This is a genomic window from Veillonella parvula (assembly GCF_945949885.1).
Lineage (GTDB): Bacteria > Bacillota > Negativicutes > Veillonellales > Veillonellaceae > Veillonella > Veillonella parvula_B.
The window spans coordinates 1-57,671 of record NZ_CAMFFZ010000001.1 but is presented as its reverse complement, the minus strand read 5'-3'; the positions used below and the strand labels follow the sequence as shown (position 1 = coordinate 57,671).

The window sequence follows — 57,671 nt, the reverse complement described above, 5'->3', positions numbered from 1 at the left end:
TTACCTTGAGGTCGTACAAGGCTTTAACAAATGTATTTAGTTGGGAAGTATCTAAATCAGTTATAATTTCTTCACCACTTAGATTGGAAATATATAAAACTTCATCCAATAAAGACTTACCAAAGCCGTTAAAGATAGAGCGAATAGATTGTTGCACGGAGCCATTACCAAAAGAGGTGAGTAGATTTTTGATTTCATTACAATCAAAGTCCATCAAGCTTACACGATTAGCATTTGGTGGTAAATTATACTGTAGCTTTGGACTAATAGATCGTTCACGGTTCATGAGTGGAGATACGTGAATTAAAGATTCTAAAATAATACCGTTTTGTACAAAAATACAGTTGGAATATTTGCCCATTAATTCAACATATATATATGTACTAGTAATGGAACCGTCCATTTCAAGTTTATCCGTTTGGATGCACATGATTCGGTCGCCATTGATTTGTTCCACCTTTACAATGCGGCTACCTTCAATATGCTTTCGTAAGAACATACAAAGTGAGCTTGGTTCTTTTGGTAAATCTTGCAGTGGTTGACTAAGATATATTGCTGGTGTAGCACCTACGGTAATGATCAAGTTTTGGTCTTCGTTGAGTGCTCGAATTTTAAATAATAATGTAGTTTTATCTATTTGATATAGTTTTTGTATTTGACCTGTTTGTAATCGCTCGTTTATTTCTTTAGCGAGTACAGACATGGTAAGTCCGTCTAAATTCATAGTACTCCTTTCAAATATATTTAGAAGTATAGTTTAGTATACCATAGTGTACATATAATTCTTAGTATTTAAACACGGATTATGTAATTCGTGGTACAATAATAAAAACTACTAAGGAGGATGACTTATGAAAAGCATGACCGGTTTTGGTTCGGGCACAGCAACCAAAGATGGTATTACCTGTACTGTAGAAATTAAGTCCGTAAATGCACGCTTCTTGGATCTATTTATTCGTAGTCCAAAACAAATGAATCCTTTTGAAAGTATTATTCGTGGAATGATACAAGATCGCATTACTCGTGGTAAGGTTGAGGTATCAGTTTCTATTCTAGATGCAGGAGAGCGACCTAAAACTTTTACCATTAATAGTGTATTGAGAAAGCAAATACAACAGTTATTGGTACAAGAGGAGTTCTATGATACCCCCAAAAAGGTACCTTTACAAGCTGTAAATTCGATTTCTAACGAATGGATTCAACAATAAGATACACCAATTGCTGAAGAGGTACTTTCAGATATTGTAAAAGAAGCAACTACTCAAGCATTAGATGCTTTAATAGCAATGCGAACTGCGGAAGGTCAACATATCAATCAGGATCTATTAGAACGTATCGGTACACTTGAAAAAATCATTACTAAAATTGACACTAATAAATCTGGTGCTGTAGAAGCATATCGGGAGCATATAAGAACTAAGATTCAGGAATATTTAATTTCTTTAGAAGCGAGTATTAGTGAAGATCGTTTTATACAAGAAATTGCTCTATTAGCTGATAAGACGGATATTACGGAAGAGATTGTCCGATTTACCTCTCATGTGGTACAATTAAAAAATACACTTGCAGATACAAATTCAATCGGTCGTAAGGTTGATTTTATTTTGCAAGAAATGAATCGTGAGGTAAATACAATCGGCTCTAAAGCAATGGATTCGATTATTACTGAGTTTGTGGTTCAACTTAAATGTGAGTTAGAGAAAATTAGGGAACAAGTACAGAATGTAGAGTAATAGGAGGTCTATGAATGAGTATTCAATTACTGAATATAGGCTTTGGTAATATGATATCTGCTAACCGTGTTATGGCTATTATTAGTCCTGAATCCGCCCCTATAAAGCGGATGGTTCAAGATGCTAGAGACAAGGGATTGCTCATTGATGCCACATATGGTCGTAAGACTCGTGCTGTATTAGTTATGGATAGTGGTCAAATTGTATTATCTGCAATTCAACCTGAAACCGTAGCACATCGACTTGTGCAACATGATGTGGATGTAGATACAGTGGAATCATAGGAGTGCATATGTCAGACAGAGGATTATTAATCGTTATATCCGGGCCATCTGGCGCAGGTAAAGGTACGATTTGTGCGAATATTCGTAAAGAAATGCCTAATTTAGTTTATTCTGTTTCTATGACAACCCGTGCTCCACGTGTGGGTGAAAAGGAAGGAATTAACTATTTCTTCCGCTCTAAAGAGGAATTTGAGTTTTTACTTAGTGAAGACGCATTCTTAGAGTATGCTAAGGTATATGATAATTACTATGGTACTCCAAAACAACATGTAATGGATTTATTAGATGATGGAAAAAGTGTACTATTAGAAATTGATATTCAAGGCGCTATGCAGGTTAAGGAACGTTTTAGTGATGCCGTATTTATTTACATTGTACCGCCGTCATTATCTGAGTTATCTGAGCGTTTACATAACCGTGGCACAGATGCTAAAGAAGTCATTGATAAACGATTGTCATTGGCTTGTTCAGAATTGGCCTTAGCTCATCGCTATGACTATATCGTCGTAAATGATGATTTAGCAGAGGCTTCTGAAAAGGTTGCTTCTATCTTGCGAGCTGAATCTTGTAAGATTAGTCGTAATAAAGAGCAAATTCAATATATTTATAAACAATATCAAGAGTCTAAGGAGAAGTGATAGTATGATGGTAAAACCTCCATTGAAAAAATTGGAAAGTCAAGTAGATAGCAAATATACATTGGTGTCTTTAGCGGCTAAACGCGCTCGCGAATTAACAGATGGAGAACCTTGCTTAGCAGAATCTACACATGCGACTGACAAGCCTGTATCTTTGGCATTTTATGAAATTGCTGAAGGTGAAGTGACATATAAACGCACTAAAGAAGGCATTAAATAAAAATCAATTCCTTGTATCATTGATACAAGGAATTTTTAAAAGGAGAAGAACATGCGCGGAAAACATATCATTGTCGCAGTATCTGCAGGTATTGCAGCGTATAAGGCAATTGAAGTGGTAAGCAGACTTCGTAAAAAAGGGGCTGAAGTAAAGGTTGTAATGACACAAAATGCAACGCATATTGCGTCACCTTTAACGTTTGGCGAAATCAGTGGACATCCTGTAGCTCTAGACATGTTTGAACAAGTCCATCAGTGGGATGTAGAACATATTGCACTGGCCACCTGGGCAGATGCATATGTAGTTGTGCCTGCAACAGCAAATGTGATCGGAAAAATTTATGCAGGCATTGCTGATGATATGTTAACTACAACTATTATGGCCACTACAGCACCTAAGTATCTTTGTCCTGCTATGAATACAGAAATGTATAATAATCCTATTACACAACGCAATTTAGAAGGATTACGTTCTTTGGGCTACCATATTATGGACCCTGCAGAAGGTTGGTTAGCCTGTGGCATTATAGGTGTAGGGCGTTTACCGGAACCAGAAGCAATTGTGGAGTGGCTAGAATCTAAAATGTTCAGTACCAATGAGCTTGAAGGTACTACTATACTCGTTACAGCTGGTGGAACACAGGAGAATATCGATCCTGTTCGATATATCGGAAATCGCTCTAGTGGTAAGATGGGATATGCTATTGCAGATCAAGCTGCACGCATGGGGGCTCAGGTGATTTTAGTAAGCGCTCCCACATCTTTACCTGTACCAAGTGGCGTAGACTTTGTTTCTGTAGATTCTGCAATATCCATGCAGGAGGCTGTTGAAGCTCGTTACAATGATGTCAATGTAGTTATTATGGCCGCCGCTGTTTCTGACTTTAGAGCCCTTCATAAAGCAGAGCAAAAAATAAAAAAAATGGAGTCTATGACCATAGAACTTGTAAAAAATCCAGATATTCTACAAGGGTTGGGCTCTAAAAAAAGTCATCAAGTTCTTGTTGGTTTTGCGGCAGAAACAGAACATGTAATCAAGTATGGTCAAGATAAAGTGGCTAGAAAAAATTTAGATATGCTTGTGGCCAATGATGTAAGCAAATCTAATGCAGGTTTTAATGTAGATACAAATGAAGGCTATTTCTTATATCCTGATAAAGAGCCTAAAAAAATGCCTAATATGAAAAAATCCGACCTTGCTCGACATATTCTTAAAGAGGTTATTGAATTAGTAGCAAACAAATAAAGCTAACATAAATTAATTTTGGTGTGTGTTGTTTTAAGAAGGGTGTGTTTTTGTTATATGTTTGCTATACAAAAAGCGTATTTAGCGGGCTCCTTAGGGAAAGGACAATGGAGTAATAATATTATTGCTGGATTAGTCGTAGGGGTTGTGGCACTGCCTTTAGCGATGGCCTTTGCTATAGCTAGTGGAGTTACACCTCAGGCAGGTATATATACGGCAATCATTGCAGGGATTTTTGTGTCCTTATTTGGTGGATCTCCCGTTCAGATTGCGGGACCTACAGGGGCATTTATCGTTTTATTAAGTAGTATTGTTGTCAATTATGGCTTTGAAGGTTTACAAATTGCGACAATGATGGCAGGGATTATTCTCGTTTTAATGAGCGTTGCAAAGTTAGGAACGGTGATTCGGTTTATACCAACACCTGTTATCATGGGCTTTACTGCAGGTATTGGTGTTACGATTTGGGTGGGGCAATGGCCATATTTCTTTGGCTTTCCGCAGTTGCCGTATATGGCTCATTTCCATGAAAAATTATGGGCTATGATTCAGTCCTTACCATACTCTGACTTACCTACATTGGGTATTGCGCTCTTAAGCTTAAGTCTATTGTTAGTTTTACCTAAAATCCCATATATCAATAAAGTTCCAGCTCCTATTGTAGCTATGGTTGTTGCTACGGTTATTCAAGCCATCTACCAATTTCCTACGGTTTTAACCATTGGCAGTGCTTTTGGTGGTATACCTCAAGGTTTGCCAGAATTTTCTGTACCCAAATTGAGCTTTGATAAAATCTTATCCTTAATTGGTCCAGCTTTTACAATTGCTATGCTAGGCGCTATTGAATCCTTATTGTCTGCAGTTGTTGCTGATGGTATGAGTGGTACCAAACATGAATCTAATACTGAACTGTTTGGACAAGGATTAGCTAATATATTTGCGCCATTGTTTGGTGGAATTGCATCAACCGGTGCTATTGCGCGAACTGCTACAAATATTCGACAAGGTGGTAATTCTCCAGTGGCAGGTATTGTTCACGCCATTACATTAGGTGCCATTCTTTTATTTTTAGCTCCATATGCAGTGTATATTCCGTTGGCATCTATGGCAGCCATATTATTTGTGGTAGCCTACAATATGAGTGATGTACCACGTTTTATACGAATGCTTATCCTTGCACCTCGCCCAGATCAAATAATATTATTGCTTACTTTTTTCCTGACTATTTTTACGGATTTAGTAGTAGCGGTAAATGTAGGTGTAGTACTTGCAGTGTTACAGTTTATGCGCAAAATGGTTAATACAATTGATGTGCATAAAGCAAGTAGTGCCGAATTATCAGCACAGATTAGGCATGAAATTACAATCCATCCAGAAATAATGGTATACACCGTAGAGGGACCATTATTCTTTGGTGCAATAAGTGCATTTGATAGAGCGTTAAACTCTATACATAAAGATCCTAAATATTTAATCATTCGCTTTGTAAAAGTGCCATTTGTAGATTTGACGGGTCTACGTATTCTACGTGGTATTATTGAAGAACTTCAAAAAAGAGGCATAGAAGTTTTGCTGAGTGATGTGAGTTACGATATACGTAGAGCGATGTATAAATCTGATTTCTTGGATATTCTGGGCCGTCATCATATGTATCGTCAGTTTGAAAGTGCCCTTCATAAGGCTGAACATGATTTAGCTTTAAAAGAGGCAAGAGAAGTATAATAATGACTTGCTTTCTCCCTGTAAATACACTATAATATTTCTGTAACTCATCAAGAGTAGTGGAGGGATAGGCCCTGTGAAGCTACAGCAACCATTCCAAGCGGAAAAGGTGCTAATTCCTATGACAAATGTCGTTAGATGGGAGGGTCTCTCATGAGTGCATGAGAGACTTTTTTCGTATTAGGAGGATAAAATGGCTGAAAAACATATGTTTTTTACTTCTGAATCTGTTACTGAAGGCCATCCAGATAAAATAGCTGACCAAATTTCTGATGCTGTTTTGGATGCGATTATTGAAAAGGATCCAACTGCTCGTGTGGCTTGTGAAACTTTAGTTACTACTGGTTTAGTTCATGTAGTAGGTGAAATATCTACTCACACATATGTAGATATTCCTCGCATCGTACGTGATACAATTCGTGAAATTGGTTATACTCGTGCAAAATTTGGTTTTGATTGTGATACTTGTGGTGTACTTGTATCTATCGATGAACAATCTGCGGATATCGCCATGGGCGTTGATGAAGCACTTGAATCAAAAGATGGCAATGGTGAAGTACTTGATAAGATCGGTGCTGGTGACCAAGGTATGATGTTTGGCTATGCATCTAATGAAACACCTGAACTCATGCCGTTACCAATTTCTTTGGCGCATCGTTTATCCCGTCGTCTTACAGAAGTTCGTAAGGATGGGACCTTAACTTACTTACGTCCAGACGGTAAAACTCAAGTTACTGTAGAATATGTTGATGGTAAACCTAAACGCATTGATACAATTGTTATTTCTACACAACATAGCCCTGAAGTGACCCAAGAACAAATTAAAGCTGATTTGAAGCGTTATGTAATTGACGCAGCGTTGCCTGCTGAATTTGTTGATAAAAATACAAAATACTTCATCAATCCAACTGGTCGTTTCGTAATCGGAGGACCTCATGGTGATGCTGGTTTAACTGGTCGCAAAATTATTGTGGATACTTATGGTGGTATGGCTCGTCATGGTGGTGGTGCATTCTCCGGTAAGGATCCATCTAAAGTAGACCGTTCCGCAGCATACGCAGCGCGTTATGTAGCTAAAAATGTTGTAGCAGCAGGTCTTGCTGATAAATGTGAAGTGCAAGTTGCTTATGCAATTGGCGTTGCTCATCCTGTATCTATTTTAGTTGATACTTTTGGTACAGGTCGCATAGAGGAAACAAAAATTCAAGAGCTTGTTAAGAAACATTTCGACCTTCGTCCAGCAGGAATCATTGAAATGCTTGATTTATTAAAGCCTCATTACCGCAAAACTGCAGCGTATGGACACTTTGGTAGAACTGATGTGGATTTACCTTGGGAACGTACAGATAAAGCACAAATTCTAAAAGAAGAAACTGGCTTATAATACAAAAGGTCTTGGTAGAATTTCTACTGAGACCTTTTATAATAAACGAAAGGAAATAATGTATGCGCGTAGCACAAGTTATAATTAACAGACCGGCCAAACAACTTCATAAACCTTTGAGCTATTTAATGCCTGAAAAGTTTGGTAATGTTTTACCTGGTACGCGCGTACTCATTCCTTTAGGACATAGTCGTGAAGAAGGTATTCTCATTGGTTATGACGAGTTAGTTGAGCCACCAGAGTTCACTTTACGAAATATCGTACAAGTATTAGATAGTGAACCTTGGTTTACACCAGAAATGATGGATACGGCCCGTCGTCTAAATGAGTATTATTTATTCTCCTATGGTGATGCGTTGCGATTGTTTACGGTGAATAAGACATTAAAATCCTATGAGGCACCAAAGGAAGAATGGCTTGTAGTCATGCCAGAGTTTTCGGTGGCACAATTTAGTGAACGAAAAAAGAAGCAGCGCGAATTAGCAAAATACTTACTTGAAGTGGGTGGAGCATCTAAGGCATTACTATTGGCAAAGGGCTTTTCTCGCATGGTCATAAAGCAAGTAAGTGAAGCCAAGGGAATCACTGTTGAATCACGCTTCAAAGCTACAAAAACAACATTTGATGAGCTTTTAACAGAAGAGGTTAATATTCCTCTTACAGAAGCTCAACAAGCTGTATATGAACCAATACAAGAAGCAATGAATAGCCATGTTCATAAAACCTATTTACTTCATGGTGTAACTGGTAGTGGCAAGACTCAATTATATTTACGTGCTACAGCTAAATGCATTAGTCAGGATAAGACGGCTATTATCTTGGTGCCTGAAATTATATTGACAGATCAAATCGTGCGACGATTTGTAGAAACCTTTGGTGATGAAGTTGTAGTATTTCATAGTAAATTGACGGTACAACAACGGAACAATAATTGGGAGCGCTTGCGACGTAAGGATAGTCACATTATTATTGGCGCACGTTCAGCCGTATTTGCGCCAGCTGAGGATATCGGTCTTATTGTGGTCGATGAAGAACATGATACGTCTTACAAGCAAGAGGATATGGTCCGCTATCATGCACGTAATGTGGCGTTGTGGCGTGCAGAGGTCCATAGTTGTCCCGTTATTTTAGGTTCCGCTACACCATCTGTTACTTCCTACTATAAAGCTAAGCAAGGGGAATATCATTTACTAGAGCTGCCACATCGTATTTTTGACCAACCTATGCCTAAGGTTAGCATAGTAGATATGAAAGAAGAAATTCTGCATGGTAACTACTCTGTTTTTTCTGATGCAATGCGTAGTTTGATTCAAAAAACATTAGATGAACATAACCAAATAATTATCCTACTAAATAGACGTGGTTATAGTACCTTTGTTATGTGCCGAGACTGTGGGGAAACCATTATGTGCCCTCATTGTGATGTAGCCATGGTATATCACCAAGCTGGTGAAGAATTGCGTTGCCACTACTGTGAACATCATGAACTAATTCCAACTGTTTGTCCTAAATGTAATAGCAAGCGCATAAAGTTCTTTGGCTCAGGCACACAAAAGGTAGAGGAAGAATTACGTCGTCATTTTAATTCGGCTCGCATTGCTCGCTTAGATCAAGATGTGACAAAAAATAAGCAATTAGCAGAAGATATTCTACATGATTTTGGAGCTCATAAATATGATATTTTGTTAGGAACACAAATGGTATCTAAAGGTCATGACTTTAAAGATGTAACAGCTGTTGGTATTTTAACGGCCGATTCAATATTAAATATTCCTGTTTATACTGCTGCTGAACGAACCTTTGATTTACTTACTCAAACCTCTGGACGCGCTGGTCGTGGCGATAAAACGGGAAGCGTTGTAATACAAACATACAATCCGTTAAATTATGCTATAATAAAGAGTAAGGCTCATGATTATGTAGGCTTTTACAATGAAGAAATTCAAAATCGTAAAGCCTTAGGATATCCTCCATTTCGAGAGATGATTCACATGCTAGTACGTCATCAAGATATGGAGACATTAGAGTCTATTGCAAATCATATTGTAAATGATTTGGAGGCTCATAAGGGGAATCAAGATATTTTGATTAATGGTCCTTACGAAGCACCTATAAAAAAGGTACGTGATATGTATCGTCTAGCTATTATGATTCGCGGTACTGATTTAACGAATTTGAAAGAATATATATATAACTCATGGATTTTCACGCAAGAAGGATTGCTGATTGACGTGGACCCCGTGTAGTATAGGAGTGTCAATGGCTGTATTAGATGTTGTAAAAGCAGGTCATCCCGTTTTGAAACAAGTAGCGGAACCTGTAGAACATGTTAATAAAAAACTTAGAGCCCTTATCGATGATATGGCTGAAACGATGTATAAAACTGAAGGTGTTGGTCTTGCTGCACCTCAAGTAGCTGTTTCTAAACGAATTATCGTAGTAGATGATCAAGTTGGTAGTGGACTCATTGCATTAATCAATCCTGAAATCACACATGCTGAAGGCTCTCAAGTAGGACCAGAAGGTTGTTTAAGTGTGCCAGGCTATTTTGGGGATGTAGAACGCTTTAATAAAATCACCGTCAAAGGTATTGATCCACATAACAAAAAGGTCACTATTAAAGCAGAAGGCTTTTTAGCTCGTATTTTCCAGCATGAAATTGATCATTTAGAGGGTCATTTGTTTATAGAAAAAGCGACAAACTTACGATTGATTGCAGATCATTCAGAGGAGAAAGAAATTGTCTAATAATAAACAATTGCGTATCGTTTTTATGGGGACGCCGGATTTTTCTGTACCAACCTTAGAGGCTTTGATTCAAGCTGGTCATTTTATTGTTGGCGTGTATTGTCAGCCTGATAAACAAAAAGGGCGTGGTAAACAAGTTCAAATGCCTCCTGTGAAAGTTGCTGCTCTTGAACATAATTTACAAGTGTTTCAACCTGTTACATTACGGGATGAGCAAGTTCGAGCTGAATTAGAAGCATTGAAACCAGATGTAGTGGTGGTTATTGCATATGGAAAGATTTTACCACCGTGGTTAATCAGGCTGCCACAATACGGTTGTATTAATGTTCATGCTTCGATTTTGCCTAGCTATAGAGGGGCTGCACCGATTCACTATGCAATTATTAATGGGGACTCTAAAACGGGTGTTACCATAATGCATATGGATGATGGTCTTGATACAGGTGACATCATCGCCATTGTGGAAACCGATATTTTACCCAGTGAAACGACAGGGCAGTTATTTGAACGAATAGCTGTACTAGGGGGTGAAACTATAGTACCTGTATTAACTCGTTGGGTTAATGGAGAAATTGTGGCTACTCCACAAGATGATACAATGGCTACACATACTGCTAAGATTACAAAGGAAATGGGGCAGATTGACTGGTCTAAGCCTGCTAATGAAATTGTAAATCTCATTAGAGGTCTTAATCCAGCTCCTGGATGTTATACGTATCTCGATGGAAAACGTTTAAAAGTATGGTCTGGAGAAGTGGTTCCAAGTGATATGACTCACTGTTTGATAGATATCCATGGTAAACATGTATCAATTGCTATATCAGCCACAACTATGCCTGGTACAATCGTATCTAAAATAGCTGGTTTAGGTGTATTTTGTGGTGATGGAAATATAATTCTATTAACAGAAGTCCAACCAGAAAATAAAAAACGCATTTCTGCAATTGATTTTATAAATGGTCATCAAATAAAGGAAGGTATCGTTTTTGGGGACTCAATATAAGCAGTACGAAACGTATCCGTTATACTTGATTTTATCAACTATTACATGTGCTTTACTCACAGCTGTGCTAGTTTTTCTAATGTATGTATTAGAACCAGGACTTTTACAACTGCATTTATTTGCATCAATTATAAGTAGCGTAGTTATCTCAATACTTATTGCTATCATATGGATTTTGTGCTTATCTTTAATTGTTGCTAGCACAGGTATTATACGGTTACATCCTATTGTTTTAAGATTAGCCAATCAGTTTATTTATGGATTATTTCCATTAACGTTGACGATTGGTAAGATGAAAGGGATTACTAAGGATCAACTTCGCCAGTCAATGATTGATTTAATCAATCATCTAGTAATGCTAGATATGTATACGGTAGATCCAGAACGTATATTATTATTAACTCCTCACTGTTTACAAGAAAGTTCGTGTGTTCATAAGGTTACACATGATGTATATAATTGTAAGCAGTGTGGGCGATGCCAGGTTGGTAATTTATTGCAAGTGGCTAAGGACTATGGTTGTCAATTTATAGTTGTCACCGGAGGCACCTTAGCGCGGATGAAGGTAAAGGAAGCACGCCCAAAAGCCATTGTAGCAATAGCTTGCGAACGAGATTTAGCAAGTGGAATGGCTGATGTATTTCCCATCCCTGTTATTGGGGTATTAAATGAACGTCCTAATGGGCCATGTTGTAATACAACAGTCGATTCCGAACGTGTTCGAGCAGTAGTAGAACAATTGATTGGTAGGAATAGTAATGATAGAAGTAAAGGCTAATCAACAACAAAATATTCGATTGCTCGCTGTAAAAGCATTGAGTGAAATTAATCGCAATGGTGCCTATGCAAATATAAAGTTACAAGAGTATTTGCAAAAATACCATCTAACCGATTTAGATCGAAGATTCTTTACTGAACTTGTGTATGGAGTCATTCGTAGAAAAAATTACTTGGATGCTATTATTGTTCACTTTGCAAAGCGCCCCTTAAAGAAATTATCTTCTATGGTTGTGGAAATTCTTAGACTTGGTATTTATCAAATTATCTATATGGATAAGGTTCCTGAAAGTGCGGCTGTTAACGAATCTGTTAAACTCGCCAAAAAGCTAACTAGAGGTTTATCTGGTTTTGTAAATGCTGTTTTACGTTCGGTTTTACGTGAAAGTGATAGCATTTCTATCGGTGAACTAGCTAAGTCCGAAGCTGAAGAAATTTCCTTTATCTACAATCAACCATTATGGCTTGTCAACTTTTGGATAAAAGAAATGGGAAAAGATAAGACAGTAGATCTTTGTTCTTGGTTTAATGAACAACCTCGTTTGACGGCTCGCATAAATACAGTGAAAGTATCTATTGAGGATTGTTTAAAAGAATTAGAAGATTTAGATTGGATTGTAGAACAGGATACATATATTCCTGAAGTAGTTTATATTGATGGACATCAAGGTCATTTAGAAAAAGCCAAACCTGTTTTAGATGGTCATATTACTTTTATGGATAAAGCATCTATGTTAGTAGCCCATGTGGTGGATCCTCAACCAGGAGAGCGTATCTTAGACTGTTGTGCTGCACCAGGTGGCAAGTCTATGCATATGGCAAGTCTTATGAACAATACAGGAGCTATTATGAGTTGTGATATTTACGACCATAAATTAGAACTGATTAATCAAAATGCTGAGCGATTAGGTGTATCTATTATTTCTACTAAGCTTCAAGATGGTCGTTATCTACCTGATAATTGGAAAGAACAATTTGATCGCGTCTTAGTTGATGCTCCTTGTTCTGGTCTAGGTATATTACAAAAGAAATTAGATATGCGTTGGCGTAAAACAGAGTCTTTACTTATTGAGTTGCCGCCGTTACAGCTTGAAATATTAGAAAAAGCTTCTGAAATGGTTAAGGTTAATGGATATTTAGTATATTCCACATGTACTATGAATAGTGGTGAAAATGAAGCTGTTCTAAATAAATTCTTGTCAATTCATAAGAACTTTATCATCGATCCTGTATCATATAAAGGGGCACCACAAGCTATAGATGGTATGATTACAACCTATCCACCGCGAGATCATATGGATGGTTTCTTTATGGCTCGCATGAAACGCTTATCATAATATAAGAAATGGAGTACCATGATAGAATTATTGGGTAAGTCTTTAGAAGAATTACAATCTATCTTTAAGACCCATAATATACAAAAGTTTCGAGCGAAACAGTTAATTGACTATATCTATCATAGATATATTTTTGATTTTGAAGACATGACACAATTTCCGAAAGACTTGCGTCAATGGCTAAATGATAATTGTGTTATTTCTTTACCTACATTAATTACAGAGTCTATTGCCCCTGATGGAAAGACTCGCAAAATTCTTGTAGAGATGACAGATCAAAGTTGTGTGGAAGCCGTTTTGATGGAGCAACACTATGGGTATTCTGTATGTGTTTCCTCTCAAGTGGGGTGTGCTATGGGATGTGTATTCTGTGCTTCTACACAAGGTGGCTTATACCGAGATTTAACAGTCGCTGAGATTATTGGACAAGTTGTCATATTTGGGGCTCTTACTAAAGAGGAAATACATTCTGTTGTCGTTATGGGCGCAGGGGAGCCGTTACAAAATTATGATAATGTATTACAAGCATTACAACTACTACATGATCCTATGATTTGTAATATTAGTTATCGTAAGATGACGATTTCCACTTGTGGTTGGGTTCCTAATATTTATAAATTAGCTGATGAAGGTTTTCCAATAACTTTAGCACTTTCATTACATGCTACAAATAATGAAGTTCGTCGTAGCATTATGCCCGTTGGGGCACGTTATGAATTGACGGAAGTCTTAGATGCGGTAAAATACTATTATAATACGACACAGCGTCGTGTTACCTTTGAGTATATTCTTATAGATTCTGTAAATACATCTATGGATGAAGCTCATGCTTTGGGGCGAATCTGTAAAGATTTCCCAAATTGTCATGTTAACTTGATCCCAGTTAATGGCAATGAACATATTGAATTATATAAACCATCTATTACGAATATGAATACATTTAAAGACATCGTTAGTTCCTATGGTGTATCAGTAACGGTACGAAAGGAAATGGGCGATGCAATCCAAGCCGCATGTGGGCAGTTAAAGGCTGCTCATGGTCGGAAAAAGGAGAATCATGAATAATTTTGTTGGTTTAAGTAAAATTGGGCTTGTGCGCCAGCGTAACGAGGACCGTTTCTTCATTGATGGCCATATTTGTGCTGTTACTGATGGCATGGGTGGTTATAGCGGTGGTGAAATTGCAAGTACCTATGCTGTAGATGAAATAAAAGAATATTTGTCCTCCCTTGAAACGATAGGTCAACAAGACTTATGTGATGCTATTATTCACGCTAATCAACGTATTGTAAATCGCGTTGCTTGTGAAGAACGTCTTGCTGGTATGGGTACTACCGCTGTAGTTACAGCTATAAATGGTAATCAACTTTACTGGGCAAGTGTTGGTGATAGTCGTTTGTATGTATATAGAGATGGTCATTTACGACAAATTACTACGGATCATTCTATGGTACAAGAATTATTAACAGCTGGAGAGATTACAAAGGATGAAATGCTAAATCACCCTCAACGTAATTTATTAACCCGCGCAGTTGGTGTTGATGAAATCTTAGAGGTTGATAGTGGTGTAGAATCTATTCTTCCCGGTGATCGTATTTTACTTTGCACTGATGGATTAAGTGGCTATGTATCCGATGATGTAATTGCCTCTGTATTACAATCAACGGATGATGATATGTTGGTTATTGAATCATTGATGGAAGCTGTATATGAAGTCGGAGCAGGAGATAATGTGACCATTGTGGTGGGAACAATCTAATCTAGAAATGGAGAAATAATGAGTACTATGAATATAAAAGGTATACTTCTAGATAACCGCTACCGAATTGTTGATAAAATTGGCGTTGGTGGAATGGCTGATGTATACCTTGGAGAAGATACCTTACTAGGTAGACAAGTAGCAATAAAAGTATTGCATGCTAATTTTGCAAATGATGATGAATTTGTGATTCGATTTAAACGAGAAGCACAAGCGGCAGGTAAATTAAATCATCCAAATATTGTTAATATGTATGATGTAGGTTTTGACCAAAATCTACATTACATTGTCATGGAATATGTAGATGGTGAAACCTTAAAAAAATATATAACTCGTCATGGAAGACTGTCTATAGATGAGGCTGTTAAATTTACTATCGCCATAGCTGAAGGTTTAGAACACGCTCATACAATGGGCATTGTTCATTGTGATATAAAACCACATAATGTTATTATTACCAATACAGGTCGCGTTAAAGTAACTGACTTTGGTATTGCTCGTGCAATAAATGCAACTAACACAGTTATGTATACGAATTCGATTTTGGGCTCTGCACACTATTTATCACCAGAGCAAGCTAGTGGTAAACCGGTAGATGGAAATACAGATATTTATTCACTGGGTGTCGTATTGTATGAAATGCTTACAGGTCGTGTACCATTTGAAGGGGAAACGCCAATTGCAGTAGCATTAAAACACGTTCGTGAGAAGGTAGAACCTCCAACTCGATATAATCCATCAATTCCTCCGCTTTTAGAAGCTGTTGTTATGAAAGCATTATCTAAAAATCCTGCAGATCGATTTGATTCTATCTCTGATATGATCAGTGATTTGCGGTTATCTCAAGGTTTTACGATGGGGAAAACACAACGTCATGAACCATATGATTTTGCTACACAAATGATTCCTGCGGTTGATCCTGAAGCACTTGAAGATCTTAGTACGATTCAAGAAGAACGTAAAGACGAGGGTAAAAAGAAGAGTATGTTAAGTAAAATTGCATCAATTCCACAAAAATACATCGTTCTAGGTGCTGCTGTCATTTTCTTAGTAGCATTTTTAGGTGCTTTCTTAAGCTACGGTAATTTCTGGAGTAATACAACAGTAGATGTACCTAATGTGGTAGGCAAACAAGTTTCTGTAGCAAAAAATATCTTAGAAGATAAACATTTGCGTGTGTCTACAAGTGAAGTCACAAATCCAGATGTGCCAGCTGGTCAAGTTATTTCTCAAACTCCTGGGGCTGGAGAGAAGGTTAAAGAGCAACGAACAATCCATCTTGTGGTTTCTAAAGGTGTAGGCGATATTACGGTGCCAGATTTAACTGATTTAACTGTGGATCAAGCCCGTCAACGACTTAAAGATTTAGGTTTAGTTGTGGGGAAAATAACACAGCAATCTGTAGATGGTAAAAAAGATGGTGTAATCATTGCTCAGAGTCCTTCCGGAGATTCTAAAGTGTCTAAAGGGACAACAATTGATCTCGTTGTAAATAAAGCGAAGGCTAAGAAAGTCAAAGTACCTAATCTTGTTGGTATGACATTAAAAGATGCTCGTGATACATTGAGTAATATTCAACTAGGTGTAAACCAAGTATCTGGATCTGTGGAAGAAAAATCTGTGGTTATAGAGCAAAGTATTAAAGCTGGCGATGAAATTGACGAAGGCTCCACATTAAATCTTACGACTGAGTTCAAAGATGATAAAAAGAAATCTGAAAAGAAAGATGGAAACAGTGGTAATAAAACAACTGGTACTATAGACGTTACTGTACCAGCTGGTTCTAAAAATCAAGAACTTAAAATTGTTGTAAAGGACGATGAAGGTTCTGCCGTAATCTATGATGATACGAATAAACCTGGAGATCGTGTTGTTAGAAAAGTCTCTGGTGTAGGTAATGTACGTATTGAGGTGTACCTCAATGGTGCATTAGTGCAAGAAACTGCATTATAAGAGGTACTATGATTACAGGCATTGTTGTCAAAAATATGAATGGGTACTTTTATGTACAAGATGATATGGGTACCATTCATGAATGTAAGGTTCGTGGCAGACTTAAGCAGGGTCGCTATAGTTTACTTGTGGGGGATCGCGTTACGATTTCAGAGGATGGATTCGTTGAATCCATCCACGAACGTCATAATTCAATGGTTCGTCCAGCAGTAGCTAATATTGACCAAGTTGTATTAGTTGTGGCTGCCCATGAACCAGATATTAATGAGCTATTACTTAATAAAATGCTTGTTATGATTGAACATGCGGATATACCTATCGTGCTATGTATCAATAAATGTGACCTGATGGATTCAGAGACGGAAACTATGGTTGATCTTTATAAATCAATTGGTTATAAGGTTTTGATGACATCCACATATAATATGACAGGCATCGATGATTTACGTCATGTGCTTCAACATAAGGTAACGGCTTTTGCAGGTCCATCTGGTGTTGGTAAGAGTAGTCTTTTAAACGCAGTAGACTCAAAATTTGCCTTCCAGACTGGGGAGGTAAGTGATAAGATTAAACGTGGTAAACACACCACTCGTCACGCTTCCTTATATTGTTTAGATGCAGATTCTTTCATCATGGATACACCTGGCTTTAGCGCTATTGAATTTAATGATGTTTCCCTTGAAAGATTGCCTACATTATTCCCAGAATTTGGTGAATATGTTGATACTTGTAAATTTAATCCTTGCTATCATGAGCATGAACCAATTTGTGGAATTAAAGCTGCTTTAGAAGCTGGTCATATTCATCAAGGACGATATGATGCTTATATGTCTATACGTGATGATATAGAAAGTCAACGAAAGAGGTTTTAATATGATAAAAATTGCACCATCTATGCTTTCCGCAAATTTTGCGATATTAAGCGAAGAATTAAAATCTATTGAAGCAGCGGGGGCTGACTTACTACATATCGACATCATGGATGGACACTTTGTTCCTAATCTAACCTTTGGTGCTCCCATTGTGAAAGCCATTCGTCCATATACAAAATTACCATTTGATGTGCATTTAATGGTTACTAATCCTGGTGATTATGTAGAAGAATTTGCAAAAATTGGTGTAGAATATTTTACTTTTCATCAAGAAACTGTACCTCATATGCATCGTTTGATTCAACATATCAAGCAATGTGGGATGAAGGCTGGTGTAGCATTGAATCCTAGTACACCTGTATCTTTACTAGAAGATGTAGCTGCAGATTTAGATATGATTTTAATTATGTCTGTGAATCCAGGATTTGGAGGGCAATCTTTTATTAAGAATGCCATAAAAAAAGTTAAACAAGCTAAGATATTGTTAGAAGAAGTGGATAATTCAACGGCAGTTATTGAGGTAGACGGTGGTATTAACGATATTACTTGTGTATCAATTAAAAGAGCGGGTGCTACAGTTTTGGTTGCTGGTTCTGCAGTGTTTGGAGCAGAAAATCGTGCAAGTATGATTGAATCCATTCGCAATAATTAAATAATTTAGTTTTAGGTATACTGATTTATGAAAAAATTTAAAGATAGATTTATTATATCGATGATAGAAATACTGAAGTAAATTTAATTAAAATAAGGAGTGAGGCATTCTTTAAGAAATCCTCACTCCCTGCTTGCTTTTACCTTATTTTTTTGTTAAAATTACTGGGTATGAAAAATATGCACGTCAGTGGACTTCGGTACTGTGCCTAATTTTGGGTGACCCGAAGGATGAAGCGGCGGAGGTTAATTAACAGGAGGTGCCACAATGGCAGTAGTATCAATGAAACAATTATTAGAGGCTGGTGTACACTTTGGTCATCAGACTAGAAGATGGAACCCTAAAATGGCGAAATTCATCTTCACTGAACGCAATGGTATTTATATCATTGATTTGTCTAAAACAGTTAAAAAAGTAGAAGAAGCTTACAATTTCTTGCGTGAAGTTGCTTCCCAAGGCGAAGTAATCTTGTTCGTAGGTACTAAAAAACAAGCTCAAGAAGCTATTAAAGAAGAAGCTATCCGTGCTAACATGTTCTTCGTTAACGAACGTTGGTTGGGCGGTATGTTGACTAACTTCAAAACAATTGAAACTCGTATTAAACGTTTAAAACAATTGGAAGCTATGGCAGAAGACGGTACTTTTGAAGTATTGCCTAAAAAAGAAGTTATCGGTCTTCGTCATGAAATGGATAAATTGGAAAAATACCTTGGTGGTATCAAAGATATGCCTAAAATGCCAGGTGCTCTTTTCGTAGTAGATCCTAAAAAAGAAAAAATTGCTATTGCGGAAGCTAAAAAATTGGGCATTCCAGTAGTTGCAACAGTTGACACTAACTGTGACCCAGATGAAGTTGATTTCCCAATTCCAGCAAATGACGACGCTATCCGTGCTGTTAAATTGTTGGCTGGTAAAATGGCTGACGCTGTTCTTGAAGGTCGTCAAGGCGAATCCTTCGAAGAAGCATTAGATAACATGGTAGCTGACTCTGCTGAAATGGTTAGAGACGGTAAAGCTTAATCGTTGTCGTATTAGCATTTGAAAGATAAATCTATAACATATATAATTGGGGTAAGGACTATATCCTTACCTTAATTAATACTAGGAGGAACAAAATAATGGCAATTACTGCTGCTTTGGTAAAAGAATTGCGCGATATGACTGGCGCAGGTATGATGGACGCTAAAAAAGCATTGGTTGAAACTGACGGTAATATCGATAAAGCGGTGGACCTTCTTCGTGAAAAAGGTTTGGCTGCGGCAGCTAAAAAAGCTGGTCGTATTGCAGCTGAAGGTGTAGTACAATCTTACATTCATGCTGGTGGTCGTATCGGTGTTTTAGTGGAAGTTAACTGTGAAACTGACTTCGTTGCAAAAACTGATGATTTCCAAAATTTAGCACGCGATATCGCAATGCAAATTGCGGCTGTAAATCCTACATACTTGAACCGTGAAGAAGTTCCTACTGAAGTCATTGAACACGAAAAACAAGTATTATTGGAACAAGCTAAAGTAGAAGCTGAAGAAGACGTTAAAGCTGGTCGTAAACCAAAACCTGAAGCTGTTTTAGAAAAAATGGTTGCTGGCCGTATCGAAAAATTCTATAAAGAAAATTGCCTATTAGAACAAGTATTCATTAAAGATGGTGATAAAACTGTTACAGACATCATTAATGAAAGTATTGCAAAAATCGGTGAAAACATCAACGTACGTCGTTTTGTTCGCTATGGTTTAGGTGAAGGCATTGAAAAACGCCAAGATGACTTCGTAGCAGAAGTAATGGCATCTGTTGGTAAATAATTAATAAACAATAAGAGAACACCGTACAGTGTTCTCTTATTTTGCAATAGAGGAGTAAAAATATGGCAAAAAGAAACTTTCGACGTATTGTTTTAAAGTTGAGTGGTGAAGCATTAGCAGGTGAACAAGGTTTTGGTATTAATCCTGATGTTGTCGAAGAATTTGCAAAAGAAATTGCTGCTTTAGCAAAATCCACTGATTTAGAAATCGCAATTGTTGTTGGTGGCGGTAACCTATGGAGAGGTTTAGCTGGTAGCAATCAAGGTATGGATCGTGCTACTGCTGACTATATGGGGATGCTTGCAACAGTGATGAACTCCTTAGCATTGCAAGATGCATTAGAACAAGCTGGTGTAGATACACGTGTACAAACGGCTATCGAAATGCAAGAAATTGCAGAACCTTATATTCGTCGTCGCGCTATTCGTCATTTAGAAAAAAAACGTATCGTTATCTTTGGTGCTGGCCTTGGTAAACCTTACTTCTCTACAGATACAACAGCTGCATTACGGGCCGCTGAAATTGAAGCCGATGCTATTTTAATGGCAAAGAAATTTGCTGATGGCGTATATGATTCTGACCCTAAGACAAATCCTAATGCCGTTAAATTTGATGAATTGACATATAACGAGATTATCACAAAAGAATTAAAAGTAATGGATGCTACATCTACAACTTTATGTAAAGATAACAATATTCCTATTATTGTATTTAGCATGGATATTCCTGGTAATATTACAAAAGCTGCTAAAGGTGAAGAAATAGGGACCATTGTTCGAGGAGAATAATTCATATGGAAATTAAAGAATTGTTACAACAAGCAGAAGACCGCATGAATAAGTCTATTGAGGCTTTAAAACATGAATTCGCATCTATTCGTACAGGCCGTGCTAGTGTAGCACTACTTGATAAAGTAATGGTTGATTATTATGGAAGTCCATCACCCATTAATCAAGTTGCGAATATCTCCGTGCCTGAACCTCGCATGATTGTGATTGCACCTTGGGATAAAACAATGATTGGTGCTATTGAAAAAGCAATTTTACAATCTGATTTAGGTTTGAACCCTGGTAATGATGGTGCACAAATTCGTTTAAGTATTCCTCAATTAACTGAGGAACGTCGTAAAGAAATCGTTAAAGTAGTTCATAAAAAGGCTGAAGATGCAAAAGTTGCAGTGCGCAACATTCGTCGCGATGTAAATGAAGCATTAAAAAAAGAAGAGAAAGCTAAAACGATTACTGAAGATGATGCTAAAGACGGTTTAGATCAAATCCAAAAGCTTACCGATGCTAAAGTTAAGCAAATCGATGAGTTAAAAGCAGTAAAAGAAAAGGACGTATTAGAAGTATAATGTTTGATTCTAATAGCCTTATTGGAATACCATGGCAGCTTGCAAAGTCTCGTTTGCAGGCTGCCCATATTCCTTTTAAGGTAATGATTGGTGGATCCTTTAATCGCTTCTTTGAAATTTCAGATAAAGGATTTTATGTGGCACGTATTACAAAGGTTGATGAGTGCTTACATATACTACTATATAGACCAATGATTGCCAGCGACTTCGGAAATTCTATCGAGGTAGACTATGCTAAAGAAATTATTTAACCGTAAACGTTCTGATACGCCTGTCATTGATCGTAATATAATTCCACAACATGTTGCTATTATTATGGATGGTAATGGACGATGGGCTAAACGCAGAGGAATGCCGCGCTCCATGGGGCATCGTGCTGGTGCAGATGTATTAAAAGAAATTGTTATGGCCGCAGATGAGATCGGAATTAGAGCTCTTACGGTATATGGTTTCTCCACGGAGAACTGGAAACGTCCTGAACAGGAGGTTTCTTTACTTATGGCTCTCATAAAAGAATACTTAAACAATAATGTTAAGTATATGCATGAACATAATGTACGCATTCGATTTATTGGTTTTATTGGAGGGCTTTCAGAAGACCTACAAAAAATCATTCAAGATGCAGAATTATTAACTCAAAATAATACAGGCCTTACATTACAGTTAGCGATTAACTATGGTGGGCGTGATGAAATAGTTAGAACTATCCGCGACATTGCAAAATCCGTTACGGATGGCGTTATTACAATGGACAATATTACTGAAGAATATGTAGGTTCTCAATTATTCACTAAAGAGTTTAGTGATGTAGATTTATTAATTCGTCCTAGTAGTGATTTTAGAATTAGTAATTTTTTGTTATGGCAACTAGCCTATGCTGAATTTTGGTTTACCGATTTACATTGGCCAGATTTTACTAAGGAAACTTTACTTGAAGCTGTGGCGGCCTATCAGAAAAGAGAACGCCGATTTGGTGGCTTATGTGATGAGGAATAAAAAATGTTAAAAACACGTGTTATTACCGCTGTTATTGGTTTTATTATTGCCTTAGGGGCCATTACATTAGGTGGATTAGTGTATGATGTGCTAATTACACTTTTAGCTTTATTTGGATGGCGTGAGTTTGTATTACTTAGTAAAGCTAAACGTGTTCGGATATCCATTATATGGGGCTATATTAGCATTTTATTGCTAATGATTGTTCTTGCATGTCATCAATATATTATAGCTATAGCTATTTTAGTATTAAGTTTATTTGCCAATTATATGTTGTGTACATTTGGTGAAACTAAGTACTCGATGTCTAGTGTATCCTTTAGTGTATTTGGTTTATTGTATATTGCTATGGGTATGACTTCATTGCTCTTGATTCGTCATGACTCAATTTACATGAATTTATCAATGCCTTTTGAACTATATAACTGGGGCACTATTACACTTTGGTTATTATTGTTTACTACTTGGGCTAGTGATACCTTTGCATACTTTTCAGGTCGAGCTTTTGGTAAACGTAAAATAGTACCATCCATTAGTCCTAATAAAACACTAGAAGGTTTTATTGGTGGCTTTATCGGCTGTATCCTTACAGGTGCAGTATTTTCGTATATCGTTGGCATTCCTTGGTGGATGGGAATCCATGTAGGTATGATTAGCGGTATATTAGCACCATTAGGTGATTTGTTTGAATCAAAGATTAAACGACTATGTAATGTAAAAGATTCTGGTACATTATTACCAGGTCATGGCGGTGTATTGGATCGCTTTGATAGTTTATTATTTGCGGCTCCTATTACATTAGTATATATATTGCTATTTTCGTACTAATTTCATAGAGGTACACTTATGAAATACCTAAGTATTATCGGCAGTACTGGCTCAATCGGTACACAGACGCTTGATGTGGTGTCTCAACATCCAGATCAATTCAAGGTGGTTGCCTTAGTGGCACATCATAATATTGACCTCTTAGAACATCAGATTAAAGAATATAAACCTTTGGTGGCGGGTCTTGTAGATGAGGGTGCTTTTAAAGAATTACAAGTACGCTATACAGGTCCTACAAAATTGATAGGTGGTAAGGAAGCCCTCATTGCAGCAGCTACAATTCAAGAAGCAACAATGATTGTTACTGCTATTGTAGGTGCTGCGGGAATTGAGCCTACAGTGGAAGCTATAAAACAAGGGAAGACTATAGGTCTTGCTAATAAAGAAACTCTTGTTGCTGGAGGTCCATTAATTACGGCTTTAGCTAAAGAACATGGCGTGCAAATCCTACCTATCGATAGTGAACATAGTGCTATATTTCAGTGCTTAGAAGGACAGAAACGTGACAATGTTGACTCTTTAATCGTCACTGCTTCTGGTGGTCCTTTACGCACATGGGATTCTAGTAAAATTCAAACTGCAACTGCTGCAGATTGTTTGCGACATCCTACCTGGAATATGGGCAATAAAATAACTATAGACTCTGCCTCTTTATTCAATAAAGGCTTAGAGGTAATAGAAGCTCATTGGTTATTTGGTTTTGATTTTGATCATGTTGATGTAGTAGTACATCCTCAAAGTATTGTTCATTCTATGATACGTATGAAGGATGGTGCGATATTAGCGCAAATGGGTAATCCAGATATGCGCGAGCCCATTCAATATGCTTTGACATATCCCAAACGTGAAGTTTTAAGTATGAATCATCTTGATTTTAGTCAAGCTCTACAATTGGAGTTTTTACCTCCACGGTATGACGATTTTCCTGCACTTCGCCTTGCGTATGAGGTGGGACGTGCTAGTGGATTTAAACCTGCTGTATTTAATGCAGCTAATGAAACGGCAGTATATGCCTTTTTAGAAGATAAAATCGCCTTTGGTGATATTTATAAAGTCGTTACTTCTGTTCTTGAATCTATGGAAACAGAAGATGATTTCACATTAGATAATTTATTATCCATCGATAGATGGGCCCGTGAAAAGGCAACATCGTTGATGTTATAGGAGAATATATGATTACGGCATTAGCCACAATATTTGTATTTGGTTTAATCGTGTTTATTCATGAATTAGGCCATTTTATTACAGCTAAGATGTCAGGTATGCAAGTTGATGAATTTGCTATAGGTTTTGGTTCAGCCATATTTAAAGTACAAAAAGGGGAAACTTTATATTCTATTCGTATAATTCCTCTTGGAGGATTTAATCGTATTGCTGGTATGACACCTGACGAGCCTCTTAATGAGAGCTCCTTTTATAATAAACCTGCGTGGAAAAAATTTATTGTTATTTCTGCAGGGGCTGTATTTAACTTTATATTAGCCATTGTACTTTTCTTTGGCCTAAATGTGACTGTAGGAAATCTTACATATACAAATGAACCTGTAATTGGTAACATTATTGCGGGTAGTTCTGCAGAACAGGCTCATTTAGAAGCTAACGATAGAATTATTACGATTGATGGTAAAAAAATTAGTACTTGGGATGATATTCGTCCTAGCTTACAAGGCACAGCAAACCATGGTGTAACTGTTGTTGTAGAGCGTGAAGGACAAACTATAGAGACTACGGTAATACCTAAAATGGAACAAGATAGTCCTAAGATTGGCATCTACCCTAGCTTTACTCGTGAAACTTATAGTATTGGTGAATCTTTGAGCCTTGCTGTTAGTCGGACGGGGCAAACTATTGTTGCTATGGTCAGTGGGATTTACGATATGATTCGTGGCACACAAGCAGCCGAATTATCTGGTCCAGTAGGAATTTCCCAAATGGCAGGTACTATTGCACAATCAGGATTTGCACCACTATTAAGTTTTGCTGCATTCCTTAGTATTAATTTAGGGGTTATTAATCTTTTACCATTACCTGTTTTAGATGGTGGTCACTTGATTATTATCTTGGCGGAAGCTATAACAGGCCGTAGATTACCTGCTAAAGCTCTTATGTATATACAAATGGTTGGGGTTGCCTTAATGGTAGCATTATTCTTATATGTAACAATGCAGGATATTTTCCGTTTACTATAAGACAGATGGGAGATTACAATGATTGTACGTAAACCAACAAATGGTATCTATGTAGGTACAGTTAAAATCGGCGATTATGCACCGGTAAGTATTCAATCTATGATTACTACGGATCCAGTACATACAGAGAAGGCAATTGCAGAAATTAATCATTTAGCAGAGGCTGGTTGTGAACTGGTTCGTGTCGCCGTTCCTACAATGGCATCTGCAAAGGCTTTAAAGGCTGTTAGAGCGGGCATTTCAATCCCTTTGATCGCCGATATTCACTTTGATTATAGATTAGCTTTAGAAGCTATTGAAAATAATGTTGATGGATTGCGCATTAATCCAGGAAATATTGGTGGTGAAGATAAGGTTTTAGCCGTTATTGAAAAGGCAAAACCTAAACAAATCCCAATTCGCATTGGTGTTAATGCAGGCTCTTTACCAAAGCATATTCTCGATGCTCATGGAGGACATCCTACCGCGGACGGTATGGTTGAAACCGCTTTAGAACACGTAAGAATTTTAGAAAAACTCGATTATCGTCAAATGAAATTATCTATTAAAGCAACGGAAGTACCTCTAATGGTGGAAGCATATCGTAAGTTATCTGATAAGATTCCTTATCCGTTACATTTAGGTGTAACAGAAGCTGGTACTATTAAACAAGGCACTATTAAATCTGCTATGGGGATTGGTGCATTATTGCTCGATGGCATTGGTGATACATTACGGGTATCCTTAACTGGAGATCCAATTCACGAAATTGAAGTAGGTAGAAGTATTTTAAGTAGCTTAGGATTAAGAAATTTTGGGGCCACTATGATATCTTGTCCTACATGTGGTCGTTGCCAAGTAAATTTATTTGATATGGCTGGTATTGTAGAAGAACGTCTAGCATCCATAAAAGCGCCTATTAAGGTTGCCGTTATGGGGTGTGTTGTAAATGGTCCAGGGGAAGCGCGTGAGGCCGACTTTGGTATCGCTGGTGGTGATGGTCAAGGTATCATTTTCCGTAAAGGGAAAGTTATTAAGACTGTACCAGAAGCCGAATTAGTAGATACATTGTTTAGAGAAATTGACCAATATTTAGAAAATTTAGATGAGGAGTCTTTATGTTAGCCACTAAATTATATGCACCTACATTGCGTGAGGTTCCATCTGACGCTGATGTAGTAAGCCAACAGCTTATGCTTCGCGCTGGTTTTATGCGTAAAACTGCAAATGGTTTATATAGTTTTTTACCATTGGGTTGGAAAAGTATTAAAAAGATTGAAGCTATTGTACGTGAAGAAATGGATCGTGCTAGTGCTCAAGAAATTATGATGCCAATTTTACAGCCTGCAGAAATTTGGAAAGAGTCTGGCCGTTGGAACGCATATGGCGCAGAAATGATGCGTATCAATGATCGTCATGATAATGAGTTTTGTCTAGGACCAACACATGAAGAGATGATTACAACCCTCGTTAAAAATGAGATTAACTCATATCGTCAATTACCAGTCAACTTATATCAAATTCAAAGTAAATTCCGTGATGAGCGTCGTCCACGTTATGGCTTGATGCGTAGCCGTGAATTCATTATGAAAGATGCTTATTCTTTTGATGTAGATGAAGCGGGTTTAGATGAATCCTATAAATCTATGTACGATGCATATACACGTATTTTTACACGTTGTGGTCTTACATTCCGCCCAGTAGAGGCTGATAGTGGTGCAATCGGTGGTAGTGGTACGCATGAGTTCATGGCCATTGCTGAAGCTGGTGAAGCTGATATCGTATATTGTACTAAGTGTGATTATGCAGCTAACATTGAAATCGGCAAGCCTGGTATCATGAAGCAAGACGAAGAAGTTTTTCATGAGTTATCTGTTGTGGATACACCAAATGCGAGTTCTATTGAAGCTGTGGCAGACATGTTAAATTTACCATTACATAAAACTATTAAAGCGGTGGTATTTTCTATTGATGGTAAAGTGGTATTAGCCATTGTTCGTGGTGACCATGAAGTAAATGAAGTCGCTGTACAACATGCCGTACTTGGCTCTGTAGAGCCTGAGATGGCTACCCCTGAAGAATTGGAAAAAGTAGGTTTAACAGCTGGCTTTATCAGTCCTGTAGGATTACAACAAACAGATGAATTTGCTATCGTTGTTGATGAATCTGTTATGGAAACTTACAATGTTTGTGGTGGTGCTAATAAAAAAGATGCTCACTATGTTAATATCAATCCAAAACGGGATTTTAATGTAGAAGACATTATTGTTGCTCCAATTCGTTTGATCACGAAGGACGATGTGTGTCCTAAATGTGGTGGTGCTTTAGAACATGCTAAAGGCATCGAAGTAGGTCAAGTATTTAAATTGGGTACCAAATATTCTGAAGCATTACAAGCTACATTCTTAGATCAAAATGGTCGTCCTAATCCTATGATGATGGGTTGCTATGGTATCGGTGTATCTCGTACATTAGCTGCTGCTATTGAGCAATATCACGATGAAAATGGTATCATTTGGCCACGTTCTATCGCTCCATTTGAAGCAGTTATTGTGCCAATTAATGCAAAAGACGAAGCACTAATGTCTACTAGTCAAACTATTTATACTGCTTTACAAGATGCTGGTGTTGATGTATTGTTAGATGATCGTAAAGATCGTGCAGGCGTTAAGTTTAAGGATGCTGATTTGATTGGTTATCCACTTCGCATTACGGTAAGCAAAAATACTCTTGAAAATAATGAAGTAGAAATTCAAATTCGTAAGTCTGGAGAAGCACTTCCTTGTGCTATTGATTCTGTAGCCACAAAAGTCACAGAGTTACTTCAAAACTTATAATAAAATTGCGATTTTAGTGTATGCTCACTAGGGTCGCAATTTTTCTTTATAAACTTGAATTAATGGACTAAATCAGTCATAATTAAATGATAGGATATTTATAATGGGAGGTAGTATATGCTTGTAGATTTTCATATGCATTCCGTCTTTTCAGATGGTGTTGAAACACCTAGGGATTTGTTACGCCACGCCTTAGACTGTAATGTGTCTATGATGGCTTTAACTGATCACGATGAAATAGATGGTATTCAAGCATTACGTGCTGCTCAAAAAGAATTAGATCCTAATGAATCTGTTAAAGTCGTAAATGGCTGCGAGTTTAGTGCTGATTATAAAGATAATTCCATTCATATTTTAGGGTATTGTTTTGATGAAACTAATAAAGAATTAAACGATTTTATTACGTTCTTTAAAAGGAAGCGTGAAGAACGTATCGATGAAATCATTAGACGTTGTAATAATGAAGGCTATCACATTACAAAAGAAGAGCTCATTAAACAATTTCCTGATACAAAAGCCTATGGGCGTCCACATATTGGTAAACTTTTAATTGATGGTGGTTATGCTAAGGATGTTAATGATGTTTTTAAAGGCATTTTACGAAAAGGTAGTCCTTGCTATGTGCCTAAGGTAAAAGTAGAGGTTCATCATATTATCGATATCATTCATAAAGCGGGTGGACTTGCCGTTATGGCTCATCCTAAATTGGTTACCAGTGATGAATATGTGTTGGAAATGTTAGATTATGATTTTGATGGTATTGAGGTATATCATTCAAAACATAATGATGATGATGTAGAAAGATATAAAGCATTAGCTAAGGATCATAGCCTCTTTATTACGGGTGGTTCTGATTATCATGGGATTCCAGAAAAAAAACCTGATAAGTTTGGTGATTACTTAGTATCCGGTGAAGATGTATCAGAATTTATTAGTTTGTTATAAATATGAGGTAGACTATGGAAGTCATTGCATTTGTAGGTAGTAGTGGCACAGGTAAGAGTCATCGTGCACTCGTAGTTGCTCATGAAAATAAAATTGAATGTATCATCGATGATGGTATTTTGATTCATGATAATAAAATCGTGGCTGGCTTTTCTGCAAAAAAAGAGTCTAGTCGCTTAAAAGCTGTTCGGCGTGCTATTTTCCAAGATGAAGTGCAGGTTAAATCTGTACGTGAACAACTAGATAAGATTAAACCTAATAAGCTTATGATTATCGGCACCTCTGATAATATGGTTAAGAAGATTACTAAAGCTTTGGGGCTACAAGAACCTGATCGATATATTCGCATAGAAGATGTTGCAACACCCAAGGAAATTGAAAAGGCACAACATGCACGCCTTAAAGAGGGTAAGCATATAATTCCTGTGCCCACAATGGAATTAAAGCCACACTTTAGGGGGTATTTGATTGATCCAATCAAAACGATGTGGCGCCGCCGTACTTTAAAAAAACAAGATCAAGATACATTAGGTCAAATTGGTTCTGAAGGATTTGAACGTTCTGTTGTACGGCCTGCTTTTAGTTACTATGGTCGACTCACATTTGACGATGAAGTAATTATTAAATTGATTAGAAATGGGTTAAAAAAAGTAGCTGGTGTCGATGAGACCAGTATAATTTCTTTTAAAAAAAGCGACAAAGGTCAAAACGGTCTTGTTGTTGATATGGCTGTAGTTATTGAACATGGATATCCTGTTAAACCATTGATGCAACAGGTACAAAAATCTGTTCGCAATGAAATTGAATATATTACCGGCATGTCTATTGAACGTATGTCCATTAAAGTTAAGAATATTATTGAAACAAAACGTAAGATTGTTAAAGTATAGGAGTTAGAATGAAGTCTTATTATATTTACACCTATGGTTGTCAAATGAATACCGCCGATTCTGAGCGCTTATCCCATCAGCTAGAGTCTGTTGGATATACGCCAACAGATGAAGTTGAAACTGCAGATTTAATTCTGTTAAATACTTGTGCAGTGCGCGAAAATGCAGAAACTAAAGTTTATGGCCGCATAGGTGAACTAAAAAGACTAAAACGTAATAATAAAAATTTGATTATCGCCGTTACAGGATGTATGGCTCAAAAAAATCAGGCAGAAATGTTTAAACGAGCTCCACATATTGATATTGTATTAGGTACTCATAATATTCAACATATTAATGAGATGATTGAAGAGGTACAATGCGGTCACACGCATCAAATCAACGTAGATATGGATAACTCTGTATTACCTGAATTAGAGGCAAAACCAAATGGTTCTTTTTATGCATGGGTACCTATTATGAATGGTTGTAATAAATTTTGCACCTATTGTATCGTTCCCCATGTACGTGGTAGAGAAATTAGCCGTCCTGTAGAGGCCATTGTTAAAGAGGTTACAGACCTAGGGGCTAAAGGATTTAAAGAAATCACCTTATTGGGTCAAAATGTAAACTCTTATGGCCTAGATTTTAAAGATGGTACAGATTTTGGTACATTAGTTGATGCTCTTGATGGTATTCCTGGTATAGAACGTATTCGCTATATGACAAGTCATCCTCAAGATATGAGTAAGTCTATGATTGATGCTCTTGGTAGGTCATCTAATATTGTGACGCATTTACATTTACCTATTCAATCTGGTTCCAATCGTATTTTAAAGAAAATGAATCGTCATTATACGGTAGAGCATTATAAAGAATTGCTTTCTTATTGCCGTGAAAAAATAAAAGATGTGGTGGTGACTACGGATATCATCGTAGGTTTCCCAGGAGAAACTGAGGAAGATTTTCAAGCTACATTACAGTTATTAAAAGATGTACGCTATGATATGGCTTATACGTTCATCTACTCTAAGCGTTCTGGAACGCTAGCTGCGACTATGGATGATCAAATTCCTGAAGAGGTTAAGCGTGTTCGTTTACAGACATTGATGGATGTACAAAATGAAATTTCTTATGAACTAAATAAACCTATGGAAGGACAAGTATTTGATATTATTATAGAGGGACCAAGTCCTCGTGATGAAGATATGTGGTTCGGTCGTACGTCTGGTAATAAAATGGTTTTATTCCCAAAAGACGAGTCCTTATCAATCGGTCAAACTGTACCAGCTTATATCGATAAAGCTCAAACATGGGTTTGTTATGGTAATATTTTAAAATAAACGATTAGAATTAAAGAGAACTCGTCACTATTATGTTAACTCTAAGGTTAGATTTTTTATCTAAAATTAGTGTGCCAAACATATGGTGACGATGTTCTTTTTTATCATAGATACTGATTAGAAATCATGTGTGTTATAATAATAGAATAATATAAAAGTTGTATATTGATGACTTTCATAGGTATGAACACCATTTAGATATTGTATTTTCTATAAAGAAGGTGTAACTATGAATTTAGATTTAAACGCTGTAGGCGAAACGGCATTATTGACACTATATGCGAGAGCGAAAGATTACGAGTCTGAACAATCCGTATTGAAGGATAAAAAATCCTTGGAGATTATAAATCAGATTGAGTATGATTTTGATCAATTTAAAGATGTTAAGATGTCCTATTATGGTATTTTAGGACGGGCTAAAGTTATTGATAATGAGATACGAAAGTTTATATCTCTTTATCCAGATTGTATCGTCGTATCATTAGGTGCCGGTTTAGATACTATGTTTTATCGAGTCGACAACGGTTATATTGATTGGTATAATATCGATTTTGCCGGAGTGATTGAGGCACGTTCACAATTTTTTGAGCCTCATGAACGAGTACATAACGTAGTGAGCTCTATAACTGATGAATTGTGGACTAAAAATATTGAGATAAATGGCCGAAAACTATTGCTTGTTAGTGAAGGGGTAGTTATGTATCTTACACTGGATGAAATGAAGCAATTCTTAGGCTTACTGACTGATTCTTTTGAAGAATTTACCTTATATCTTGATATGATTTCTCCTTACGTGGCAAAACGTAGTAAACAACATGATATGCTCAGTAAAATGGATGTTACTTTTCAATGGGGAACTAAGGATGGTCATGAAATTGTAATTATGAATCCTAAACTTAAACAAACTGGACTGATTAATTTTACAAGAAGTATGTTGTCCTTAGCGCCTATTGTTTATAAATTGTTGTATCCGTTCATATATTTGTTCAATAACCGCATGGGTATATACGAATATAAGCGAAATCTGTGATATGACTCATAATATATGAGGTGAATATGAGTAAAAAGCAAACACCTATGATGGAGCAGTATTTAGATATTAAATCTAGATACTCTGAAGAATTACTGTTCTTTCGCTTAGGTGACTTTTATGAATTATTTAATGATGATGCTTTAGTTGCATCTCGTGAACTTAATATTACCTTAACAGGTCGACCTACAGGAGATGAGGAACGCACACCGATGTGTGGCGTTCCTTTTCATGCTGCTGAAAGCTACATTGAAACGCTCGTTAAAAAGGGGTATAAGGTTGCTATTTGTGAGCAATTAGAGGATCCAAAAGCAGTAAAGGGCATCGTTAAGCGCGATGTTATAAAAGTCATTACACCGGGGACGGTGATGACGGAGAATGGCAACGATGCAAGGTCAAATAACTTTTTATCATTATTTTATATGGTAAAAGATGCGTGGATTCTTGTGTTTTCCGATGTATCTACAGGCGAAGTTATTTGGCATCGCATTACAAATTGTGAAAAACGCAGTGATATGTACGATGCACTTAGCATGTATCGACCAAGTGAAATCATATTGCCTGAAGGAACGATATTACCGCAAGATATTCGAGATTTTATTGAAAACCAATTTAGTAATGTCGTATTTTCTCCTTTTTCTACCTACTATACACAGCGTGAAGTAGCTGAAAAAGCTGTAACTCATTTTGGTGATTTAGGCCTTATGGAAGAGGACGTATGGGAAGCTTTAGGTTATATGCTTTTATATTTAGAAGATATAATTAAGTCTGAAATTTCTCATATCAACTATGTACATCAATTAAGTGTAGGTAATCGCCTCATTCTTGATACATCTTCTTTGCGTCACCTTGAAATTACTCACAATTTACGTGATGGTGGTCAAAAAGGTACTTTACTTGATGTGCTAGATCGTACGTTGACACCAATGGGGGCACGCCTTTTAAAACAATGGCTTGAAAGCCCGTTAACTGATGTAAATCAAATTCAACGTCGCCAAGCAGCCGTGGCAGAACTCATTACACGCGGTGCTGAACGCTCTCATATTCAAAGCTTTTTAGATTGTATTTACGATTTTGAACGCATCGTAGGTCGTGTTGAAACCGGATCGGTGTCTCCAAGAGATTTAACAGCACTTCGTGAATCATTAGCAGTTTTACCGGATATTAAGAATGTATTAAGTACATGTTCAAGTCTAGCTTTAACGTCGATTAATGAATGCATTCATGATCATAAAGATATTTATGACTTATTATGTCGTGCTATTGCAGAGCAACCAGCGTTGACATTAAAAGATGGTCGAGTTATTAAAGATGGCTTTAATGCTGATTTAGATGAGCTACGTTCTTTAGCGACTAATAGCGAGCAATGGCTCGCCAAGATGGAAGCGGATATTAGAGAAGCTACAGGGCTTTCAAAAATTAAGACTGGTTATAATAAAGTGTTTGGTTACTATTTTGAAGTATCACATAGTAAATCAGAACAAGTGCCAGATTATTTTATTCGAAAACAAACCTTGGCCAATGCTGAACGTTATATTACACCTGAGTTAAAAGAGTTTGAAATTAAAATTCTCAGTGCAAAAGATAAAATCATTGCGTTGGAGCACGAACTATATCAACAATTACGCAATGATATCAAACTGGTTATTAAAGAGGTACAAGAAACCGCTCGAGCTCTTGCAGACCTTGATGTATTATGCTCATTAGCATTAGTCGGATACGAAGAAAACTATATTTGTCCAACTATTGTTATGAATGGTCAAATCAATATTCGTGATGGTCGCCATCCGGTTATTGAAAAGTTTTTAAAACGAGAGGTGTTCGTACCAAATGATATTGTTCTAAATCATGATGATGAGGAATTCTTACTCATTACAGGCCCTAATATGGCAGGTAAGTCTACTTACATGCGCCAAGCGGCTATTTTAATGATTATGGCACAGATTGGTTCCTTTATTCCCGCTCGTGAGGCCTCTATCTCTCCTGTAGATCGTATTTTTACACGTGTTGGTGCTAGTGATGATATTTCTACTGGTCAAAGTACGTTCATGGTGGAAATGAAAGAGGTAGCTTATATTTTAGAGAATGCTACTCACAATAGCTTGATTATTCTTGATGAAATTGGTCGGGGGACGAGTACCTTTGATGGCTTAAGTATTGCACAAGCCGTAGTGGAACATATTTGTAAGCACATTCATAGCAAGACTTTATTTGCAACGCACTACCATGAATTGATTTGCTTAGAAGAAAACTATAGTAAATTAAAAAATTATACAGTAGCTGTTAAAGAAAAAGGGAAAGATGTTGCTTTCTTGCGCCGTATCATTAAAGGTGGTGCTGATCGCAGTTATGGTATTCATGTTGCTAGATTGGCAGGCTTACCGAATTCTGTATTAAAACGAGCTGAAGTGATTTTGGAATCGTTGGAAGATCAAAGTCACGATGCAAGTGACTTAAATAATCGAGTTATGGGGGCTCAACTTACTAATGTAGCAAAACCAGCTGTTAAGCAAGTTAGTGATTCCCCACTAGGAAATTTATTTACACATTCCGTAGTAGATAGCTTATTGGAAGTCGATGTAATGAGCATGACTCCAATTGAAGCATTAAATAAATTATATGAACTACAAGAGGAGGCTCGTAAAGGAGGTGGGAAATAATGGCAACCATTCACGTATTGGATGAAACGACAATCAATAAGATAGCTGCCGGTGAAGTCGTTGAACGTCCCGCATCAGTTATTAAAGAGCTCATAGAAAACTCTATTGATGCATCAGCTACCAATATAGAGATTGAAATCGGTGATGGTGGTGTAGCATACATGCGTATTACCGATAATGGCATTGGTATGACGGAAGAGGATGCTCGCTTGGCGGTTTTACGTCATGCAACCTCTAAAATTCAACAAGTCGAGGACCTCTTTGATATTGCGTCCTTAGGCTTTCGTGGGGAGGCCTTGGCTAGTATTGCCTCTGTATCTCATTTCTCTTTGACCACTCGTAAAGCAGACTCTGACTTGGGGACTCGTATTATTGTTGATGGTGGCACTTTTACCGATTGTATTCCTTATGGTGCAGCACCTGGTACAACTATCGAAATTAAAGATTTGTTTTATAATACGCCGGCTCGTCGTAAATTCTTGAAAACTGAGCGTACAGAATCCTCTAAAATTCAAGATATTGTAGGAAAATTAGCGCTAAGTAATCCATATATTTCTTTTAAACTTATTATCGATGATCGGGTAGCTATTATTACACCAGGAAATGGAGATATTGGTGATACTGTAGCTGCGCTATATGGATATAAAACCAAGGGTGATATTTTTACAGTTGCCTATGAAAGCGACTCCATTTATATCGATGGCGTAGTGAGTAAGCCCACACTTCTTAAAAGCACAAGGGTATGGCAGACCATTATCGTTAATAATCGAGTGATTTCTGATAAAACTATAATGAAGGCTATCGATAATGCATACCATGCACTATTACCGAAAAATGGTCATCCTTTGGTGGTACTAAATATAACTGTGCCTGCGAGAATGGTTGATATAAACGTACATCCTCGCAAGAGTGAAGTTAAATTTTCTGACGATAAGATTATATTTAAAGCTGTATATCACGGTATCTTAAATGCTTTAAATAACCCACTTCATGAACGATATGAACGAGAGTCATCATCTTATATGACTGGCGCAGTTGCTAACATATCCGAGAAATATGGTAATGATATTGCTAGCAATAGTAACAGTGATATTAAGAATTTTAGATCTGATAGTACATTCTTAGCTGGTAATACTACTTATGATTCTTATCAAGCGCCTACTACTGTACACGATTCGATGCAGTCTGCAGAACATATAGCAACAGCTATAGATTATGATAAGGTCTTTGGTGGGCGCCGTACAAAAGGCTATGAAGTCATGCGCGGTGAAACTTCACAGTTTGTGGAGAACCTTAAAACTAAGGGGTATACACCACCTGCACCAAAGACAACTTATGAACAATCCTCTTTTGTGGAGGAAAGCTTTGCTGCTGTTCCTACTGCATACACTAGTTATACTACGGAAGATGTAGAGAAGTTTAAATCCTTGTCTCATGATATTCGTAACGAAGAGGTAGAAGAGCGTACAATTCATAACTCGGGCTTTTTACCAATGGGGCAAGTTGCATCTTGTTATATATTAGCTAAAAAAGGTGATGATCTATATATCATAGACCAACATGCCGCACATGAGCGTGTGCGTTATGATAAGTTGTGTAAATCTTCTGAATCGATTCCTATGCAATCTATTTTGGTTCCTCAATATAATGAGGCCACAGATGATGAAATGAATTTAGTAGAGGAAGAACGAGAAACATTACTTGATCTTGGTTTCGATGTAGAGTTGGGTGGTCCTACTAAGATAAAATTAGTAGGAGCTCCTGTAGATTTGGTAGAGTCAAAAGCTTTTGAAATTCTCCAATATGTATTCTCTTACTTACATGATCATCAACAGCCTACTAAGGCTCAATTACGACATGAAATGTTAGCCTATGCGTCTTGTAGAGGGGCAATCAAGGCAGGTCATAATTTAAATATGTATCAAATGACTACTTTAATTGAGGACTTATTTAGTACCGAAAAACCATATGTATGTCCTCATGGTCGTCCTACGATAATCAAATTTACACCTGATGAATTAGGTAAATTATTCTTACGGTCTTAACATGAATATATTAACTACAGCCCAAAAATCTAATGAGGCCATTCAAGAGGAAGCCAAAGTGTTGGCTTCCTCTATGCATATGACTTATATAAAAAGAGGAAAATTATCTATACCAGCATTATTTGACGCACATCTATGTGATTACATTGCGGTTCTTTCTGGTAATGGCCTAACCATTCATTTTCCCAATAATCAACAGCATAGTTTTCATTTATCGATGGCTCAATTGCGTATACTACGTTTACAACGTGGAGAAGGGGATCATTTAATTAATACTGTGCAAACAATATTAAATGCTAATCATCCGCTTGGTAAAGAAGAGTTTTCGTTTCTTGATTGTACAATTGGTCTTGGCAGTGACAGTATTGTTGTAAGCTATGCTTTTTCTCAGGCTAAAATAAAAGGCCTAGAAGGTTCTTTACCTATTTGGCTTGCCACATCTTATGGTTTAGCTCATTATTCGCATAATGTGAAAAGTGTGACGGATGCATTACGTCGCATTGAGGTAAGTCATGATACTTTTGAAACCTATGTACCTAATCTTCCAGATGATAGTATAGATATTATTTATTTTGACCCCATGTTTGAGGTTCCTGTAGAAGAGAGTCCTCAATTTAAACCACTTCGTGGACATACAATGGAAAGTCATATTGATGATAAAATTATGGAGGAGGCTATGCGTGTTGCCTCTTGTGGTGTTATCATTAAAGAACGACCGTTTAGTTCGGTCTTTCAGAAATATCCACCTCATAAATGGGTCGGAGGCAAATATAGCCGCATAGGCTATGGTGTATATATGAAGGAGTTATAGTGAATCCCTTAATTACCATCGTTGGACCTACTGCGGTGGGCAAAACGGATCTTACCTTGGAATTAGCTGAACAACTTAATGCCGAGGTTATTTCTGGTGATGCTTACCAAGTATATAAACAACTTAATATTGGTACCGCTAAACCATCGGTGGATGAACTTAATCGGGTGAAACATCATCTCATCGATATACTGGAACCAAATGATTCATATTCGGTATCTATTTTCCAAGATCAAGCTAAAGAGATAATTGCAAGATTAAAAGATAGAAATATTCTTCCTATTCTGTCTGGTGGTACAGGGCTTTATGTTCAATCATTATTGGAGAACTATAACTTTAATGATGTTAAGCCTGATAAAAGTTTACGAGCAGGACTAGATGAGCTATATAATACCAAAGGTATTGAAGGCTTACGAGAATATGCTTTCACATTAGGCAAAGAACAAGATATTGAAATTCAATATACTGATAAACATCGTCTATATCGTGTCATTGAGATCTTGCATAATGGTGATGTAGATTCGTTACGAAATCAGACTAAAGATGGTTTATCCTATAAAGGGCCTGTTATCGGTCTCATGAGAGACCGTGATAAACTATATGAGCGCATCAATTTACGCGTTGATATGATGTTTGATGCAGGCTTGGTTGAAGAAGTGGAACAACTCATAAAATCTGGTGTGAAGCTAGATTGCCAAGCATTTAAAGGTATTGGTTATAAAGAAGTTGTAGACTATATAAATGGCAGTATAACATTAGATGAATGTCGTGATTTGATTAAGAAGAATACACGTCATTTTGCTAAGCGCCAGATTACATGGTATAAACGGATGCCCTATATAGAGTGGATTTATATTGACTGTAATACATCAAAGGATTTTATATTTAATAAAGCTATGGATTTAATTCGTAGAGAAGGATTAGCATGACATTAGAAGAAATACGCAGTAAAGCCCTTGAAATGGCTGAACCTGAATTCAAAAAGTTTGAACCTATTGCATTGGCCAATACAAAAAAAGTATTAGAAGCCTTTAAAGAGTGCCAAGTATCTGATTATCATTTTACGGGTACAACTGGTTATGGTTATAACGATGTAGGTCGTGAGAAATTAGATGAAGTTTTTGCCTATGTATTTAAAGGTGAAAAGGCTATTGTACGACCGCACTTTGTTTCTGGTACACATGCATTAGCAACGACGCTAATTTCTTTGCTGGGAAATGGTTCTAAAGGTACTGAATTTATATATGCTGTTGGGGCTCCTTACGATACGATGCAATCTGTTATCGGTGCATCTCGTGAAGTGCGTGGTTCTTTAGTAGAAAAAGGCTTTATCTATACAGAGGTACCTTTGAAAGATAATGCCTATGATGTAGATGCCATTGCTAAAGCTGTTAATGATAATACTAGAGTAGTGGTTATTCAACGTTCTCGCGGCTATAGCACACGTGAGCCATTATCTATTGCAGATATTAAGATTATTGTAGACTCTGTAAAAGCTAAAAATCCGAATACAATTTGTTTCGTAGATAATTGTTATGGTGAATTTACAGAACTTCAAGAACCTTTAGAAGTTGGTGCAGATATCATGGCAGGTTCGCTCATCAAAAATGCGGGAGGCGGTTTAGCGCCCACAGGTGGTTATATCGTAGGCCGTGAAGATCTTGTTGAAGATGCAGCGTATCAATTGACGGCTCCTGGTTTGGGTGATCATATGGGTTCGTATGCACATGGTTATCGATTATTCTTCCAAGGCTTATTTATGGCGCCTCATGTAGTCTTACAAGCGCTTAAAGGCGCTGTGTATACTGCAGCGGTAGGTGAGTTATTAGGTTATGATGTATTCCCTAAGGTAGATGCAGATCGTTATGATTTGATTCAAGCTATCAATCTGAAAAATGGAGAAGAAATGGAGCATTTCTGCGTAGGTATGCAGGCTTACTCTCCTGTAGATGCTCATGTACATCCAATTCCAGGCGACATGCCGGGATACGAAGATAAAATTATTATGGCTGGAGGTACCTTTGTGCAAGGATCTTCTATTGAGCTGAGTGCCGATGGGCCTGTACGTCCACCATATACGATTTTCATGCAAGGTGGTTTAGTATTTGAACATTCCATGCTTGGTATTTTAGGAGCTGCTGAAGAGCTATTAAAACATAGATAATATTTAGAATCTCTTTCTTTTAGAGAAGGGGATTCTTTTTATTTCAAATCTTTTCAATGTACCTAGTTCTAGGCTATAATATAAGTTGCTATAATTTTATAGCAATACTACTCGGACTTTTACACCGAACTAGTGGTTTACACGTCAGGCTTTCACCCTGATTAGTTTTATGATCAAGCGATCATTAAAAGGAGAAAGTATGGAAAAAGTTATCGCTGTAGCTATGAGTGGCGGCGTAGACAGTTCTCTAACTGCTGCAATGCTATTAAAACAAGGCTATAAAGTATTTGGTATTACTCTATGGTTATGGGTGAGTGGCACGCCCTATGATGAGGTGCCTCTTGCCGTAATAGATGCTAAGAAAATGTGTGATTTTCTTGGTATCGAGCATCATGTAATCGATGCTCGTGATGTATTCTACGAAAATGTAGTAGATTACTTTGTAAAAGAATATGCCTATGGTCGTACGCCAAATCCTTGTGTATTTTGTAACAAGAACATCAAGTTTGACTTGATGCTTAATCGTTCTCTCGAATTAGGGGCCACACATATGGTAACCGGTCATTATGCACAAGTAAATTATAATGAAAAAACAGGTCTATATGAGTTACATAAAGGTGTTGATCCAACAAAAGATCAAAGTTATGTTATGTACAATATGAACCAACGTATTTTGAGTCATCTTATGTTCCCATTAGGTGGTCAATGTAAGACTGAAACACGTAAATTAGCTGTTGAATATGATTTACCAGTAGCTAAGAAACCAGATAGTGTAGATATTTGTTTCTTGCCTCATGGAAACTATCAAAAGCTGGTGGCAGAAGAAATGAAGGGAAAGCCAGAGTCTGGTAATATCGTTACCGAAGATGGTGAAGTGTTAGGTAAGCACAATGGCTTATTTAATTACACTATTGGTCAACGTAAGGGACTTGGTATTGCGTATAAGTACCCATTATATGTTATTGGTTTTAATGGTGACCGTAACGAGGTCATCGTAGGTCCTAACGAACGACTCTTTACAAATCGAATGATTTGTAAGTTCTATAACTTCTTAGATGATACCATTCACAAAGAATTGAAGGCACAAGGTAAGATTCGCTATGCAGCCAATCCTTCTCCTTGTACAGCACGTATTTTAGATGACGATACGATGGAGGTTATCTTTGAAGAACCACAACGGGCGATTACCCCTGGTCAGTCCGTAGCCTTTTATAATGGCACTCAATTATTGGGAGGTGCTGTTATCGATCGCGTATATTAGAAAGGAGAATGCAAGTTCTTTGAACTTGTTTACATAGTATGTCAACGAAAAAAATTCGAAACTTCTGTATTATAGCCCATATCGACCATGGTAAATCTACCATCGCTGATAGATTAATTGAATATACTGGTACATTACAAAAACGTGAAATGGAGGCTCAAGTTTTGGATTCCATGGACCTCGAACGTGAACGCGGTATTACTATTAAAGCGCAATCTGTTCGCATTTTGTATAAAGCGCAAGATGGTGAAGAATATATCTTGAATCTCATCGATACTCCAGGCCATGTCGATTTCAGTTATGAAGTATCTCGTTCTCTTGCAGCTTGTGAAGGGGCATTACTTGTTGTTGATGCTGCTCAAGGTGTGGAAGCGCAAACGTTGGCAAATGTGTATCTAGCTTTAGAACATGATCTTGAAATCATTCCTGTTATTAACAAGATTGATTTGCCGTCAGCAGACTCTGATCGCGTTAAACAAGAAATTGAAGATATTATTGGTTTAGATGCATCTGATGCTGTACTATGTTCTGCTAAATCAGGTATAGGTATCCCGGATATTTTAGAAGCCATTGTAAATAAAGTTCCTGCACCACCAGATAAATCTGATGAGCCAACAAGAGCTTTAATTTTTGATAGCCGTTTTGATGCGTACAAAGGTGCTATTGCCTATGTCCGCGTAAAAGAAGGGTCCATAAAAGCAAAAGATACTATTCGCATGATGCATGATAAAAAGGACTTTGATGTTACAGAACTTGGTATCTTTACACCTAATCTTGTACCTGTACAAGAATTACCATGTGGATCAGTAGGTTGCATTGCAGCTAGTATCAAAAATGTAAAAGATTGCCACGTAGGCGATACTGTAACATTAGCTAATAATCCTGCATCAGAACCTTTGCCTGGTTATCGTAAGGCCGTATCCATGGTGTACTGTGGCCTTTACCCAACAGAGTCTAAAGATTACGAAAACCTTCGGGATGCATTAGAAAAGTTACAGCTAAATGATGCTGCCTTAGAATATGAAGCAGAAACATCATTGGCATTGGGCTTTGGTTTTCGTTGTGGTTTCCTCGGTCTTTTGCACATGGACGTAATTCAAGAACGTTTAGAACGAGAATATAACTTGACGCTTATTACGACCGCTCCATCTGTAAATTACAAAGTGTATAAAACAAATGGAGAAATGCTTGAAGTCGATAATCCTGCTAAATTGCCCCCTCCAACAGAAATTGATTACATTGAAGAGCCTTATGTAAAGGCATCTACAATCGTACCTAAAGATTTCGTTGGTACTATCATGGAGTTATCTCAGGATAAACGCGGTGAATACCAATCTATGGAATACTTAGATGAAACACGCGTATCTGTCGTTTATCATTTACCATTGAGTGAAATCATTTATGATTACTTTGATAAATTAAAATCCGCTACAAAGGGTTATGCATCTCTTGACTATGAATTAATTGGTTATAAACAATCTCCAATGGTTAAGATGGATATTCTATTAAATGGTGATCCTGTGGATGCATTGTCCATTATCGTACATAAAGACCGCGCCGCTACACGTGGTCGTGCATTGACAGAAAAATTAAAAGAACTCATTCCTCGTCAAATGTTTGAAATTCCTATTCAAGCTGCGGTAGGTACAAAAATTGTGGCTCGTGAAACCGTAAAAGCTTGGCGTAAGGACGTTTTGGCAAAATGTTACGGTGGTGATATTTCTCGTAAGCGTAAATTACTAGAAAAACAAAAAGCCGGTAAGAAACGCATGAAATCTGTCGGTTCTGTAGAGATTCCACAAGAAGCATTCATGGCGATTCTCAAGGTTGAGGACTAATATAATGAAAGCAGATTCTAATATTTTGAGTCTGTCTACACTTGGGGATATGGGCTTGTATGTCCATATCCCTTTTTGTAAACAGAAATGTATGTACTGTGATTTTTCGGCCTATCAGAATTTACAAGACTATTACGAAACCTATGTATATGCTTTAGTTCAAGAAGTCGATTTATGGGTCTCTGAACATCCAGAGTCTACATCTAAAGCTATTGATACAATTTATTTTGGTGGAGGTACCCCTACAGAATTATCGATTCAACAACTACAAATGATTCTTGATAAAATCAAAAATACTTTTACAATTACTGATGATTGTCATATGACTATTGAATCGAATCCTGGGGAAGTAAATTTACATTATTTAACGAAACTAGTTAAACTTGGTTTCAATCGTATTAGCTTTGGTGTTCAAACATTTGACGATAAGGCGCTTACCATGATTCATCGCAGTCACAACGAGGAACAGGCAAAACAAGCTGTTTATGATGCTAAAGAGGCGGGCTTTACTGATATCAATATTGATTTGATTTATGGTTTGCCACGACAAACATTAGAGGATATTCAATATAATTTAGATATTGTAAAAGACTTACCGATTAATCATATTTCAACGTATGGACTTCAAGTTGAGGTAGGAACGTATCTATATCATTTAGTACAAAAGAACCTTATTTCTATTCCTAGTGAAACCATTGATGAATCCATGTATGACATGATGATGGACGGATTAAAAGATTTAGGCTTTGAACGATATGAGATTTCAAATTTCGCCAAGACTAATTCCTATAGCCGTCATAATTTAAAATATTGGCACTATGTAGATTATTTAGGCTTTGGTGCTGGTGCTCATTCCTTCTATGACGGAGTACGCCGTAGTAATAATCGTAATGTAATGCCTTATATACAATCAGTTGATCGATATGTAATGCCTACTATCGATACGGAGACGATTACTTTAGAGCGAACTCAAGAGGATTTTTGCTTTTTAGCTCTTCGCACTAAATGGGGCCTTGATGAGCGAAAATTTGAAGATAAATTTGGCGTATCTGTCCATAATTTATTTGGTACTACTTTAGAGGATTTAGTTAGTAAAGGTCTATTAGAGTATCAAAATGGAAGTTATCATTTAACCGCTGAAGGTGCCAAGCATGGAAACTATGTGTTTAGTCAATTTATTCGTGAGTAATTTCTCACAGTTTCTCAAAATCTAATATGTTAGTATAAATAGGATGATGATGAATAAGCATGCTAGATTTGAGGAGGAACGATGAAGACATCTGTAATATTACACGGTTTACATAATGAATTTACTTTAGATCAAATGAAAGCATGCATAGAACTTGCTGAAAAATATGGCGGATCCTTTCGTCATGTTGTAACAGGTATACAAATTACAGGTATTGAAAAAGATGATAAGGAACAGCTAATTTCTGAATTGCCTGATGGCGTGACAACTGTTATTCATAGAGGTGTTAATTCCTTAATTGCCTGTGTAGGTAAAGGCCATTGTAAAAATGGACAAATGGAAACTAAAGAATTAGCTGATTATGTAGAGAGAAAACACTACGGCCGAAAAACATCTCATAAGTGCAAGATTGGCATCAGTGGATGTGGACGTAACTGCCCTGATGCGATGGTGAAAGATATTGCTTTTATTGGTACATCTCAAGGTTTTATGTTGGCTGTTGGCGGTAATACAGGTATGAAACCAGAAGCAGGAAAAATTTTAGCAAGAAAACTAACTATTGAGCAATCTAAAAAAGCTGTAGATATTTTGATTGATTGGTATGCTGAACATGGCGAACCTCGTGAACGTATGGGACAATTGTTAGAAAGACTTGGAAATCCACTTGAAGGTGTAGAACTATAAATTGTAATATTTTTAGTACTAATTACTTTATGGTCCTTAGGCTATACATTTTTACAATCAAAAAGTATTTTTACTGAGAGTTTCATAATAACAAAATTATAATATATATAAACACTTATACTATTTCAGGTTTTAATAATAGAAATTTTATTAGATCAACATATTCCAATGTTTAAATTTGGGGATATGACATAAATGTAGATAGTATAAGTGTTTTCTCATTATTCTGGTTTGATTTTTTGACTAATTAATTAAAAATATAAAATTGTCTTTTTGACTAAATAGATTTTATTTGGCTTTTTAATGATTTTTCTGCTTGACATTTTTTTTGAATATGATAATATTATACATGCGATTAGCACTCAAAGTTTATGAGTGCTAACAAGAGGTGTCATTATGGATGAAAGAAAACAGCGCATCTTGCGAGCCATAATTGAAGACTACGTTAAATCCGCAGAACCTGTAGGCTCTCGAACGATTGCTAAGAATTATGATCTTGGTATCAGTCCTGCTACGGTACGGAACGAAATGTCAGATTTAGAGGAATTAGGCTATTTAGAGCAACCTCATACATCGGCTGGACGTATTCCTTCAGCTAAGGGCTATCGCTTATATGTTGATTCTATGCTGAGTCGACAACCTGTTCCATTACAGGATGCTGAAAAAATTGAAATGTTATGGAAACATTCCAATGGATCAACGAGTGAACTCTTTCTAAATATGGCTAAACTACTTTCACAGGTAAGCCATAGCATGAGTTTATTCTTGGCACCAGCCCATGATAGAGCATTAATCAAATATATTCATGTATTACCGCTAGATAGTCATCAAGCCATTATGGTTGTTATCACTGAAACAGGGGCACTTGATAATGAGTTGATGTACTTTGGTGAAGGTGTTTCACCAGAGCTTTTACAGAGTCTAGCCATACAATTTAGCAATGCACTACAGAATGTAAGTATTGGTCATGTAACGGCTGAGGCTTTAGGAGCTATATTGGTCCATATGAAAGGACCGCAGGGGATTTTATTAATCCTTTCGGAGACATTATTACGAGCTATTAATAAACGTAAGTTGTTCTATTCGGTAGGTACCACAGAGTTGTTAAATCAACCAGAGTTTAAGTCTGTTGAGAAGGTACAACCCTTGCTTTCCTTAGTGGAAGAGCAAAATCAATTAGGACAGTTATTAAAAGATGATTCTCCAACACCTGTTAAGGTCAAGATTGGTATTGAGAACGAAACTGAAGCACTACATTCAATGAGTGTGGTACAAGCTGATTTTACGAATCAAGATCAGCCTATCGGAACTCTTGCTATTCTTGGTCCAACGCGGATGGAATACGGACGTATCATCGGCATGTTGTCCCATATGAAACATATAATGGAAACTATGGTAAAAGAACAAAACAGAAAGGGCATGTAATGGCTGAAGAACAAGACATTAAACAAGAAACAGTGGAGGAAACAGAGAATACTACAAATGTAGAGGAACCAACTGTTGAAAAAACTGAAGAAGCTGTGGCTGATGCTGCTCAAGTGTTAGAAGAGCTTAAAGCCGATTTTGATAATCGCTATAAACGGTTACAAGCGGACTTTGAAAACTTCAAACGTCGTACTAACCAGGAAAAAGAGCAACTTGCAGGATATGTAAAAGGGGATGTATTAACAGACCTTCTTCCTGTATTGGATAACTTTGAACGAGCTGTTCAAAGTCCTGCAGAAGGAGAAGCAAAAGTATTCCTCGATGGATTCATTATGATTCATCAAAATTTGATGGCTATGTTATCTAAACATGGTTTAGCGATTATTGAAGCTGTGGGTCAACCATTTGATCCAAATTTCCATCAAGCGATTATGCGTGTACCGTCAGATGAATATGAATCCGATACGGTGTGTGAAGTATTGCAAACTGGCTATACTGTTGATGGTCGTTGTATACGTCCAGCAATGGTAAAAGTTGTTGAATAGATTATAAAGTTTTAGGAGGTATATATTATGGCAAAGGTAATTGGTATTGATTTAGGTACAACAAATTCTTGTGTTGCTGTTATGGAAGGCGGCGAACCTACGGTTATTACAAATCAAGAAGGTGCACGTACAACTCCTTCCGTTGTTGGGTTTGCAAAAAATGGTGAACGTTTAGTTGGTCAATTGGCTAAACGTCAAGCCGTATCTAATCCAGAAAACACAATCATTTCTATTAAACGTCACATGGGTACAGACTACAAAGTAACTGTAGAAGGTAAATCTTATACTCCTCAAGAAATTTCTGCAATGATTCTTCAAAAAATCAAAGCTGACGCAGAAGCTTACTTGGGTGAACCTGTAAAACAAGCTGTTATTACTGTTCCAGCATACTTTACAGATGCTCAACGTCAAGCTACAAAAGATGCTGGTGCTATTGCAGGTCTTGAAGTACTTCGTATTATCAACGAACCTACAGCAGCTGCTCTTGCATATGGTGTAGATAAAGATGAAGATGGTAAAGTTCTTGTATTTGACCTTGGTGGTGGTACATTCGACGTATCTATCCTTGAACTGGGGGATGGTGTATTTGAAGTATTGGCTACATCTGGTAATAACCATCTTGGTGGCGATGACTTCGACCAACGCATTATGAACTACCTTATTGAAGAGTTCAAAAAGGAAACAGGTATCGATTTATCCAATGATAAATTAGCTGATCAACGTTTAAAAGAAGCTGCTGAAAAAGCAAAAATTGAGTTGTCTGGTGTAGCTAGTACAAATATCAACTTACCATTTATTACAGCTGATGCTACAGGCCCTAAACACTTGGATGTAACATTAACTCGTGCTAAATTTGAAGAATTAACTGCTGACTTAATACAAGCGACTATTGAACCTACTCGTAAAGCTATGAGCGATGCTGGTTTATCTGCATCCGATATCGATAAAGTATTGTTAGTTGGTGGTTCTAGCCGTATTCCAGCTGTACAAGAAGCTATCAAAAAAGTATTGGGTAAAGAACCAACTAAAAACGTTAACCCTGATGAATGTGTAGCTATTGGTGCTGCTATTCAAGGTGGCGTATTAGTAGGTGAAGTTAAAGATGTATTGTTACTTGACGTAACGCCATTGTCCCTTGGTATCGAAACAATGGGTGGCGTATTCACACGTATTATTGATCGTAACACTACAATCCCTACATCTAAATCTCAAGTATTCTCTACTGCAGCAGATAACCAACCATCTGTAGATATCCATGTATTACAAGGTGAACGTGAGTTCGCAGCAGATAATAAAACATTGGGTCGTTTCAACTTGGATGGTATCCCAGCTGCTCCTCGTGGGGTTCCTCAAATCGAAGTAACATTCGACATTGATGCTAATGGTATCGTACATGTAAAAGCTAAAGATTTGGGTACTCAAAAAGAACAAAAAATTACCATTACTTCTTCTAGCGGTTTGAAAGAAGAAGAAATTGACCGCATGGTTAAAGAAGCTGAAGCTCATGCAGCAGAAGATAAAGCTAGAAAAGAAGAATTAGATGTTAAAAACAATGCTGATTCCTTAGTATATCAAGCTGAGAAAGCATTGAAAGACCTTGAAGGTAAAGGCGATGCTGCTTTGATGAAAGAAGTAGAAGAAGCGAAAGATAAATTGAAAAAATCTATCGAAGCTAGCAATATCGAAGACATCAAAAAAGATAGTGAAGCTTTGGAACAACCATTACATAAATTAGCAGAACAAATGTATGCAGCAGCTCAACAAGCTCAACAAGCAGCTGGTGCTACAGATCAAGGTCAACAACAAACAAAATCTGATGACAATGTAGTTGATGCTGATTACACAGTAGTGGATGACGACAAGAAATAAGAAGGGTTGGTAACGAATGGCACGTGATTATTATGACATCCTAGGGGTTAGTAAAAATGCCTCTCAAGATGAAATCAAAAAAGCCTTCCGTAAAAAGGCACGCCAATACCACCCAGATGTAAATAAAGACAATCCAAAGGAAGCTGAAGCAAAGTTTAAAGAAGCTAACGAAGCTTACGAAGTCTTGTCTGATGAAACTAAAAAAGCTCAATATGACCAATTCGGCCACGACGCTTTCAAACAAGGAGGCGGCGCTGGTGCCGGTGGTTTCCAAGGTGGCTTCGGCGGTTTCGGCGGTCAAGCTGGAGGCTTTGGTGATATCTTTGGCGACATTTTTGGTGGCATGTTTGGTGGTGGACGCCAACAAGGCCCTCAAAAAGGTAATGACTTGCGTGAAGATATCGATATTTCCTTTGAAGATGCAGCCTTTGGTAAATCTATGGAAATTGAAGTGCATCGTCATGAAGAATGTGATCACTGTCATGGTACTGGTGGTGAACCAGGCTCTCGTGTCGATACTTGTCCAAACTGTCATGGTTCTGGTCAAGAAACGGTTATTCAAAATACTCCATTTGGACGTATGCAGTCCGTTCGCACTTGTTCTCGCTGTCATGGTACGGGTAAAAGCATTGAAAAACCTTGCTCTAAGTGCCGTGGTACTGGCGAAATGTTGGCTAAACGGAAGATTTCCATTAAGATTCCAGCTGGTGTAGATAGCGGATCTCGCTTACGTGTAGCTAATGAAGGGGAACCTGGTATTTTAGGCGGCCCTAAAGGGGACCTTTATGTATATATCTTTGTTCGTCCGCATAAGGAATTTGAACGAAATGGTAATGACGTTATTAGCCGTGTAAATATTAGCTTTGCTCAAGCTGCTCTTGGTGCGACTATACAAGTTAACACCTTAGATGGTAAAGTAGAGCTAAAGATTCCGGAAGGTACTCAAACGGGAACGGCATTCCGCGTAAAGGGCAAAGGTATTCCATATTTGCGTAACCCTAATCAACGAGGGGACCAACATATTGTGGTAACTGTCCAAACGCCTAAGAAGTTGACAGATACTCAACGTGAGCTATTGCTACGCTTTGCAAATGAAAGTAATGAAGACGTTAATAACTTACAAGTGAGTAAAAGTCTCTTTGAAAAAATCAAGGACTGTTTAATAAAATGAACAGCTCATGTGAAGGAATGGTTTGTTCCATCACATTCCCTATAAAGGAGCATATATGCAATGGATAGAAATATCCGTTGTCTGTGAAAGAGTAGCCACCGATGAGGTGACTACTCTTTTTGACGATTATACAGACAATGGAATTATAGAAGAAGATGTTGAAAATCAGCCTAATTTAATAAAATTAACTATGTACGCTGATTCATCATTCGATATGGATATGATTAAGGCGGATTTAGAAAAACGTCTTACAGAGGATAATATTAAGGTTATATCAATAGATACAGATATTCTTGATGAGTCAACTTGGTTAAACTCTTGGCAACAATATATTGAACCTACAGAAATTTTACCTAACTTAGTCATTAAACCTGCTTGGCAAGATTACGATAATGTAGATAATAAGAATATTATTGAAATCGATTCAGATATTTCCTTTGGAACTGGTGCTCATGAAACGACAAGAACTTGTGCTGAACTTTTAAAAATTTATAGTGCGCCTATGGACCTTGATAAGGTAACTTGTTTAGATATTGGTACGGGAACAGGTATACTTTTATTAGTAGCATCTCACTTAGGTATTAAAAAACTTGTAGGTATTGACATAGAGGAGTATGCTGCAAATCAGGCTCGAATTAACTGTGAGAATAATCATGTATCTACTGAAATTATTTGTGGTAATTTGGATAGTGATTTCAATGGTACTGCCCAATTAATTTTAGCTAATCTAACAGTAGATCCGCTTAAAATACTATTACCTCAAATTGGTAAGAAACTAGATGATAAGGGCATTTTGATTATCAGTGGCATTATTGATGACCGTCATGATGAAATTATGCCATATATTGAGGCTAATTGGCATATTCTTGAGGAGCGCATTGCAGGGCCTTGGCATACATTTGCGCTAAAAAAACGATGAAAAAGATTTTTATTCCTACACCATTAGATGAAATAATAGAATTACCAAAAGATGTGACACATCATGTGTTACATGTATTTCGTCATAATATTGAGAAACCTATAACAGTTACAGGCAGTGATAATCGTTGTGGCATGTATCAGATTATTGAAGAGATGGCTGGAAAAGCGCAAGCGAAACTTATTGAATATATTGAGGGGGCAGCAGCATCATACAGAATGATTCTTGTACAATCCATCTTAAAAGGTGAAAAGTTAGAATGGGTTTTACAAAAAGCAACAGAGTTAAATGTGGATACAATTTATCTTGTGCCCACAGCTAACTGTGTAGCTAAATATGATGAAAAAAAGCTTCAATCAAAAGTAAATCGTTGGGAAAAAATTATGCTAGAAGCAGCTCAACAATGCGGAAGAAATCATTTGCCTACACTCGTAGTAGGTGAGACCCTTATACAAGTATTAGACATTGAATCTGAAGCTCTAAAATTGGTAGCTTATGAAAATGAAGATGGGCATACAATTAAAGATATACTTAAAACGGTACATTCCGATGAGTCAATAACTGATATTTTAATTTGTATAGGTCCTGAAGGGGGCTATCAAGAGAAGGAAATCAATGCTATTATAGATAGTGGTGGAAAATCGGTATCGCTTGGTAATACAATTTTGCGAGCTGAAACTGCTGCCATTGGATCATTAGCAATGATTCAATATGAATTAGAACTATAAATTAAACAAGAATAGAGAGGTGCAATGAAAACCGTTGCTTTTACAACCTTGGGGTGCCGTGTAAATCAATATGATACGGATGCTATGAAAGGTTTATTTTTACAAAATAATTACGAAGCGGTAGACTTCGATGAAAAAGCTGATATATATGTAATTAATACATGTTCTGTAACGAATATGGGGGAAAAGAAATCCCGTCAATTAATTCGCAAGGCGAAGCGTCAAAATGAAGACGCTTATGTTATTGTAACTGGTTGTTATGCTCAGCTTGATCCGGATGCGATTGCCGCTATCGATGGTGTTAATCTCGTTATCGGTACCAATAATCGTTCTAAAATCGTTGAGCTAGTAGAACAGTTAGAGTCTACAGAACGACAAATCAATGCTGTACGAGATATTATGAAAGAGTCTAACTTTGAGGAAATGCCATTATTTGGTAATGAATCTGATAAGGCTCGTGCTTTCATGAAAATTCAAGAAGGTTGTAATAACTATTGCTCTTTCTGTATCATCCCATACACTCGAGGTAAATTAAAATCTCGTAAAATAGAAGATATTGTGGAAGAGGCAAAACGTTTAGTTGGCCATGGCTTCCATGAGATCGTATTAACCGGTATTCACTTAGGGAACTACGGTGTAGAACTACCAGGTCGTCCTACCTTGGCTGATGTGGTAAAAGCATTACTAGAAATTCCTGAGTTGTATCGTATCCGTTTTGGCTCCATTGAATCTGTTGAGGTTTCCGATGAACTTGTGGAATTAATGGCTACAGATAAACGAGTATGTCCAAATCTTCATTTGCCATTACAAGCCGGTTCTGATCACGTATTAAAGTTGATGAGACGTCACTATACTTTACAAGAGTATAAGGATCTCATTGCAAAATTGCGTTCTCGTATTAAAGACTTATCTATTACGACTGACATTATTGCTGGTTTTCCACAAGAGACCGATGAAGACTTTGAGGAAACGTTAAACACTGTTCGTGAAATAGGATTTACTCATATCCATGCGTTCCCATATTCCATTCGTGAAGGTACACCTGCAGCAACTATGCCTGATCAAATACCAGAAGCAGTGAAGAAGACTCGTGTAGCACTTTTAAATGGCCTTAGCCAATCTGGTTATGAAATGTACGCAAAATCTCGCATTGGTAAGCCTGGTGAGATTCTCATCGAAAAAGAAGAGAATGGTTACTACATGGGCTTAACAAATGAGTATGTAAATGGTAAAGTTAAGTCTGATGGGACACGTAAAATTGGTGATCTCGTTGGTGGAACTGTTGTAGATTTAGAAGATAATTATTTAATTATTGAGTAAGGAGTCAGATTATGAGTGACTGCATTTTTTGCAAAATTATTAATGGTGAAATTCCGTCTAAAAAAGTGTTAGAAAATGATAAATTCTATGCTTTTCATGATATTCAACCTGTAAAAAAAGTTCATGTATTAATCGTGCCTAAAAATCATGTGTCTAATATTGCACATCTTAATGAAAAGAATGCAGATTATGTTGAAGGGTTACTGCCATTTGTTCGTGATGTAGCAAAAGAGCTTGGCATTTCTAAAGATGGTTATCGTTTGATTTTTAATACTGGTGAAAAAGCAGGCCAAACTGTATTCCATATGCATGCACACCTTTTAGGTGGAGAAGAAATGGGCTGGCCAGAAGCTTAATTTTGAGTATTATGTATTCTTTTTATAATACTCATTAAAAAGCCTATAAAATATACTTGAAAATATTGACAATATCTATACCTATACATATAATATTATATGTGCGTATGTAAATTATCAGCACTTCCCGAGATTATTTTTGGAGGGAGGGATATAGATGTCTGAAATCAAAGTCGGTAAAAACGAAACGCTTGAAAGTGCTCTTCGTCGATTCAAACGCTCCTGCCAAAAAGCGGGTGTTTTGTCTGAAGTAAGAAAACGCGAACACTATGAAAAACCAAGCGTAAAAAGAAAGAAAAAATCTGAAGCAGCAAGAAAACGCAAATTCAGAGCATAAGATGATTACCCTAATTCTGCCTTTTCATGGCTTCATGAAATCCAGAATTAGGGTTTCTTTATTATATAAACAAGGAGGAATTATGAGTTTAAAAGATCAATTAAAGGAAGATATGAAAGCAGCCATGAAAGCTCGTGAAGAAGGTAAAATAGCGTTATCTGTAATTCGTATGGTCAATAGTGCCATAAAAAATACAGAAATTAATGACAAAATTGAGTTAGATGATGCTGGCATTCTTGGTATTTTAGCTAAGGAAATGAAAACTCGTCAAGATTCTTTAACAGAATTTGAAAAAGCGGGCCGTGAGGATTTAATTAGTCATGTAAAAGAAGAAATGGCTGTATTACAAAAATACTTACCAGAGCAATTGAAAGAAGATGAAATTCGTATAATTGTACAAGAAGCCATTGCTGTATGTGGTGATAACGTAAATATGGGTAATGTTATGAAACATGTAATGCCAAAAACAAAAGGGCGTGCAGATGGTAAGATTGTCAATAACATTGTTAAAGAATTACTTGGATAATATAAATTGATATCAACGACTATTCTATATATACTAATTGATTATAGTTTATAGTAATAGGTGTGTTAGAGGTAACTTTTAGAGAATAATGAAATTCTATAGAAAGTTATTGACATATATTTTCAACATATGATAATATGAACTCAATAAAATAATTGGTCAACGAAGACTCCACTTTAGATATATAGATTTATATATTTATTTGTTGGAGTCTTTTTCTTTTAGGAGGAAAAAATATGTCGACAACTAACGAATTATTATATTACATTCCAGCAGGTCAATATGGGAAGGAAGGCGTTCTTGCATTATTAGAACAACATCCTGAAATCAAGTTCGTATCTCTTGTAGGTATTGACTTAGCAGGTAATGATACTGATGAAAAAATTCCTATGTCAGCATTCTTCGATGACTACGAATCTTTCTTTGAAGGTCGTGCTGTTCAAACAGATGGTTCCTCTGTAGTGCTTACAAATATTGCTACATTAAATAATGCTCGTGTAGATATGTGGGGCGATCCAAGTGTAAACTGGTTTGTTGATTACAACTACGAAAATATCGATCCTGTTACAGGATTACCAACTGGTACACTTCGTATTCCTGCATTCTTGATGCATAATTACCGCTATGTAGATTCTCGTTCTATTTTAAAACGCAGCTGCGACTATGTTCGTGCTGAATTATTAGCTTTGATTAAAGAACATGGCTTATCTGGTATGCCGCATGTGAAAGCTGATGAAGTTGTAGATATCATTTTCACATCTGCAACAGAACTAGAATTCTGGGTAAAAACTCCATCTAGAACAGTTACCAAAAAAGAATTATCCGTATCTCAAAAATTACAGGAACAATACTGGCAACGTACTCATGGTACAGTTCGTACTGCATTAGAACAAGCTGTTGAACGTCTTGATAGATATGGTATGGTTGCTGAAATGGGGCATAAAGAAGTAGGTGGCGTTAAAGCTAAACTTGATGAAGATGGTCATGAAGCAGTTGTATTAGAACAATTAGAAATCGACTGGAAATTCTCAAATAATCCATTACAAACAGCAGATAATGAATTACAAGCTCGTATCATTGTTCGTGAAGTATTCCGTGAAAATGGTCTTGATGTAACATTTAATGCAAAACCAATAATTGGTGTAGCTGGTTCTGGTGAACATACTCATTTTGGTGTTATGGCTAAATTAAAATCGGGTAAAGTTGTTAACTTATTTAGCCCAGAAGATATGCGTAAAGAATCTGCCAGCTCTTTAGGTATTGGTGCGATTATGGGGCTTCTAAAACACTATGAAGCCATTAATCCATTTATCAGCTCTACAACAGATTCTTTAAACCGTTTAAAACCTGGGTTTGAAGCGCCAGTATGTATTGTTACATCTTTAGGTACTGATCCATCTGAACCTAGCCGTAACCGTACAATCCTTTGCGGTTTGATTCGCGATATCGATAACCCTATGGCGACACGTTATGAATTACGTTCTCCAAATCCTTACACTAATACATATACTGCTTTAGCATTAATCTTTATATCTGCATTTGATGGTATGAAATATGCTATTACATCTGGTAAAACACAAGCTCAATTGGAAGCAGAACTTTCCAAAGAAGTAGGTGAAACATCTGATTATCTTGCTACAAATCGTGCATACCGTACTGAAAAAGATGTGTTTGATGATTTCACACAAGAAGAACGTAATCAAATGTTTGGTGTTGCTCCAGCTACTGTATGGGAAAATATAAAGGGTTACCAAAATAATCCTGAATTAGTAGAAACATTGGCTCAAGGCAATGCATTTGCTAAAGATTTAATGGACTCCTTTATTGCCTCCATTCTTAAACGTTGGAAACTAGTATTAGCTAACCGTTTAATCCCAAACAATTTGGATACAGTTCGTAGCATGGTTGCAATTCATACTGACAGCCGAAATAGTGTAGATGATAAACGCTTTGCAGAAGTTAATGACTTACGTTTCTACCTTGCTAAAGATAGTGATGATCGTAAATCCTTATTCACTCGTTTAATCGATGCACTTAATGATGGTGAATATGATTTAGCATCCCAATTACAAATCGAAATGAATGATAAAATGGAAGAATTAGAAACTAAGTACGCTAATTACGCTAAAAATATTTTCTAAGATGCTAGTCGATAGTGTTAAAATAAAAGAGACTCTACTGATGTGTAGAGTCTCTTTTATGCTATTACGATTTGTTATTAAGAAATTTTTCTACCAGTACTAGGCAACAAACTAGAACTAGAATAGAAATAGACCATAATAACATGTCCAAAGCTGATTCATGATCGATAATTAGTAAACGAACAATGGCGGTAATGCCAATATATAAGAAGAAATCGAGAGGAAAATGGAAGTTATTCTTAAAGTACTTAATTATGAGTGCAATAAATTCAAAGTAGAGAAAGAAGGTAATTATCTCTTCAATCAATAATGAATAAGTACTATAGCCTTGAATATTGGCCCATGCAATAAAACCAAAGTTTACTAAACTATTGATTAAAGCAATGCATAAACCAATGCCAACACCAATAAGTGCAATATTTTTAATGGTTAATATAAGCTGAGAAATACGAATCCACATACATACTCCAATTAAAATAATAAAATTACTATAGGACATATAAAAAGACCGTACACCGTACGGTCTTTTTACCTTTATATTAAGCTATTAGCAAAAATCCTAAGATTAGATATCAGCCTTAATAGCTTCTAATGCAGCATCGAAGTTAACTGCTTGAGTTACTTCTGGTACATATTCAACATAAGTTACTTTGTTATCTTTGTTGATTACTACAACGCCACGAGTTAAAAGACGAAGCTCTTCAATCAAGAAACCGTAGTTTTCACCGAAGGAAGCATTCTTGTGGTCAGACAAAGTAATAACTTTATCTACGCCCGCAGCACCACACCAACGTTTTTGAGCGAATGGTAAGTCCATAGAAATTGTCAATACGACTACATCTTCGGAAAGAGCTGTTGCATCTTGGTTGAACCAACGAGTTTGAGCATCACAAACACCTGTATCAAGGGAAGGAACAACGGAGATAACTTTTACTTTACCTTCGAAGTCTTTTAAAGTTTTAGCTTGCAAGTCATTACTCAATACAGTGAAGTCTGGAGCTTGTTGACCTACTTTAATTTCTGGGCCAACTAATGTGATAGGGCCACCTGCAAATGTTACTACGCCAGTACGTTTTTCCATGTTTTATTCCTCCTAAGAGTTTTAATTCTAATTATGTAAGATAAAATTTCTTTCTTAAATTGCAATATGAAATTGAACAGTATCCAAATCTACAATTCTATTAAC

Annotated in this window: 56 protein-coding genes and 1 riboswitch (1 of these 57 running past the window's edge); of the genes, 53 read left to right on the top strand and 3 right to left on the bottom strand. The window is 36.9% G+C overall.

Annotated features, from left to right (window positions below):
- Window positions 1-724 carry the start of an NFACT family protein gene (locus Q7O55_RS00280; RefSeq protein ID WP_303927549.1) on the bottom strand. 995 nt of this gene lie to the left of the window's left edge, so only the first 724 of its 1,719 coding nucleotides appear in the window; its start codon is at window positions 722-724; its stop codon lies beyond the left edge, outside the window.
- Between the two features lie 127 nt (window positions 725-851).
- Between Q7O55_RS00280 and Q7O55_RS00275 the strand changes: the two genes are divergently transcribed.
- The 53 genes from Q7O55_RS00275 (at window position 852) to Q7O55_RS00015 (ending at window position 56,485) form a co-directional block, all read left to right on the top strand.
- Window positions 852-1,208: a YicC/YloC family endoribonuclease gene (locus Q7O55_RS00275; RefSeq protein ID WP_303927548.1), complete on the top strand. Its 357-nt coding sequence runs from the start codon at window positions 852-854 to the stop codon at window positions 1,206-1,208.
- Window positions 1,209-1,286: 78 nt separating this feature from the next.
- On the top strand, window positions 1,287-1,733 hold the full coding sequence (locus tag Q7O55_RS00270; protein WP_303927547.1) for an endoribonuclease YicC domain-containing protein: 447 nt from the start codon (window positions 1,287-1,289) through the stop codon (window positions 1,731-1,733).
- A gap of 14 nt (window positions 1,734-1,747) precedes the next feature.
- Window positions 1,748-2,017 (top strand): extracellular matrix/biofilm regulator RemA, encoded by a 270-nt coding sequence (gene remA, locus Q7O55_RS00265; protein ID WP_303927545.1) that lies wholly within the window; start codon window positions 1,748-1,750, stop codon window positions 2,015-2,017.
- A gap of 8 nt (window positions 2,018-2,025) precedes the next feature.
- Window positions 2,026-2,655 (top strand): guanylate kinase, encoded by a 630-nt coding sequence (gene gmk / locus Q7O55_RS00260; RefSeq protein ID WP_303927544.1) that lies wholly within the window; start codon window positions 2,026-2,028, stop codon window positions 2,653-2,655.
- Window positions 2,656-2,659: 4 nt separating this feature from the next.
- Window positions 2,660-2,875: a DNA-directed RNA polymerase subunit omega gene (gene rpoZ, locus Q7O55_RS00255; protein WP_303927542.1), complete on the top strand. Its 216-nt coding sequence runs from the start codon at window positions 2,660-2,662 to the stop codon at window positions 2,873-2,875.
- 51 nt (window positions 2,876-2,926) lie between these two features.
- The gene (gene coaBC / locus Q7O55_RS00250; RefSeq protein WP_303927540.1) at window positions 2,927-4,120 is read left to right on the top strand and encodes a bifunctional phosphopantothenoylcysteine decarboxylase/phosphopantothenate--cysteine ligase CoaBC; all 1,194 of its coding nucleotides are present in this window, start codon (window positions 2,927-2,929) and stop codon (window positions 4,118-4,120) included.
- 57 nt (window positions 4,121-4,177) lie between these two features.
- The gene (locus Q7O55_RS00245) at window positions 4,178-5,842 is read left to right on the top strand and encodes a SulP family inorganic anion transporter (RefSeq protein ID WP_303927539.1); all 1,665 of its coding nucleotides are present in this window, start codon (window positions 4,178-4,180) and stop codon (window positions 5,840-5,842) included.
- Window positions 5,843-5,886: 44 nt separating this feature from the next.
- A riboswitch (SAM riboswitch) is annotated at window positions 5,887-5,987 on the top strand.
- Between the two features lie 48 nt (window positions 5,988-6,035).
- On the top strand, window positions 6,036-7,226 hold the full coding sequence (metK, locus tag Q7O55_RS00240; protein ID WP_303927537.1) for a methionine adenosyltransferase: 1,191 nt from the start codon (window positions 6,036-6,038) through the stop codon (window positions 7,224-7,226).
- Window positions 7,227-7,288: 62 nt separating this feature from the next.
- Window positions 7,289-9,472, top strand: coding sequence for a primosomal protein N' (priA, locus tag Q7O55_RS00235; RefSeq protein WP_303927535.1), 2,184 nt, complete (start codon window positions 7,289-7,291; stop codon window positions 9,470-9,472).
- A 13-nt stretch (window positions 9,473-9,485) separates the two neighbouring features.
- Window positions 9,486-9,974, top strand: coding sequence for a peptide deformylase (def, locus tag Q7O55_RS00230; protein ID WP_303927534.1), 489 nt, complete (start codon window positions 9,486-9,488; stop codon window positions 9,972-9,974).
- The gene (gene fmt, locus Q7O55_RS00225) at window positions 9,967-10,977 is read left to right on the top strand and encodes a methionyl-tRNA formyltransferase (RefSeq protein ID WP_303927532.1); all 1,011 of its coding nucleotides are present in this window, start codon (window positions 9,967-9,969) and stop codon (window positions 10,975-10,977) included. The genes def and fmt overlap by 8 nt, the downstream gene beginning before the upstream one ends.
- Complete coding sequence (locus tag Q7O55_RS00220; RefSeq protein WP_369691693.1) at window positions 10,961-11,755, top strand: DUF116 domain-containing protein; 795 nt, start codon at window positions 10,961-10,963, stop codon at window positions 11,753-11,755. Before fmt ends, Q7O55_RS00220 begins: the two co-directional genes overlap by 17 nt.
- Entirely contained in the window at window positions 11,736-13,091 is a 1,356-nt protein-coding gene (gene rsmB, locus Q7O55_RS00215; protein WP_303927530.1) for a 16S rRNA (cytosine(967)-C(5))-methyltransferase RsmB, read from the top strand. Before Q7O55_RS00220 ends, rsmB begins: the two co-directional genes overlap by 20 nt.
- Window positions 13,092-13,109: 18 nt before the next feature.
- Complete coding sequence (gene rlmN, locus Q7O55_RS00210) at window positions 13,110-14,156, top strand: 23S rRNA (adenine(2503)-C(2))-methyltransferase RlmN (RefSeq protein ID WP_303927529.1); 1,047 nt, start codon at window positions 13,110-13,112, stop codon at window positions 14,154-14,156.
- The gene (locus Q7O55_RS00205; protein WP_302498641.1) at window positions 14,149-14,850 is read left to right on the top strand and encodes a Stp1/IreP family PP2C-type Ser/Thr phosphatase; all 702 of its coding nucleotides are present in this window, start codon (window positions 14,149-14,151) and stop codon (window positions 14,848-14,850) included. Before rlmN ends, Q7O55_RS00205 begins: the two co-directional genes overlap by 8 nt.
- Before the next feature lie 27 nt (window positions 14,851-14,877).
- Entirely contained in the window at window positions 14,878-16,803 is a 1,926-nt protein-coding gene (gene pknB, locus Q7O55_RS00200) for a Stk1 family PASTA domain-containing Ser/Thr kinase (protein WP_303927715.1), read from the top strand.
- 8 nt (window positions 16,804-16,811) lie between these two features.
- Window positions 16,812-17,675 carry a ribosome small subunit-dependent GTPase A gene (gene rsgA, locus Q7O55_RS00195; RefSeq protein WP_303927526.1) on the top strand — a complete coding sequence of 288 codons (864 nt, stop codon included), beginning with the start codon at window positions 16,812-16,814 and terminating at the stop codon, window positions 17,673-17,675.
- Between the two features lies 1 nt (window position 17,676).
- Entirely contained in the window at window positions 17,677-18,327 is a 651-nt protein-coding gene (gene rpe, locus Q7O55_RS00190) for a ribulose-phosphate 3-epimerase (protein ID WP_303927524.1), read from the top strand.
- A gap of 267 nt (window positions 18,328-18,594) precedes the next feature.
- Window positions 18,595-19,347 carry a 30S ribosomal protein S2 gene (gene rpsB / locus Q7O55_RS00185; protein ID WP_004695687.1) on the top strand — a complete coding sequence of 251 codons (753 nt, stop codon included), beginning with the start codon at window positions 18,595-18,597 and terminating at the stop codon, window positions 19,345-19,347.
- Window positions 19,348-19,445: 98 nt separating this feature from the next.
- Window positions 19,446-20,126 (top strand): translation elongation factor Ts, encoded by a 681-nt coding sequence (gene tsf, locus Q7O55_RS00180; RefSeq protein ID WP_004695689.1) that lies wholly within the window; start codon window positions 19,446-19,448, stop codon window positions 20,124-20,126.
- A 62-nt stretch (window positions 20,127-20,188) separates the two neighbouring features.
- Complete coding sequence (gene pyrH, locus Q7O55_RS00175) at window positions 20,189-20,914, top strand: UMP kinase (RefSeq protein ID WP_004697414.1); 726 nt, start codon at window positions 20,189-20,191, stop codon at window positions 20,912-20,914.
- 5 nt (window positions 20,915-20,919) lie between these two features.
- The gene (frr, locus tag Q7O55_RS00170) at window positions 20,920-21,480 is read left to right on the top strand and encodes a ribosome recycling factor (protein WP_004695693.1); all 561 of its coding nucleotides are present in this window, start codon (window positions 20,920-20,922) and stop codon (window positions 21,478-21,480) included.
- Window positions 21,480-21,731, top strand: coding sequence for a hypothetical protein (locus Q7O55_RS00165; protein ID WP_004697100.1), 252 nt, complete (start codon window positions 21,480-21,482; stop codon window positions 21,729-21,731). Before frr ends, Q7O55_RS00165 begins: the two co-directional genes overlap by 1 nt.
- Complete coding sequence (locus tag Q7O55_RS00160; RefSeq protein WP_303927521.1) at window positions 21,712-22,476, top strand: isoprenyl transferase; 765 nt, start codon at window positions 21,712-21,714, stop codon at window positions 22,474-22,476. Before Q7O55_RS00165 ends, Q7O55_RS00160 begins: the two co-directional genes overlap by 20 nt.
- 3 nt (window positions 22,477-22,479) lie before the next feature.
- Window positions 22,480-23,304, top strand: coding sequence for a phosphatidate cytidylyltransferase (locus Q7O55_RS00155; protein WP_303927520.1), 825 nt, complete (start codon window positions 22,480-22,482; stop codon window positions 23,302-23,304).
- An 18-nt stretch (window positions 23,305-23,322) separates the two neighbouring features.
- On the top strand, window positions 23,323-24,468 hold the full coding sequence (locus tag Q7O55_RS00150) for a 1-deoxy-D-xylulose-5-phosphate reductoisomerase (RefSeq protein WP_303927519.1): 1,146 nt from the start codon (window positions 23,323-23,325) through the stop codon (window positions 24,466-24,468).
- An 8-nt stretch (window positions 24,469-24,476) separates the two neighbouring features.
- Window positions 24,477-25,493, top strand: coding sequence for an RIP metalloprotease RseP (gene rseP / locus Q7O55_RS00145; RefSeq protein ID WP_303927517.1), 1,017 nt, complete (start codon window positions 24,477-24,479; stop codon window positions 25,491-25,493).
- An 18-nt stretch (window positions 25,494-25,511) separates the two neighbouring features.
- The gene (gene ispG / locus Q7O55_RS00140; RefSeq protein ID WP_004695704.1) at window positions 25,512-26,597 is read left to right on the top strand and encodes a flavodoxin-dependent (E)-4-hydroxy-3-methylbut-2-enyl-diphosphate synthase; all 1,086 of its coding nucleotides are present in this window, start codon (window positions 25,512-25,514) and stop codon (window positions 26,595-26,597) included.
- Window positions 26,591-28,309, top strand: a complete 1,719-nt coding sequence (locus tag Q7O55_RS00135; protein ID WP_303927516.1) for a proline--tRNA ligase — start codon at window positions 26,591-26,593, stop codon at window positions 28,307-28,309. The genes ispG and Q7O55_RS00135 overlap by 7 nt, the downstream gene beginning before the upstream one ends.
- 117 nt (window positions 28,310-28,426) lie before the next feature.
- A complete protein-coding gene (locus Q7O55_RS00130; RefSeq protein WP_303927514.1) occupies window positions 28,427-29,254 on the top strand; it encodes a PHP domain-containing protein in 828 nt (275 codons plus the stop codon).
- Window positions 29,255-29,268: 14 nt separating this feature from the next.
- Window positions 29,269-30,144 (top strand): Asp23/Gls24 family envelope stress response protein, encoded by an 876-nt coding sequence (locus Q7O55_RS00125; protein ID WP_303927512.1) that lies wholly within the window; start codon window positions 29,269-29,271, stop codon window positions 30,142-30,144.
- An 8-nt stretch (window positions 30,145-30,152) separates the two neighbouring features.
- On the top strand, window positions 30,153-31,466 hold the full coding sequence (gene miaB, locus Q7O55_RS00120) for a tRNA (N6-isopentenyl adenosine(37)-C2)-methylthiotransferase MiaB (protein WP_303927511.1): 1,314 nt from the start codon (window positions 30,153-30,155) through the stop codon (window positions 31,464-31,466).
- A 229-nt stretch (window positions 31,467-31,695) separates the two neighbouring features.
- Window positions 31,696-32,496, top strand: a complete 801-nt coding sequence (locus tag Q7O55_RS00115) for a class I SAM-dependent methyltransferase (RefSeq protein WP_303927509.1) — start codon at window positions 31,696-31,698, stop codon at window positions 32,494-32,496.
- A gap of 26 nt (window positions 32,497-32,522) precedes the next feature.
- Window positions 32,523-35,156, top strand: coding sequence for a DNA mismatch repair protein MutS (mutS, locus tag Q7O55_RS00110; RefSeq protein ID WP_303927507.1), 2,634 nt, complete (start codon window positions 32,523-32,525; stop codon window positions 35,154-35,156).
- Window positions 35,156-37,201 carry a DNA mismatch repair endonuclease MutL gene (gene mutL, locus Q7O55_RS00105; RefSeq protein ID WP_303927505.1) on the top strand — a complete coding sequence of 682 codons (2,046 nt, stop codon included), beginning with the start codon at window positions 35,156-35,158 and terminating at the stop codon, window positions 37,199-37,201. Before mutS ends, mutL begins: the two co-directional genes overlap by 1 nt.
- Window position 37,202: 1 nt before the next feature.
- Window positions 37,203-38,012 (top strand): class I SAM-dependent methyltransferase, encoded by an 810-nt coding sequence (locus Q7O55_RS00100; RefSeq protein ID WP_303927503.1) that lies wholly within the window; start codon window positions 37,203-37,205, stop codon window positions 38,010-38,012.
- Window positions 38,012-38,941: a tRNA (adenosine(37)-N6)-dimethylallyltransferase MiaA gene (miaA, locus tag Q7O55_RS00095; RefSeq protein ID WP_303927501.1), complete on the top strand. Its 930-nt coding sequence runs from the start codon at window positions 38,012-38,014 to the stop codon at window positions 38,939-38,941. Before Q7O55_RS00100 ends, miaA begins: the two co-directional genes overlap by 1 nt.
- Window positions 38,938-40,176: a methionine gamma-lyase family protein gene (locus Q7O55_RS00090; protein WP_303927500.1), complete on the top strand. Its 1,239-nt coding sequence runs from the start codon at window positions 38,938-38,940 to the stop codon at window positions 40,174-40,176. The genes miaA and Q7O55_RS00090 overlap by 4 nt, the downstream gene beginning before the upstream one ends.
- A 199-nt stretch (window positions 40,177-40,375) precedes the next feature.
- The gene (gene mnmA, locus Q7O55_RS00085) at window positions 40,376-41,437 is read left to right on the top strand and encodes a tRNA 2-thiouridine(34) synthase MnmA (RefSeq protein WP_303927498.1); all 1,062 of its coding nucleotides are present in this window, start codon (window positions 40,376-40,378) and stop codon (window positions 41,435-41,437) included.
- Between the two features lie 38 nt (window positions 41,438-41,475).
- Window positions 41,476-43,275, top strand: a complete 1,800-nt coding sequence (gene lepA / locus Q7O55_RS00080; protein WP_303927496.1) for a translation elongation factor 4 — start codon at window positions 41,476-41,478, stop codon at window positions 43,273-43,275.
- 4 nt (window positions 43,276-43,279) lie between these two features.
- Entirely contained in the window at window positions 43,280-44,464 is a 1,185-nt protein-coding gene (hemW, locus tag Q7O55_RS00075; protein ID WP_303927494.1) for a radical SAM family heme chaperone HemW, read from the top strand.
- Window positions 44,465-44,545: 81 nt separating this feature from the next.
- Complete coding sequence (locus Q7O55_RS00070) at window positions 44,546-45,148, top strand: nitrite/sulfite reductase (protein ID WP_303927492.1); 603 nt, start codon at window positions 44,546-44,548, stop codon at window positions 45,146-45,148.
- Window positions 45,149-45,544: 396 nt separating this feature from the next.
- The gene (hrcA, locus tag Q7O55_RS00065; RefSeq protein ID WP_303927490.1) at window positions 45,545-46,573 is read left to right on the top strand and encodes a heat-inducible transcriptional repressor HrcA; all 1,029 of its coding nucleotides are present in this window, start codon (window positions 45,545-45,547) and stop codon (window positions 46,571-46,573) included.
- Window positions 46,573-47,118, top strand: a complete 546-nt coding sequence (gene grpE, locus Q7O55_RS00060; protein WP_303927488.1) for a nucleotide exchange factor GrpE — start codon at window positions 46,573-46,575, stop codon at window positions 47,116-47,118. The genes hrcA and grpE overlap by 1 nt, the downstream gene beginning before the upstream one ends.
- 27 nt (window positions 47,119-47,145) lie before the next feature.
- On the top strand, window positions 47,146-48,987 hold the full coding sequence (gene dnaK, locus Q7O55_RS00055; RefSeq protein WP_303927487.1) for a molecular chaperone DnaK: 1,842 nt from the start codon (window positions 47,146-47,148) through the stop codon (window positions 48,985-48,987).
- Window positions 48,988-49,003: 16 nt separating this feature from the next.
- Window positions 49,004-50,158: a molecular chaperone DnaJ gene (gene dnaJ, locus Q7O55_RS00050; RefSeq protein ID WP_303927486.1), complete on the top strand. Its 1,155-nt coding sequence runs from the start codon at window positions 49,004-49,006 to the stop codon at window positions 50,156-50,158.
- A gap of 55 nt (window positions 50,159-50,213) precedes the next feature.
- Window positions 50,214-51,077 carry a 50S ribosomal protein L11 methyltransferase gene (locus tag Q7O55_RS00045; protein WP_303927484.1) on the top strand — a complete coding sequence of 288 codons (864 nt, stop codon included), beginning with the start codon at window positions 50,214-50,216 and terminating at the stop codon, window positions 51,075-51,077.
- Window positions 51,074-51,805, top strand: a complete 732-nt coding sequence (locus Q7O55_RS00040; protein WP_369691697.1) for a 16S rRNA (uracil(1498)-N(3))-methyltransferase — start codon at window positions 51,074-51,076, stop codon at window positions 51,803-51,805. Before Q7O55_RS00045 ends, Q7O55_RS00040 begins: the two co-directional genes overlap by 4 nt.
- A gap of 24 nt (window positions 51,806-51,829) precedes the next feature.
- Window positions 51,830-53,125, top strand: coding sequence for a tRNA (N(6)-L-threonylcarbamoyladenosine(37)-C(2))-methylthiotransferase MtaB (gene mtaB, locus Q7O55_RS00035; RefSeq protein WP_303927482.1), 1,296 nt, complete (start codon window positions 51,830-51,832; stop codon window positions 53,123-53,125).
- Window positions 53,126-53,136: 11 nt separating this feature from the next.
- Window positions 53,137-53,481: a histidine triad nucleotide-binding protein gene (locus Q7O55_RS00030; protein WP_195394787.1), complete on the top strand. Its 345-nt coding sequence runs from the start codon at window positions 53,137-53,139 to the stop codon at window positions 53,479-53,481.
- Window positions 53,482-53,638: 157 nt separating this feature from the next.
- Window positions 53,639-53,818: a 30S ribosomal protein S21 gene (rpsU, locus tag Q7O55_RS00025; RefSeq protein ID WP_004695751.1), complete on the top strand. Its 180-nt coding sequence runs from the start codon at window positions 53,639-53,641 to the stop codon at window positions 53,816-53,818.
- An 82-nt stretch (window positions 53,819-53,900) separates the two neighbouring features.
- On the top strand, window positions 53,901-54,344 hold the full coding sequence (locus tag Q7O55_RS00020; protein WP_303927480.1) for a GatB/YqeY domain-containing protein: 444 nt from the start codon (window positions 53,901-53,903) through the stop codon (window positions 54,342-54,344).
- A 236-nt stretch (window positions 54,345-54,580) separates the two neighbouring features.
- Complete coding sequence (locus tag Q7O55_RS00015) at window positions 54,581-56,485, top strand: glutamine synthetase (RefSeq protein ID WP_295814227.1); 1,905 nt, start codon at window positions 54,581-54,583, stop codon at window positions 56,483-56,485.
- A gap of 64 nt (window positions 56,486-56,549) precedes the next feature.
- Here the strand turns inward: Q7O55_RS00015 and Q7O55_RS00010 are convergent, their stop codons facing one another.
- Complete coding sequence (locus tag Q7O55_RS00010; protein WP_008600892.1) at window positions 56,550-56,945, bottom strand: phosphate-starvation-inducible protein PsiE; 396 nt, start codon at window positions 56,943-56,945, stop codon at window positions 56,550-56,552.
- A gap of 105 nt (window positions 56,946-57,050) precedes the next feature.
- The gene (tpx, locus tag Q7O55_RS00005; RefSeq protein ID WP_303927476.1) at window positions 57,051-57,566 is read right to left on the bottom strand and encodes a thiol peroxidase; all 516 of its coding nucleotides are present in this window, start codon (window positions 57,564-57,566) and stop codon (window positions 57,051-57,053) included.
- Window positions 57,567-57,671 lie beyond the last annotated feature (105 nt).

Coding starts and splice junctions, on each gene's coding strand:
- Q7O55_RS00275 (WP_303927548.1), top strand. CDS start 852: ATGAAAAGCATGACCGGTTTTGGTTCGGGCACAGCAACCAAAGATGGT.
- Q7O55_RS00270 (WP_303927547.1), top strand. CDS start 1,287: ATGCGAACTGCGGAAGGTCAACATATCAATCAGGATCTATTAGAACGT.
- remA (WP_303927545.1), top strand. CDS start 1,748: ATGAGTATTCAATTACTGAATATAGGCTTTGGTAATATGATATCTGCT.
- gmk (WP_303927544.1), top strand. CDS start 2,026: ATGTCAGACAGAGGATTATTAATCGTTATATCCGGGCCATCTGGCGCA.
- rpoZ (WP_303927542.1), top strand. CDS start 2,660: ATGATGGTAAAACCTCCATTGAAAAAATTGGAAAGTCAAGTAGATAGC.
- coaBC (WP_303927540.1), top strand. CDS start 2,927: ATGCGCGGAAAACATATCATTGTCGCAGTATCTGCAGGTATTGCAGCG.
- Q7O55_RS00245 (WP_303927539.1), top strand. CDS start 4,178: ATGTTTGCTATACAAAAAGCGTATTTAGCGGGCTCCTTAGGGAAAGGA.
- metK (WP_303927537.1), top strand. CDS start 6,036: ATGGCTGAAAAACATATGTTTTTTACTTCTGAATCTGTTACTGAAGGC.
- priA (WP_303927535.1), top strand. CDS start 7,289: ATGCGCGTAGCACAAGTTATAATTAACAGACCGGCCAAACAACTTCAT.
- def (WP_303927534.1), top strand. CDS start 9,486: ATGGCTGTATTAGATGTTGTAAAAGCAGGTCATCCCGTTTTGAAACAA.
- rsmB (WP_303927530.1), top strand. CDS start 11,736: ATGATAGAAGTAAAGGCTAATCAACAACAAAATATTCGATTGCTCGCT.
- rlmN (WP_303927529.1), top strand. CDS start 13,110: ATGATAGAATTATTGGGTAAGTCTTTAGAAGAATTACAATCTATCTTT.
- Q7O55_RS00205 (WP_302498641.1), top strand. CDS start 14,149: ATGAATAATTTTGTTGGTTTAAGTAAAATTGGGCTTGTGCGCCAGCGT.
- pknB (WP_303927715.1), top strand. CDS start 14,878: ATGAATATAAAAGGTATACTTCTAGATAACCGCTACCGAATTGTTGAT.
- rsgA (WP_303927526.1), top strand. CDS start 16,812: ATGATTACAGGCATTGTTGTCAAAAATATGAATGGGTACTTTTATGTA.
- rpe (WP_303927524.1), top strand. CDS start 17,677: ATGATAAAAATTGCACCATCTATGCTTTCCGCAAATTTTGCGATATTA.
- rpsB (WP_004695687.1), top strand. CDS start 18,595: ATGGCAGTAGTATCAATGAAACAATTATTAGAGGCTGGTGTACACTTT.
- tsf (WP_004695689.1), top strand. CDS start 19,446: ATGGCAATTACTGCTGCTTTGGTAAAAGAATTGCGCGATATGACTGGC.
- pyrH (WP_004697414.1), top strand. CDS start 20,189: ATGGCAAAAAGAAACTTTCGACGTATTGTTTTAAAGTTGAGTGGTGAA.
- frr (WP_004695693.1), top strand. CDS start 20,920: ATGGAAATTAAAGAATTGTTACAACAAGCAGAAGACCGCATGAATAAG.
- Q7O55_RS00165 (WP_004697100.1), top strand. CDS start 21,480: ATGTTTGATTCTAATAGCCTTATTGGAATACCATGGCAGCTTGCAAAG.
- Q7O55_RS00160 (WP_303927521.1), top strand. CDS start 21,712: ATGCTAAAGAAATTATTTAACCGTAAACGTTCTGATACGCCTGTCATT.
- Q7O55_RS00155 (WP_303927520.1), top strand. CDS start 22,480: ATGTTAAAAACACGTGTTATTACCGCTGTTATTGGTTTTATTATTGCC.
- Q7O55_RS00150 (WP_303927519.1), top strand. CDS start 23,323: ATGAAATACCTAAGTATTATCGGCAGTACTGGCTCAATCGGTACACAG.
- rseP (WP_303927517.1), top strand. CDS start 24,477: ATGATTACGGCATTAGCCACAATATTTGTATTTGGTTTAATCGTGTTT.
- ispG (WP_004695704.1), top strand. CDS start 25,512: ATGATTGTACGTAAACCAACAAATGGTATCTATGTAGGTACAGTTAAA.
- Q7O55_RS00135 (WP_303927516.1), top strand. CDS start 26,591: ATGTTAGCCACTAAATTATATGCACCTACATTGCGTGAGGTTCCATCT.
- Q7O55_RS00130 (WP_303927514.1), top strand. CDS start 28,427: ATGCTTGTAGATTTTCATATGCATTCCGTCTTTTCAGATGGTGTTGAA.
- Q7O55_RS00125 (WP_303927512.1), top strand. CDS start 29,269: ATGGAAGTCATTGCATTTGTAGGTAGTAGTGGCACAGGTAAGAGTCAT.
- miaB (WP_303927511.1), top strand. CDS start 30,153: ATGAAGTCTTATTATATTTACACCTATGGTTGTCAAATGAATACCGCC.
- Q7O55_RS00115 (WP_303927509.1), top strand. CDS start 31,696: ATGAATTTAGATTTAAACGCTGTAGGCGAAACGGCATTATTGACACTA.
- mutS (WP_303927507.1), top strand. CDS start 32,523: ATGAGTAAAAAGCAAACACCTATGATGGAGCAGTATTTAGATATTAAA.
- mutL (WP_303927505.1), top strand. CDS start 35,156: ATGGCAACCATTCACGTATTGGATGAAACGACAATCAATAAGATAGCT.
- Q7O55_RS00100 (WP_303927503.1), top strand. CDS start 37,203: ATGAATATATTAACTACAGCCCAAAAATCTAATGAGGCCATTCAAGAG.
- Q7O55_RS00090 (WP_303927500.1), top strand. CDS start 38,938: ATGACATTAGAAGAAATACGCAGTAAAGCCCTTGAAATGGCTGAACCT.
- mnmA (WP_303927498.1), top strand. CDS start 40,376: ATGGAAAAAGTTATCGCTGTAGCTATGAGTGGCGGCGTAGACAGTTCT.
- lepA (WP_303927496.1), top strand. CDS start 41,476: ATGTCAACGAAAAAAATTCGAAACTTCTGTATTATAGCCCATATCGAC.
- hemW (WP_303927494.1), top strand. CDS start 43,280: ATGAAAGCAGATTCTAATATTTTGAGTCTGTCTACACTTGGGGATATG.
- Q7O55_RS00070 (WP_303927492.1), top strand. CDS start 44,546: ATGAAGACATCTGTAATATTACACGGTTTACATAATGAATTTACTTTA.
- hrcA (WP_303927490.1), top strand. CDS start 45,545: ATGGATGAAAGAAAACAGCGCATCTTGCGAGCCATAATTGAAGACTAC.
- grpE (WP_303927488.1), top strand. CDS start 46,573: ATGGCTGAAGAACAAGACATTAAACAAGAAACAGTGGAGGAAACAGAG.
- dnaK (WP_303927487.1), top strand. CDS start 47,146: ATGGCAAAGGTAATTGGTATTGATTTAGGTACAACAAATTCTTGTGTT.
- dnaJ (WP_303927486.1), top strand. CDS start 49,004: ATGGCACGTGATTATTATGACATCCTAGGGGTTAGTAAAAATGCCTCT.
- Q7O55_RS00045 (WP_303927484.1), top strand. CDS start 50,214: ATGCAATGGATAGAAATATCCGTTGTCTGTGAAAGAGTAGCCACCGAT.
- Q7O55_RS00040 (WP_369691697.1), top strand. CDS start 51,074: ATGAAAAAGATTTTTATTCCTACACCATTAGATGAAATAATAGAATTA.
- mtaB (WP_303927482.1), top strand. CDS start 51,830: ATGAAAACCGTTGCTTTTACAACCTTGGGGTGCCGTGTAAATCAATAT.
- Q7O55_RS00030 (WP_195394787.1), top strand. CDS start 53,137: ATGAGTGACTGCATTTTTTGCAAAATTATTAATGGTGAAATTCCGTCT.
- rpsU (WP_004695751.1), top strand. CDS start 53,639: ATGTCTGAAATCAAAGTCGGTAAAAACGAAACGCTTGAAAGTGCTCTT.
- Q7O55_RS00020 (WP_303927480.1), top strand. CDS start 53,901: ATGAGTTTAAAAGATCAATTAAAGGAAGATATGAAAGCAGCCATGAAA.
- Q7O55_RS00015 (WP_295814227.1), top strand. CDS start 54,581: ATGTCGACAACTAACGAATTATTATATTACATTCCAGCAGGTCAATAT.
- Q7O55_RS00010 (WP_008600892.1), bottom strand. CDS start 56,945: ATGTGGATTCGTATTTCTCAGCTTATATTAACCATTAAAAATATTGCA.
- tpx (WP_303927476.1), bottom strand. CDS start 57,566: ATGGAAAAACGTACTGGCGTAGTAACATTTGCAGGTGGCCCTATCACA.